Source organism: Helicobacter sp. MIT 00-7814 (genome assembly GCF_003364115.1).
Lineage (GTDB): Bacteria > Campylobacterota > Campylobacteria > Campylobacterales > Helicobacteraceae > Helicobacter_F.
In genome coordinates, this window is record NZ_NXLL01000014.1 from 1 (window position 1) to 51597 (window position 51597).

The window sequence follows — 51597 nt, forward strand, 5'->3', positions numbered from 1 at the left end:
ACGAAAATTCCTTTTTATTTGGCTATCGCGTTGATTGAAATTTTTTAGAATCTATGAGATTTTCTAAATTTTTTAGGTAGAATTCCAAAATTTTAACAAAACTATCAAACCTAAAAAAGGGGCTGTTTAATGAAAAAAGTTGCTATGAAAAATGCTTTGAAACTCACACTAACCGCAAGTCTTAGCCTAAGCGCGCTTAGTGCGCTTGAGTTTGGCTCTATGGGGCAGGTTTCTACGAGTATCGGGGGTGCGGGCGTGGCGCTTAAGCAATCGGCTTGGGGCGTGTATTACAACCCTGCGCTTTTGGCAGCTGATAGACGCTCAAAAGTGGGCTATAGCTTTGGCGCGCAGTTTAGAGAGCAAAATCTCTTAGAAGCGCTTACGATTGATTTTGATGAGCTTTCAAGGATTGCAAGCACGCTTGATGAAAAGCTTTTGGGGAAAACAAGCGCGGGTGGTGCCATTGCAGGTGGCGCGATTTCCTATAAGCCAAATGGTGGTAGCACGGTTACCGTTGATGGGATTTTAGGAGATGTGTTAGGGGATTTGCTAAAAGTAGAAAATGGTGGAACATTAGATGATAAAAAGCTTCAGGATTTTGCAAAAGGTTTAGGTTGTGGAACTTGTGAAAATAAAACAGGTATAGACACAATAGCTAAAGAACTAAAAGAGCAAATAGAAAAAGATAATAAAATAGGAGAGACACTTCAAAATAAACTCGCAGGTGCTGCAGGGAAAAAGTCACCACTTTTAGCAGAAATTGTCAAAAACATTGATCCAAAAAATATCGGAGGCTTAATCTCTGGTGCGCTTAATGGACAAACGCCAAATATGGAGGAGATACTTTCTCAAGTTGGGGAAATCACTTTGCCTCGTGGGGCGGATTCTGATATTGACAAACTTATTGATTCTTTTAATGTTTTAAACAACACTTTGCAAAGCAATGATCTTGTCCTAAGCTCGCAAAATGGCATAGTCGTGCAAGTAGGTGGCAGACCGCGCACGAAAAAAATTGAAGCTGATGGCATAGGTGAGCTAAGCGTGCAAGAGATAGATTCTGGGCGCGGGGCGGTGGCTGTGGCGATTTTGCCCCAAATATTTGCAGGTGTATCGGCAAACCTTGATCCTACGCATAGCAAGCTCATTGTCGAGGCTGGCGGAAAATATATTCAAGCAGACATTACAGGAAATGGCGTTGGTTTGAGTATTTTAACAGACAAAACAGGCGGACTTACCGCACAACAGCAATTTAAAAACTCCTCAATTATGAGTCCTAATGCAAAGCATGAGCTTAACGCAACTACACTTGCGCTTATCGAAGTGCCGGTGGGCTATGGGCATACATTTTTCACCCGCGCTGGAGATGTGCATATAGGTGGCGCGGTGAAGTTTATGCAGGCTTTTGGCTACCGCCTTGCTGAAACGCTCAATTTTGAAAATGCCGAAATTTCTATGCCTTCAACTACTGATATGATTTCCCAGCAAACTTTTGCGGTGGATTTAGGGCTACTTTATACACCATTTTTTGCCAAAAAGCTAAACCTCGGGCTTGTCGCAAAGAATCTCAACGCCCCACATATTAAGATGAATACAGGTTCTGACATTATCCTTAATCGTCAGTTGCGCGCAGGTGTAAGCTATGAGCTTTTAGACTTCCTTACAATCGCGGCGGATTATGATATCTTGCCAAACAACACGCTAAGTGTGGTAAATAAACAAAGCCAAATGCTTGGTGGCGGGATTATCGCGGACTTTAAATATGTGGATTTCCGCCTTGGTGCGATGAAAGATATGAAAAGCAAGGCAGGTGAAGGCGCAATCCTCACAGGCGGTGTGAATGCGTTTGGATTCCTAGATATCGCGTTTCAATATGGACTTGGCGAAAATGTCACGCTCTATGGCTTTAATGTCTCAAATTATATGGCAATCAAAGTCGGTGGGCAGTTTAGCTGGTAATTTTGCTTGAATGCACGCGCGCGCCCTAATCCACTCTGCGCTTAGCTATTATGAATATTTGAGCGCGCATAATTTAGGCTTAGATTCTGTGCGGATTGTGCGCTATGAGTTTAAAGATGAAATTTTAAGTCTGCAACTTGGCAAGCGCCTTTTCTCCCAAGATGGCTTAATGCTCGAGCTTGCGCCAAAGGAAGTCTTTGAGCTAGGCGCAAGCGCGGATTTAGAATACAATGAAGATTCTTTACTTTTAAAAATCGCGCCAAATTTTGAACTCCTAAGCGCCCTCCAAAAGCACCTAAAGCAAAAGGGCGCGAGCCTTAGCCTTTATAGCGATTTAAAATTCCTTGTGAAAAATGTCGCAAATTATTATGAAAAAAATAAAGATTCTCTGCAACTTCCCACAAAAACGCCACTAAAATATGATGAGCAGATTCCAAATTATCTCAATAACGAGCAAAAGCGCGCGATTGAGATGATTTTCAACCACCCGCTAAGCTATGTGTGGGGACCTCCGGGCAGTGGCAAAACGCAAGTCGTGCTTTTTGAAGCGCTGTATTTTTATGCCAAAAAAGGTGTAAAAACCTGCGTGCTAGCCCCGACAAATTCCGCGCTAGAGCAGATTTTTACCACACTTTTAGAGCATTTTAAGAAAATGGATTTTGAACTACATAATCTCTTGCGCTTAGGACTGCCAACGCAACGCTTTTTGAGCTTGTATCCGGAATGTTGCGATAGCAATGCGATTAAAAAAACTCAAGCCTCGCTTTTTAGTCAGCCTGTAAGCCTTAAAACGCGCTTGAAAGACGCGCTTATTATCGGAATGACGCTTGATGGATTCATTAAGCGCGCGGAAAATTTAGAGATAGAATTTGCGCATTATTTTTTAGATGAATGCGCCTTTGCCCCGCTGGCGAAGGCTTGCGCGCTGTGTGTGGGAAATGTGCCAATCACGCTTTTTGGCGATCATAAGCAGTTAATGCCAATTTGTGAAATGCCCGCAAATGAGCTAAGGGCGCGCCCGGAAGTGAATTTATGGAATCTATCCGCGCTTTTTATGGAGGAGCTTTTTAACGCGAAAGATTTGCAAGAGGGCGCAGAGCGCAACTTTAAATCTAGCGCGCTAAATATACAAAATGAGGCGCAAGAAAACGATACACAAGAAAACAACATGCAAGAAAATGCGGGCTTTGAATCTAGCAAAAATTTTAAATCTGACTTTGAATCTAGCCTTGAAACTAGCGCGCCTTTTAGCTATTTTGAGGCTTTGAGCTTAAAGCAACCAACGCAAAATCCGCAACTTTCCCACATTGCAAGCCTAAACTTCACCCACCGCTATGGTGATAATCTCGCGCGCTTGCTAGATTCTTACATTTATCATAATGGCTTGCGCGGGCAGGAACGCGTTATGGGGATTTACTGCATTGATAGCGGGCGCAAGAGTGAGGCGGATAGCAACTTTAGCGCTAATGAGGTGCGCGCCACGCAGATTCTCTATCAGCATTTATTGCGACGCGCAAAGGATTTCAAAAACGCGCAAACGCCCTTGCAAGATACTTTCGCGGTTATCACGCCATTTGTCAAGCAACGCAAGGAATTGCAACGACATTTAGGAAGCCTAGAAGTGCTTACAATCCATGGCTCGCAAGGCAGGGAGTGGGATAATGTGATTTTTTCGCCGGTGAGCCTGCACTACTATCTTACAGATTCTAAGCAGACAAATGCGCTCTATGGGCTTAATGTCGCCATTAGTCGGATTAAAAAAAATCTTTTTATTGTGTGCGATTTGAGCTTTTGGCAAAGTCAGCCAAATCAGTTTTTGCACAAGCTTCTTTCTCAAGCCACGCTTATAAAGTTTTAAATTTCCTTTGAAAGCGCGGAATCTGCGTGAGATTCCCCAAAAGTCCCCCGCTGTGGATAAAAATCCATTCTTTCTCTAACTCATTTTGTGTAAAAAATTGAGAATCTAGCGCGTTTTTAAGCGCATAAAGTGCGGGGCAATCATAAAGCAAATCAAACTCGATTCCTTTCCTAAGCAAGGCGCGATACATTTCCCACACTTCTTTTTTGAGCGCGCCAAAGGCGAAGTTTGTATGAAGTGTTTTTGCAAAATTTTTTTCAAAGCCTTCAATTTTGGCGCATAAAATTGGCACAATTTGCATGTTATATTTTAGCTCCTTTGCCACTTGCGCTAGCGCTAGCGCACTTACACCGCTTCCTGTGGCGCAAAATACAAGCGCTTCTTTTGTGGAAAAATTTTTTTGTATAAAGTCCCAAATTTCCTTGCATTGCGTTATTGTGCCTTCTTTTGCTAGCTCTAAATCCCCACCTTGTGGGATAAAATACTTTTCTTTAAAAGACAGAGTTTTGAAATGCGCTAATGCTTTGTTTTTAAGCTCCAGCGCATTTGTGCCAGAATCTGCAAAGATAAATTCCGCGCCAAACTCGCGCGCAAGGGCAAAATTCCCGTTTTTGTTTTCGCGCAAAAATTGCGATGGTGTGGGCGTAACATAAATAAAGCGCTTTTTTTGGGCATGTGTAAGCGCGCTTAGCGCAAGCATGGCATTTGATTGGTTCCCACCATAGCTAAGAAAAATTTTATTTGGATTATGCAAAAGGGCGTAGAATTTGCGCGCTTTGTTGCCATTGAAATGCTCGCTCACGCCCTCAATGCGCGCCAAATCATCGCGCTTCACCCAAAGCTTTTTACCAAAAAAGTTTAGCTCTTGCGTGGGCGTTACGCACATCTATTTTCCCAAACAAAAGGTGCTAAAAAGCTTGTCAAGCAATTCGGAATGCTCAAATGGGTGCGTAATCGCGCTTAGGCAAGCGATACACTCATTAATATGAAAGGAAAAAAGCTCTAGCTCGCTAGATTCTAACTTTTGGCGCGCGAGATTTAAGGCACTAAGCGCATTTTGCACGCATTCAAGCTGGAATTTTGAAGTAAGCAAAAAATCGCCCTGATATTCTTGCGTGGCAAAAAAATCCTCCAAAACCTTGAATATTTGTTGTGGATTAAGCTCGCTAAACTCCTGCATTTTGCCATGTGTGGTGGAAATAGAAAGTGGCTTTTTGCAAAGTGCATAAGGCGCGCGCAAAAAATCCTCAATATATAAAAAATCCTTAGAATCTAGCGCGCAGGGCATATCGGCTTTATTTAGCACAAGCAAAATATGCGCGTTGTTTGGGTTGTTTTTCAGCAAATCAAAAAGCGCGAAATCCTCAGAATCTAGCGCGCGTGAGCTATCAAAAAGCGCAAGGATAAGATTTGCCTGTTCAAGGGATTTTTTCGCGCGTTCAATCCCGATACGCTCAATCGTATCGCCACAATCGCGAATGCCCGCTGTGTCAATCAGACGCACGATATTGCCCGCTATATGCAAGCTCTCCTCGATACTATCGCGCGTCGTGCCGGCAATGGGCGAAGTGATGGCGCGATCATAGGCTAAAAGCGCGTTAAGTAGCGAGCTTTTGCCGACATTTGGCTTGCCGACAATGCAGATTTTAAAGCCCTCGATCATGCCTTGCCTATGCAGGGAATCTTCATACAAAACGCGTAATTTATGCGCGAGATTCTCTAACTTTTGGCGCATTGCATCGCTTGTGTCAGAATCCATTTCCTCGCTGTAGTCAATGTTTGCCTCGCTGTAGGCTAAAAGCTCGATGAGCTTGTCCCTGCACTCATGCACGAAATTGCTAAGCTCGCCCCTTAATTGTCGCAGTAAAATCTCATTTGCGCCCACAGATTGAGAATTGATTAACCCAGCTACTGCCTGCACTTGCGCCAAATCAAGGCGTCCATTTAAAAATGCCCTTTTACTAAATTCCCCCGCACTTGCAGGCTTTGCACCAAGTGCAAGTAGAGAATCCACCACCGCGCGCGCAATCACCGCCCCGCCATGGCAGTGAATCTCGCAAATATCTTCCCCGCTGTAGCTATGCGGGGCTTTAAAATACAGCAAAATCGCTTCATCAAGCATTGCGCCTTTATCATTATATATCGCGCTTAGCGTGGCGTGGCGTGGGGCGAGGGATTTACGCTTGCTAAGAGAAAGGGTAAAATCTAGGGCTTTTTCCCCGCTTAGGCGCACGATACAAATCGCGCCAACGCCAAGAGGCGTGGAGATTCCAACAATTGTGGAGGGTGTTTGCGTTGAAAGTGTTTGTATTAAGGGCGCTTGCGTGGGGGATTCTTGAGATTCTTGAGATACTTGAGACGCTTGAGACGCGGAAAATGCGGGGGAATTAGAAGCGTCTGAAGTCATTGATGATGATGTATTTTTCGCCATTTTCATTTAAGCGGAAAGAGACATATTTTTGCGGGAAGGCTTCGCGGAGCTTGCTTAGGGCGATGTAGGCTAGGATTCCATCAAGGGGCTTTGTTTGAGCTTTTGCGTTTTCCTCGACCATTTTAATCACACCTTGCAAGTAGCAATCCATCATCTGCTCTTGATTTGCGAGGAATTCCGCAACCTCAAGGCGAATGGTGAAATCATATTTTGGATTAATCCAATTAAACAGCAGATACAAAAGCGCCTTGTAGCGATAGCCCTTTTCCCCGATAAGCAGCGCGCAGTCCGCACCATCGATTTTGATAAAAAGAAGATTATTTTCTAAAAGCTTCACTTCCACAAAGTCCAAATCAAAAGGCAGGCAGGCTAAAAGCTCTTTTAAATCAGATTCTATTTCTTTAAGAATCTGCTCTTTGGCTTGTGGATTAAAGCTCTGCGTATGTGGCTTTGAGCTGTAAGGCTTTGGCGTTTTGGAGTTAGATTCTGTTGCGTAGTCTGGGGCATAAGAGGTGGATTTGTAGGGCTTTTTAGATTCTTTTTCAAAGCTTGCAAATTCAAAGTTTTTTGAGCCCCAGATTCCATCATCATTTGAATCTTGATTTAAGTCCTGATTTAAGTCTTGGTTAGAATCTAAATCTTGGCAAGATTCTGCATTTGCTTCAAAAGATTCTTGTGGCTCTTGTTTTGAAAAGTCTTTGTGTGAAAATTCTTTTTTTGCTTGTCGCTCAAATGGCTTAGATTCTGCGTTGGTATGTGAGTTTTGATATTTTTTATTATCTTTTTTAGAATCCACGATGATGATTGCGTCCTTGCGCCCGATCCCTAAAAAGCCTGCGCTTGGATTTTGAGCGATTTCATATTCTAAATCCACAACTGAACATCTAAATTCTTCTGATGCCTTAAGCAGGGCTTCTTGAAGAGTTTTTGCAGTAATTTTCTTCATAAAAATCCTTTATTTTTTCTCATGTTTTGTAATTTTTTGCTTTTCATGCGCGGCGATTTCTTGCTCTTTTTTGCGCTTTAGAAGGGAATTGATAAAAAGTTGCTGGAGGATTGAGAAAATATTATTTATCGTCCAATACAGCACAAGCCCCGCTGGGAATGGGAAAATGATAAAAAACACCATAAAAAACCATGGCAACATTTTAAAGATTTTTTCCTGCATAGGATCGTTGAAATTTGAAGGTGTGAGGCGCTGGGACACATACATACTAAGCCCCATCAGCACAGGCAACACAAAATAAGGATCGATAGCCGAAAGGTCATCAATCCACAAAATCCACTCGGAATTTTTCAGCTCGATAGCATTATAAAGCACGCGATAAATCGCAAAAAACACCGGAATCTGCAAAAGCAGTGGCAGACAGCCACCAAGCGGATTTGCGCCGTGTTTTTTATACAGCTCCATCATATGCATTTGCATTTTTTGTGGATCGCCTTTATAGCGCGTTTGTATCTCTTTCATCTTAGGCGCGATATCTTTGAGCTTTTGCATTGATACCATACCTTTGAAAGTGAGCGGGAAAAGTAAGATTCTCACCACCAAAGTAAGTAAAACAATCGCCCAACCCCAATTCCCGCAAAAGTCATGCAAATAGCTTAGCAACCAAAACACAGGGCGCGCAAAGAAAGTGATAATGCCATATTCAATCACATCAGTTAGCACAGGATTAATGGCATTTAAAGTCTTATGATCCTTTGGTCCGATATAGCCATCAAACTGCGCGCTCCCGCCTTTGATATACACAAAAGGCTGTGGATTGCCCGCGTAATCGCCATTTAAGCGCACATAAAAGCTTCCCTCTTTTGGGAAAAGTAAGCTTGTGTAATACCTATCCACACTCGCCACAAAGAGGCTTTGTGCGAAATCTAGCCTTTTCTTGCTATCCTTATCCTCGATTTTTTCAATCGTCCCTTCACTTGTTTTGAGCAGCACGCCTCTAAATGCGTAAGTATCGTTATCTCCGCTTGGGCGCATACCATTGCTTAAAAAGTAGCTAAGATTTGGATTGCTTAAATTTATCTCAATATTATAGGTGAGATTTGGGTGAAAAGTAAGTTTTTTTGTAACCTGCACTTCACCTAAATTTTGCGTGAAAACTAGCGCTTGCGAGCCATCTTCTAGCGTTGTATTTGATTGCAAAATATAAGGCGTGTTGAGCGTTTTTTTATCAAGCTCTTGATCGCTAAAGCGCAATTCAAGTGGCTTTAGCTCAATATCACCAAAAAGCGGAAGTTTATCAATATGCGCTTTTTGCGAGCTTTTTAGTCCGATGAGTTTGCCAAGAATGCTAAAAAGGCTCTCTTGCTCATCATGGGTGAATTTTTTGTCCTTTAGATACACTTGCGCGATGCGTCCTAGCGCGTCAATCTCTACCTCAAAGCTTTCATTCCCAAAGGTAGCAATAAGCGAGCTTCTTAATGGCGTACTTTGGGTGGGATCTAGCGTGCCTTGCGCGTTTGTGTTATTTGCATTAAGCGCGCTTGCATTTGGCGTTTGGGGATCGCTTAGCGCATTTGCTGTTAAATCTTTTGGCGCGCTTGTGTTTGCGGGAGCTTGCGTTTGGGGCTTTTGCGGGAAAAGATAACTATAGAGCGCAAAAAATCCAATGCTTATAGCAATAATAAGCAAAATGCGCCCAAGCCCGGTATTGTCGTTGTTATGCTGGTTAGGATTAGGATAATGCATCGAAATGAAACCTTTTTAGAGTGATTTAATAATGTAAAACAAACTTTTTTGCGTTTGGTTTAAGCGCAAAATTGTAGCCAAAAATGGGGGATTTTGATAGGGGAGAAGCCAATATTTTGGCGTTTTTTGTGGGAAATGTTGCGGAAATTTTACATTTATGCGTAGTTTTAAAATCGGATAATCAATCCCGCCACAATGAAGTGGATTGCAAGAAAAGATTCTATAAACAATGCGCGGAAGTGCCTGAAATGGGGCGTTAAAATCCAAAAGCCAGAGCGCATAATTTGAACAGCTCGGATAGAATCTGCACTTCCTGCCTAAAAACAGCGAAAAAGTTTTTTGATAAAAAATAATAAGGATTTTTAGCGCGTGTGAAAAAATCTTGCAAAAAAGCATAAAGTTTGCGCGCATGTAAAAATAGATTTTAAAAAAGATTCTAAAAGCGCACATTTTAATTGAGCGCTTTTAAGCACAGCGCGCGAAATGCGCTAAATTCTAACTGTGCCATTTCCGCCTTTGGCACAAACACTGCAATATAATCCCTAAAAACCTCATCGCGGAATATCGCGCGCATTTGGCGTTTGTAGCGATTGCGCTTTGGGGCGTTGCCGACTTTGCGCGCCACACTTAGCCCCAAATACGCCTGCGCACCACGCGAAAGGATAGCGTTAAGCTGTCGCAAGGGCTTTTTATTTGGGGTTTTGAGTTTTTGAGTGAGTGTGTCAATCTTACAGAGATAGAGTAAAAAATACGGCGTGCTGAAGCGTCGCGCGTTTTTATACACAAGGTTAAATTCTTGCGTATTTTTAAGAGAATCTACTTTCAAAGCTTGCAAAAGCCTCGCTAAAGGGAATTAGCGAGTTATACGCTTAGTCTTTTTCTGCCTTTTGCTCTGCGTGCGTTAAGCACTCTGCGCCCATTTTTTGTTTTCATTCTAGCGCGAAAACCATGTGTGCGCTTGCGTGGAGTGTTGTGTGGTTGGTATGTTCGTTTCATAAATAGCCTTTTTTACAAAATTAAAGTCCGCGATTTTTCCATAAAATTACTTAAAAAAAGGTTAGTGCTGGCTAAATTCTTGGCTTAATTCTAAAATCTGCTGAAGATTCTTATCTGCCTTTGTCAAAACGCGAAATTCCACGCGCCGCGATTTTGTATCATCTTCCAGCGGACGCGCGAAGCTTAGCCCATTTGCGCGCAAAACCTTAATAAGCCATTCTTTTTGCGCGTTAATGCTTGATTGATTAAAACAATATTTGAGCACTTCAAATGCGCGTGCTTGGGAAAGTTCAGCGTTTCCTAAATAGCGAGATTCTAGCGTGGTGGCACTCGCCCAATTGCTTGAAGTATGCCCTTCAATGCGGATTTCCTCGATATTGTCTTTATATTTTGGCAAAGAGAGAATCCGCACATAGCGCGGAAAAAAATCATCTAAAATATCCTTAAATCTTTGCTTAACTTCCTTAGCCCCCGCGTCAAAAAGCACCTCTGGCTCGCGGAATCTAATGGTATTGTCAATATCAATTTGTGCGTCCCAGCGCGCTAAATCCTTAGAAAATTCCTTTTGCAATTCCAAATAAAGCTCGGCTTGCAAATCCGAATAATCCTGCGCAATCGCGCTCATTTTGGCATTTATCTCGCTGTAGCGGCGGTTTTGTATTTCAAGATTCTCTTTTGCCTTGTTTGAGATGAGCATAAATGAAATCATAATAAGCAAAAAAATCATCATAATGCCCGCCATCATATCCGCGATGCTTATCCAATAATTTCCTTGCTTTTGCTCTTTCAAGTCTATTCCTTTAAATTGTATCGTCTCGTGCGAGTGAATCGCACTTCGCCTCCGCCTCGCTTCGCTCGCGTTCATATTTTACCATTTTTAGCTGATAAGGTTGCGAGATTCTGCAACGCGATTTGGTGATTTAGAGAATCCTTGTGGATTGCTTCGCTACCGCTCGCAATGACAGGAAAACACTTGCTTATGTAATGGCATATGGTGTTTTTTGTCATTGCGAGGATTCTTTAGAATCCGAAGCAATCCACTCCTTTAAATTGTATCGTCTCGTGCGAGTGAATCGCACTTCGCCTATTCCTTTGAGACTATCACTTTGGCAAGCGTTGCTCGCCAAAGCTCCGCTCCGCTTCCAACTGCGCGGAAGTAAATTCCGCTTTGTTTCCAGCTCTGCGTGCATATTTTACCATTTTTGGCTGATAGGGTTTAGATTCTAACGCCTTGCGCCGATAAGCTCTTTTATACGCTCCAAAAACCACTCATAATTTTTCCAAAAATTCTCCACACTCACACTCATCGCCTCATCGAGATTTTTTAGAGAATTTTCAAGCTGGCTTGAAAGCGTAGCATTCCCATCAATGCTATTTTTCAAAGAATCTTGCATACCCAAAAAAAGCTCTTGGGTTTGCTTAGCATTCTGCGCGAGGTGGGTTTGCGTGCTAAGCATTTGAGAAAGCATATTTTCTTGGAATTCCTTAAATCCTAAAAGAATCTGCTCGCTCGTGCTTTTTGGTGCGCTTAGGGATTCTTTGGTGAGTTTTTGCAGGACTTTGAGATATTCTAAGGCTAGGGCTTTGATGTATTTACTAAGCTTTTCTTGCTCTTTTTGTAACGCGTTTTTAGAATCCGCAGCGAGGCTCTCAAACGCGCTACTTTGCGAGCTTAAAAGCTTGCTTGTTTGATTTGCAAGATTTTGCGCGAGTGTATCAAAGCTTTGAGAAAGAAGTTTAGTTATCTGCTCATGGTTATTTTTAAAATCCAAATTTAGCGCGCGCATTTCATTGAGATTTTGCAAATGAAGCTCATGCGCCTTGTTGCTAGCTTCATCTTGCTTGAGAAGTAATGCTTGGATTTGAGAAAAAAGAGAATCTAAACTTTGCTTTGCATTATCCGCTAAAATCTTAAAGCCCTTCGCAGATTCTACACTTAGCGCGCTAAAGCCTTCTTTCAAGCTCTGCAGAGAATCCGCGTGGATTTGCTGGAGACTTTGCGTATTTGTAGCAAGCATATCTTTGCTGAAGCTTTTCAGATTTTGCATACTTTCTTTTGTGAGATTTAAAAGCGCGTCTGTGTGCCCTTGCATATTTTTATCAATCTTAGCAAAGTGAATTTGCGCGCTCTGGGCGACATTTTGTGCGCTTAGTTTGAAATTTTCCTCTAAAGTCTGCGCAATTTGCAGAATCTGCGCGCTTAGACTTTGATTAAACCTTGTAATATTTTCGCCTAGTTGCGCACCCTCATTTTTTGCGTTAATGAAAAAATCCCGCAAAGTGTTAAGACAAGCAAAGGAATTTTCTTTTAAGCCTGCAATTTGCTCTAAATGCGCGTGGAGCTTTTGATTTTGCACCTCAAAAGATTCTAAAAGTTTGAGATTATTTGCGTAAAATTCCTGCACCTGCGTATTTTGCTCGGTGATGATATGCAGGGATTTTTGCGTATTTTGCACGGCTAGCTGGCTTTTTTGCAAGGCTTTTTGCGTGTCTTTCAAAAGACTTTGCGTGTCATAAATAAACTCCTTATATTCCTCCTGCCATGTCAGAAGCTTACCCACAGCGCTATTTAGCTCTTTAAAATTTTCGCCAAATTGATTTTGTAAATTTGCATTAAAATCTTTTATGACATTCTCAAGTGCGGAAATAAGCTCTTTTGACGCGCCTTTAGCAAACTCGGAAGTGGCTTGTTGCAATGAATGCGAAATTTCTTGGAAGCGTGATTCTATCATCGCATGATTGCGCTCAAAAAGTGCGTGCAAGGATTCTGAACTAGGGAGCTTTTCTAGCGTTGGCAAAAAGCGTAAGTTTTCTAAAAAGCTCACTTGACGCGCAATATAATCAAGGTTGCTCTCCTCATCGCTTTTTATATGCTTGCTTTTTTGCAGGACTGAAAGCACAATCGCTTCACCCATGCCTAAAATCGAGGTGTAAAATGCAGTTTTCAACCCATCTAAAAGCAGTGGCACGGAGGATTCTAAATGCAGCGTGTCAAAAGAAAAAAGCCCTACAAAAATCCCCACAAATGTTCCCAGCACGCCAGAACTCATAATGATGGATTTGAAATCCTTGTGCGTTGGCGTGCCAAAGCTTTTGTAATCCCACACAAAAAGCGCGAGCATAAAGATAGTAAAAAGTGCGTTTATGATAAGAATTGATATTTGCATGAAATGTCCTACTCGTGGGCTTTTTGCATAATCACATAAATATCATGCAATCCAAAAGCTTGTAAAGTCGTGGAAAGCTCTAAGAAAAATTCTAGCTCGCTTGCTTTGTCGCCTTGAATGATGATTTGCGTATCTTTTGGAAGGCGTGAAAGCTCGTTTTTAAGGGATTCTAAGCTGATTTTAGAATCTTCAAAATAGTAATTGCCCTCTTTGTCGATGGTGATGATTTTTTCTTTACTTTCACTTGAAGTCGCGCCCTGCTTTTGATCCTCTAGCGTGGGGATTTCTACTTGAATCTTAGAATGCTGGACAAAGCTTGCACTCACAAGCACAATCACAAGCAACACAAGCATAATATCAATAAATGGGATAAGATTAAGAGAATCTATTTTTTTCATACAGCCCTTTCAAATGTCGTATTTCGTGCGTGCATTTGGCGTGGATGGCGGGATATGCGCGATGTCCCATTGCGTAAGCAAAATCTCTGTTTTTCGCAAAAGGTGATTGTAGCACACAATGGAAGGAATCGCCACGATAAGCCCACCAGCAGTAGCTTTCAGCGCTAAAGAAAGCCCTAACATAATGCTTTGCGTGTCAATCAGCGTGTTATTGCCAATTTCTATAAAAGTCACCATAATGCCAAAAACCGTCCCAAGAAGCCCGATATAAGGCGCATTTGAGCCAATCGTCGCAATGAGCGTCAAGCGCTTGTGCAAATCTAACTCAAGCACTCTTTTATCCTTGTAATCCTCCACGCGCACTTTTTTAAAAAACCAAAATCGCTCAATCGCCACGCCCACAGCCACAATACTCAAAAAGAGCAAAAAGCCTAGCACTCCGTAATCAACAGCTTCTTTCATCGTTAGAAATACCTTTTTATTTTTAAACTTAACCGCGCAATTCTACACTTTTTGTATTCATAGAATCTTTAAAGCGCATTTGTTATTTTTCTAAAATAAATTTTAATCAATGAGCGCGATGAGTTCCTTAAGCGCATTTGGGCGAAAAGCGACTTTTGAAGGAAGGAGAGAATCTGCGTTTAAAAGCGTGTTTGTAAGCTCGCTAGATTCCACAATGACAGCATTTTGCACGCAAGAAAATAGTGCTTGCTGATTGAAAATATGCTTGCCTGAAATAAGCTTTGTTTGGAAAAACGCCGGCTCAAGCGGATTGTGTCCGCCAACTTTTGCAAACGCACCGCCCAAAATCACAATATCACTAATCGCATACGCATTTATAAGCTCGCCTAATTTATCAAGCACGACAATATCTTTGCTAAAAGTAATTGCGCTTTGTTCCTCACCGCGCGCGCTTGCATGGCGCAAGAGATCGCTTAGGCGCTCAAAGGTAAGATTATTTTTTTGCAAGATTTGGCACACTTCAATAAATCGCTCTGGGTGGCGCGGGGCAAGCAATAGCAAAGAATCTGGTTTGAGTTTTTGGAATTGCAAAAAAGCGCGCAAAATAAGCTCTTCTTCGCCCCTGTGCGTGCTAGCACCAAGCACGACGAGCTTATTTGGCTTTTTATACGCGATACTTACCTTTGGCGGATTTAGCATTTTTAGATTCCCAAAGACGCTGACATTACGCGCACCAAGAGATTCTAAGCGTTTTTTGTCTTTTTGACTTTGAGCTAAAATCACATCAATAAGCCTAAAAATCTGCCTATAAAAGCGCTTAAAACGCGTATAGCTCGCAAAAGATCTATCAGAAATGCGCGCGTTTAGAAGAAAGGTTTTTGCACCATTTTTTTTAGCGATAAAAAATAGCATACGCCAAAGCTCGGCTTCCATCACCACGAGGCTTTTAAGCTCGCTAAGATATTTGCTCCAAAGTGGCAAAAAAATCTCAAAAGGCAAAAACTTCACCTCCACGCGCTTTGAGTGCAAAGCGCCAAAAAGCCTTATGGCTTCGTTAAATCCGGTATGCGTGATGGTAGAGATAAGAATCTTTGAGTGAGGCGAGCTTACTAAAAGCTCGTTGATGATGGGCTCTAAGGATTTGACTTCGCCAAAAGAGCAGGCATGAAACCAAAAATGCGGTTTAAACCTAAGCCCAAGATTCACGCCAAAAAAGCGCCGCGGCAGTGAGGCTTTGTGCTTTGCGCGCAGGGTGAAAAGTGCTAAGAGTGGCAAACAAAGAATATACACAAAAAGACACGCAAGATAATAGCCAAGCGGAAAGCGCATAAGAATCCTTTAAAATCAAAGTGCGGGGCTTAAAAACTTGCGCAGATTCTAGCAAAAAATAAATAAAAGCGCACGAAAAGCTCAAACCTTTACGCGCTTACACGACCTTAAATCTACGCAATCTCGCGGCATTTGTCACCACGCTAATAGAGCTCAAACTCATCGCAAACGCACAAAACATAGGATCCAAAAAAATCCCAAAAGGTGCGAGCACACCGCATGCGATAGGGATAAAAAGCGCATTGTAGCCAAATGCCCAAAAAAGGTTTTGCTTAATGTTAGTAATCGTGGCGCGCGCGAGATTGTAGGCGTTTAAAATCGCCTTTGCGTTTTGATTATAGAGCAAAATATCCGCACAATTTTGAGCAATATCATTTCCGCTCGCATACGCAAGGCTCACATTTGCGCTTTTTAGCGCGGCGGCGTCATTCACGCCATCGCCCACAAACGCCACAAACTCGCTTTTTTTATACTCATTGACGACTTTGAGCTTATCTTGTGGCTTTGCTTGAAAAATCACTTCGCTAATGCCACTTTTTTGCGCGATATATTGCGCGCTTGCCTCCCTGTCGCCTGTGAGCATGGTTTGCTTGATGCCTTTTTTACTAAATTCTTGCAACATAAACGCGCAATCTTGACGCAACAAATCCTCCAAATACAGCGCACCTAGGACTTTTTGGGAATCTGCAAGGTAGATAATTAACTTGGAATTGCTATTTATTGTATCGTCTCGCGGGAGTGAATCCCGCTTCGCCTCCGCTTCGCGCGCACACTCGGCATTATTTGGTTGATGAGATTCTAAGATTCTGTCACATTGATTGGTATCTTTAGATTCTTGCGCTGATACTCCCAAAGTTTCTTTCACAAAGGGTGTTTCTGCAAGCGATTCTAAGGATTCTAAACTTCCTAAAATGTAGCTTTGCCCATTGATTGTGCCTTTAATGCCAAAGCCTGTAACACTTTGAAAATCCGCTACTTTTGGAATCTCTGCAAGCGCGCTTTGTGGGAGGGCGGATTGAATATAATCAGTGATTGTTTTTGCGATAATATGCGCGCTGTGTTGCTCTAGCGCAAAAATTAGAGAGAGAAAATCTTGTTTTGATAGCTTAGATTGCGCGCTATTGAGTGCGATTTTTTCCACACTTAGCCCGCTTGTGAGCGTGCCGGTTTTATCAAAAATTAAATGCGTGGTTTGAGACAACGCCTGCAAGGAAGCTGAAGTCTTAAAAAACACGCCCATTTTATTTGCCACAGCCCTTGCGTGCAAAAATGCCATCGGTGTCGCCAGCCCAAGCGCGCAAGGACAAGAGATGACAAGGACGGAAACAAACACATCAAGCGCGCGCTCAAAATCCTGTAAAAAAAACCAAAAAATCCCCGCCACAAAAGCGATACAAATGACAATGGGCACGAAGATTCCAGCGACTTTATCGGCTAAGATTCCAAGCGGGGCTTTGACTTCATTTGCCTGCTGGATAAGGCTAATAATTTGGCTTAGCAAGGTGTCTTTGCCAACTTTTTGCGCGCGCAGGATAAAACTTCCTTCGATATTGATACTTCCAGATTCTATCAAGTCCCCAGATTTCACCGCCACAGGCAAACTCTCGCCATTAATGCTTGAAGTATCAATACTGCTCTGCCCTTCAATCACCACGCCATCAAGCATTACCACATCACCGGGCAAAATGCGTATCTCATCGCCAACTTTTACACGCTCAAGCGGCATTTCCTCCCATTGCGCGCTACTTTTTCGCACTTGCACTTTTTTTTGATACAGCTCCAAAAGCGCTGAAGCACTTTGCTTTGCGGAATTTTTAGCGCTAGATTCTATAAATTTCCCAATCATTATAAAGCACAAAATCACGCACACGCTTTCAAAATATAAATGCATATGCGCGTTATGAATAAAAATCTCCCAACTGCCCTTAAGGCTATAAAGAAACGCCGCGCTTGTGCCAAGCGCCACAAGAGAATCCATCGTCGGAATGCCTTTAAAAAGTGCCTTGAAACCTTTAAAATAAAACGCTCGCCCAAAGTGCATCACGCACAAACTTGCAATAAGCATCAAAGCGCAGTCAATTTTTGGTGAAAAAATATGCCCCACAAACATCGCGCCAAAGGACAATACTAGCACAAAAAGCGTAAAAATAATGCTTAAGATAAGGCGCAATTTTGGTGGCAAAAGCTTAGAATCTAGCGCGTTAAAGCGTGCAATCGCGCGCAAAAATACATTTTGTGATGAAAAATCCGCGCTATTTTGCCCCGCATTTTGTGCGTCATCTTGCGCACCATCGTTGCAAGCGGGATTTTGCAAACTTGGTGTGTAGCCAAGTCTAGTGATAAAAGTAAAAATTTCTTCTAAGCTAATTTGCCTTTCATCATAGAGAATCTGCGCTTGTTGCGTGAGGAGATTAACTTGTATTTTTTGACAATATGGCTTGCGTGAAAGCGCGCGCTCAATCCCAGAGCTACACGCCGAACAACTCATACCATCGATATAAAAACTTGCTTCTTTCATAATTTCCTAGCTCCTTTTGTAAGTAACTAGCGCGGGAGTTTAATATTTCTTTGTATATAGATGACAAATAAGCCCCGCTAAACTATGCGTGAAGCAAGCACGCTATTTGCTTAGCTCAATTTCTAAAGTATGAATATCGCTAAGGATTTTCACTTGCAGGGTAAGAGTGCCTTTTTTGAGCTTATGCTGATTGATAGCGATAAACCCACCGCGCGGATTTTGCCCTTTTTCAAGTGTGTTTTTACGCAAATAGCTTGAAAGGATAATGGACTTCACGCGCCGATTTTCCTCAAGGCGCATATTTTGCTCAATCCTATCGCGCGCGCTGAAATACCACGGATCGTAGATGAAAAATCCCGGATATCCGCGATAAATAAGCATAGGATATGTCGGCATACTCGGCGCAATGCCAGAAGCGTAAGGATTTTGCGGGGTGAAAATGCCAAAAGATTCTATGGCTTGGGAAAAATTGAGATTTGAATTTTTCGCATCTTCGTAGCTTAGAATCTCAACCAACTTGCCATTTTGGCTTGCGGTGATACTGCTTAGGTCAAAAATCGCACTTTGAGAATCTAGCACACTTGCGGTGATAAAAATTACCAAAGGCTCATCGCTAGCGCCTCCGATGGTTTTTTGCGCGACTTCAAAGCGCACATAAGAGGCGCTTTTTTTGGATTCCAAAACTTCCACGCCATTGAAAAAAGACTGCTTGATTGAGGGCGATTCCACCGCGCGGACACTAAGTTTGGCACAGCCACTAAATGCAAAAATTACACTCAAAAATGCAAATACAATATTTTTTGGCTTCATTTAAGAATCTCTTTGTTTTTAAAATTTTAAACACCTAGATTCTAGCGCGAAGCACAAAATAATAAAAAAATGCACATTAAATTTGCGAATCTAAAAGGCGCTGTGTTACAAATTTGCAAAAATCAAATTGCGCTTCACTTAGCGCGCTTCAAAAGCCTAACTTACAAACTCCTACAGCGTGATATTTTCTATAAGCTCAATAGATTCTGCTTCGCGGATAATGAGCGCATCAAGGCAGTAAGGCAGAGAAATCTTGCTTTTTGCAAGGTAGATTTTGAGTGTTTTTATGAGTTTGGCAATCTTTTGAGGCGTGATATTGAAAATAGGCTCAAAGCCACTGCCACTTTTTACCTCGATGAAATGCAGGACATCATTTTTGCGCGCGATAATGTCAATCTCCCCGTAGCGCGTGTAAAAATTGCGCTCCAACACTTCAAAACCGAGTGAGCGCAAAAACTCGCACGCGCTTGCTTCTGCCCTCTCACCTTTAGCGCGACTCAAGGGCTAGTTTCCTAAAAGTTTTTTCACGCCCCACCAGCTTAAAAGATTTAAGATTCCAAAACTTAGCACCAAAAATCCCAACACAAAGCCTATCGTAAGCCCGCCAATCTCTGGGTAAATGATAAAAAGCACCGCAAGGATAATGTTCAAAATCGCAAAAACAAGCACCCAAATCCAACTTCCAAAGCCCGCTTTTTTGAGCCAAAACACATAGCTAATGCCAAGCCCCCCACGAAACATACACAAAAACGCCACAAAATACACCACAAATGCACCTGTAAAATCCACCCCACTACACAAAAAGAGAATGGCAAACAAAAGATTAAAAATCCCATCGAGCAAAAACATGCTCGCGCCTTCAAACTCCTTGAAATAGATGTAATACACGATATTAAACACCCCGCCAAAAATAAGCAAAAATGGTAAAACCATCACAAGGCTTTCAAACATACTTTCTGGCATCACACAGCCACTCACACCCGCCACAATAAGCAGGACTGAAAAAATCACCCAACCTATACTTGCAAGAACTTTCACTTGATTAACTCCTTAAAACATAATTTAATTGTATCACTTGTGCGAGCAAAGCCCGCGCAAGCTCCGCTCCAGCTTCGTTTCACTTCGCTTTCGCGCGCGTATTCTACCATTTTTTAACTGATAAGATTGCAATATCCTCTCACGCGCTTTTGCAGTTTAAGAATCTGCATCTTTTTGTGCCAAATTCAAAACTCTGCTTAAAAAACCTTAAGCCATTGCGATGCACTCGATTTCTACCAGCGCATTTTTTGGCAAAGTCTTTACCGCAATGGTGCTTCTAGCAGGCTTATGCGCGCCAAAAAAGCTCGCATACACTTCATTGAGCGCATTAAAATCATTCATATCTGCCAAAAAAATAGTCGTTTTTAGCACCTTTTGCAAACTACTTCCACTAGATTCTAAAATCGCCTTGAGATTTTCCAGCACCTGCGTAGTTTGCGCGCGGATATCGCCATTATTCATCGCATTTTGAGAATCTAGCGCAATCTGCCCGGAAGTAAAAATAAGCCCATTATACGCCACAGCCTGAGAGTATGGACCTATGGCTTGCGGGGCATTTGAGGTTTGGATAATGTTCATTTCCCGCTCCTAAAATAGTAAATTTAAGCCCCGCATTGTAGCAAAAGGATTTTGCTTTTGTGACAAAATTAGCCTATAATTGCCAAGATTTTTAAACAAATTTGCAAATGGAAGCGAGGCGGCAAGTGCAAGAGGATAGAGAGTTGCAAGAAAGTAAAAAAGTGAGAAAGAGCAAAAAGGCGCATTTGTATGCGTGGCTATTGTGCGGATTTTGCAGTGTGTTTTTGAGCCAAAGTGCGCTTTTGGCGGATAATTTTATCATCGATACGCAAAAAATTAGAGAGTTTGAGTTGCGCTTAAAGCCCAATCAAACGCTAATGATTGACTACAAAAACAAGAAATTTTTGGGTATTTTAGAAGCGTTGCCAAATGGAAGTTTTAAGAGGTTGCCAATCCCAAAAGAGTGGGATTCTAAGGATATACAGGCTGTTTTTAGGCTAAAAACCTATAGAGATTATGACGCCACCACGACAAATATCGGGCAAAGCTCGATGACAACTTATGAAAAAAATGAGGATTTTCCAAAAAGCGAAAATTCTCTTAGCGCACCAAAAAAGCCCGCACAAATAGAATCTAAGCAAACACAGGCAGAATCTAACCCAACACCCGCAGAATCTAACCCAGCACCACAAACCCAATCTTCGCAACCAGCGCAAAACAACGCAAAAACCTTAACAAATCCTAAAGATTCTAAAAAATCCGCGGATTCTGCGCTGCAAGCAAAAGATGCGACACTTTTGCCAACCACCACCACGCGCCCTAAGCCCACTTCCACCGACAAGCAAAACGCTCGAGAATGGGATAAATCTAAGATTCCCTACGAGCAAGAAAGCCAATCTATCGAGCTGTAAATGCAGGATTTTCACATACTTATTAGCGCGCCAGATAGGCAGGGGCTGGTGTTTGAGATTGCGCGGTGCTTTTTTGAGCTAGGCTTTAACATCGCGCGCCAAGATGAGTTTGTGGATTTGCAAAATAAGCAGTTTTTCCTCCGCACGCATATACAAGCAAGGGAATCTAGCGCGGATTTTCAGGTGGAAGAAAAACTGCGCGCTTCCTTAGAAAATATACTTTGTGCAAATGCGCCCTGTGCGCGAGATTCTACGCAAGATTCCATTATACAAGATTCCATTATACGAAATTCTGGCGTGCAAAATTCTAATATAGAAATTAAGATTATCCCCGCACAGCGCAAAAAATCGCTTGTGCTTTTCTGCACGAAGGAAAATCACTGCTTAGGCGACATTTTGCTTCGCTATGATAGTGGCGAGCTTAATGCCGAGATTAAGGCGATTATTAGCAATCACTCCGTGCTAGAGCCTTTGGCGCGCAAATTTGGCGTGTGCTTTTTGCATATTGAGCCAAGGGGTTTGAGTTTGGAAGATAAGCGCGAGCATGAAACGCGCATTTTAGAGGCGTTGCAAGGGTTGGGTGAAATTGATTTTCTTGTGTTAGCAAAATATATGAGAATCTTAACGCCGGAATTTATCAAGCATTTTCCAAATCGCATTCTTAATATTCATCATTCTTTTTTACCTGCATTTATCGGCGCAAACCCTTATAAGCAGGCGTATGAACGCGGTGTGAAAATCATTGGCGCAAGCGCGCATTTTGTGACTGAAAATCTTGATGAAGGTCCCATAATCACACAAGATACGATTGCGATAAATCACAGCTACACATGGCGCGAAATGCAACGCGCAGGCGGCGATGTGGAAAAAAGTGTGCTTGCGCGCGCCCTCAAACTCGCGCTAGAAGATAGAATCTTTGTTTTTCAAAACAGGACGATTATTTTTTAAATTTGGCTCTATTGCGCTTTATTTTCACGCGAGGCTGTTATTTGGGAAAATAGAATTTCAAGCATTATTGGCAACTCTTTAAAACCATCAGATTCCATAAAATGTCCGCCTTTTTCTACCATTATAAGCTCTGCATTAAGCTTATTAGCGAGATTTTCACTCAACACACTTGGCACAATAACATCATCTTTAGCGCACAGCACCACGCGCGAATTTATGGCTTTTTGCAAGGATTCCCACTGGAGCGGAGCGCGATTTGGGGGATTTATGAAAGTATTTAATTCTGGCAAAATCTCTAAATTTTCATAAAATCCACTCACAAGCACCACACCACCGACATTTTGGCTCTGCCCACTCAAAAGAGATTCATTAATATAGCGCAATGTTGTGATACAGCCCAAACTATGCCCGACAAGAAAAGTGCGCTCATCGCACGCGCCGATAGCCTCTTGCAAGCATGCAAGCCATGAATCTAAGCTCGGTGCGCTTGGGTTTGGTAGCTTTAAAATCTCCACACTTAAAGAATCTTGCAAAAGCTCTTTTAAGGGCGTGTTTTGCGTGTTTTGCGTGTTTATGTTTTCTAGCTGAGACTTCAGCCACACAAACCAATGCTTTTGCGGGTGCGCGTCATAGCCATGTGTGATAAAAATCCGTGTTTTTGCCATGTATATTCCTTTAAATTGTATCACTCAACAAAAAGCAAGCCCTTGTTGAGCTTCGCTTCGCGTTTATATTTTACCATTTTTAGTTGGTGGGATTCTGCAGATTCTCTAACCCACTTTGCCAATGCGCGCGTATTTTATCTCATTTTGATAACTTTATAAAATCCACAAGCAAATAAAAATTCTCAAAAGAGATTACTTTTCGTTACTTTCCCGCGCTTGTTTTGCTAAAAAAACAAAGAATTTACACATCTATCACCAAAACACTATACAATCAAAATCTATCCAAAATCTTACTTTAAGGAGTTCGCGATGAAAAAATTTATTCTTGGTTCAATGGTTGGTGCGATGGCGCTATGTGGTGTGCTTTCAGCAGCAAATAACGAGGTATTTGACCCAAAAAGTGCAAAAGAGCATATCGTCATCAAAGTAGAAATGCTCAACGAAAAGGGCAATAAAGATGTGGGCGAAGTGGTAGCGGTGCAAACAAAATACGGCGTGGCATTTTTCCCAAATCTTAAAGGCTTAGAAGCTGGCGTACATGGATTCCATGTTCATGCGAATGCGGATTGTGGCGCGACTGAAAAAGGCTTAGGTATGAAAGCAGGCGGACACTGGGATCCTAAAAAGACAGAAAATCACTCTTTGCCATGGGACGACAATGGACATATGGGCGATTTACCAGCGCTTTATGTTGAAAAAGATGGAAGCGCAAATAGCCCTGTGCTAGCGCCAAAAATCAAAAAACTAAAAGAGATTAAAAATCACGCGCTTATGATTCACTTCGGCGGGGATAATCACAGCGATCACCCAGCTGCACTTGGCGGTGGCGGTGCAAGAATGGCTTGTGGCGTGATTGAGTAAATCTAGGCGCGCTTAAAGGCTTGCATTTTTTAAAAGGCTTGTTTCGCTACTCTTTAAAGTTATTTAAAGTAGCGCGCTTGCCTTTTGCTAAATACTTTTTCTCACACTTTCAAAATAAATCTAAAACAACTCTTCGCTTAAGATTCTCACACCAACGGATACAAACGCATTGTTACGATTAAAAGGCGTATAAAAGTCATTGCCATAAGTGCAATCTATCTGCAATCTATCGCGCGCAAGCCAAATGCGCACACCCAGCTGATAGAGCATCGGCGTCCTTGCAAGCCCCTGCGCCCTCCCCATATAATCCTCATAAAAAACCTCGCCCATAAACCACAAATACTCATTTGCATCATATTCCATGCCAACGCCTAGATTATAGAGCTGTGCGCTTTTTTGCTGTGAATTTGCAAAAGCGCTTGTATCCGCAAAAGACGCAGAATCTAAGCGCAAAAATTTCGCGCCTAGATTTGTATGCAAAAACAAGCGATTTTCAAGCCACGCCTTGCTTATGAGCGCATAGCCATAAAGTGCATTAGAATCTCGCAAAAAGTTCTTCGTGCGCAAATGTCCCAACGCCACGCCATAACTAAAACCCTCTGTGTCTAAATCCATAAAAACTTTTTTTAAGGAAAATTGCATGCCATCTTTGCGCCTAGATTCCGCAGAATCTAAAGAATCTTGCCACAGCATATTTGCACCAATGGTAATTTCTGTGTCAAAAAATAAATTGCACGCAGGCAATGCCCAAAACTCCGCACCTTTGCCAAACTCGCTAAATTTACTCCAAGATTCTATTTGGCAAGATTTTTGCGCCACCACGCGCGCATCATCGGTATTCATCGGACGCGCCGCAAAAAGCACCTGCACCAAAGCCAAGCACACAAAGAAAATTCTTAGCATATTTTCCTCTAAAGTAATTTTTCGCGCTATTATAGCTTAAAGCGATATAAAAGCCGCAATGTTATAAAATCGCATTTTTCGCACAACAGCAATCAAAGAATCTTAAGGAAAACTCATGCAAGAAAAATATTTAAAAAATCTTGATCTTGTCATACGCAAAATCGAGCGCGCACGCCTTGCTTTCAGCGCGCATCACATTGTCACGCTTATAGCTGTGAGCAAATACGCAAGCGCGCAGGAAATAAATATGCTTTATGAATGCGGACAGCGCGCCTTTGGCGAAAACAAAGTCCAAGATTTAAAAGCAAAGTCTGAAAGCCTGCAATCCCTGCCTCTACAATGGCATATGATAGGCACTTTGCAAGAAAACAAAATAAACGCGCTTATCGATCTCTCCCCTACGCTTCTGCACTCGCTAGATTCTCTCAAGCTCGCGCTTGCATTGCAAAAACGCCTAGAATCTAAGGGCAAAAAAATGCGCGCGTTGTTGCAGCTTAACACTTCTTTTGAATCTAGCAAAAGCGGTGTCGCGCCAAGCGAGGCAAAAGAGCTGTATCACAAAATCATAGAGCAATGCCCAAACATCGCAATGGAAGGCATTATGACAATTGGCGCGCATAGCGATGAGCGCAAGGAAATCGAAAAAAGCTTTGTGCTAGCAAAAGAAGTATTTGATAGCTTGCAGAATCTCGGTGCGCGCACGCTTTCTATGGGTATGAGTGGGGATTTTGAGTTGGCTATTTTATGCGGGGCAAATATGGTGCGTATCGGCTCAAGGCTCTTTAAATAAGCGCTATAAGCGCTTGCAGGGATTTTAAGTAACTACTGCTAAAAAACATAATAATACAAAATTGAAAGCGAGTTACTCACGCTAAAGCCTTTAAATTTCGCAGGGAAGATTCTATATGATGCTTCAAAGCGGTGAAAATTCCGCACATTGAGCGAAGCGCCAGCGTTAATAGAAAAATTTACATCGCGATATTTTTCTTTTATTTCAATCTCTCTTTGAGAATCCACATTGCGGATTTCAAGGATATTTTGATGATACAGCCAATGCCGAGAAATCCCCCCATGCAAGCCAAAATACATCGCTGTTTGAGGGATTTTAATATCAAATAACAAATCTAAATTGATTGAATGTAAATTGAGCTTTCCTTGCTTCTCTTTATTTTCATCTTGCTCTTTTGCATCGCCACCATTTGCGCTCTCACCATAAAGGCGCAGTCCAAAAAAATTGCCAAAATACTTCTGATAGCCCGCGCGGAATGTGATAGGCACGATGCCATAATGGATACTTTCCCCGCCTGCACCACTTCTGACGCCTATACCGCTAACACCCACACCTAGAAAAATCCCGCTTTTGCTAAGCTTGATTGGCTTAGGCTCCTCTTTTTGTGGATCTTGCAAGTCTTTGCCATTATTTTGAGAATCCGCTGGCTTGTATTTTTGAAGCTCTTGCACTTGAGATTTTAGCTCTTTAATCTCTTGCAAAAGCTCCTCTTTACTTGCATTTTCATAGAGATTCTCTTTTGTAAAATCCGCTACAGATTCCGCAAATGCACCCACAAACGCGCCACTTAGCAAAAAAATCGCAATACTTTTTCGCATTAATGTGTGTCTTTGAGATGAGTTGGAAGGACTTTTTGCGTGAGGTTTAGATTAAACCCGCTTAGCGTGCTAAAGTCACTGCGCGCACCTTGCGAGCTTTGCGATGAGTTTAGCAGTCTAAATTGCTCAATCCCCATCTCACGCAGAATCTGCGCGCCAATACCAAGCGTTTTAATATCCTCTTGCTCCACGCTATCAAGGCAGATGAGATAGCCTCCCTCTTTTTGCAGCATTTCTATTCCTTGCAAAAAGCCCTCGCGCGTTTGCTTTGGATTCTCAAAAAATTCATAATCTTGTCTCATTACATGAAATTTTATAAGCGGATTTTCCAATCCCTTGCCAAAGGCATAAACAACATGCTTGCGCGCAAAAGTATCCGCAAAATGCAGTTTTTCGCATGGTTTATCGAGGAATTGCGCCTGCTCTCTTTTTTCTAAAGTAATGAGCTTTTCAAACTGCAGGCGATAAGCGATCAAATCTGAAACATAAAGAATTTTTAGATTATGCTCTTTTGCAAACTCGTTTAAATCCCCACTGCGCGCCATTGTGCCGTCATTTTTCATAATCTCACAAATCACGCTCACAGGCTTTAGCCCCGCAAGTTTGCAAATATCCACACTCGCTTCTGTATGCCCTGTGCGCACGAGCACACCGCCTTCTTTTGCAATAAGCGGGAAAATATGCCCCGGACGCACAAAATCCTTTGGTGTGCTATGTTCAGAACATAAAAGATTGATTGTCAAATCCCTTTCATACGCAGAAATGCCTGTTTTTGCCTCTGCAGCGTCAATTGAGATAGTAAAAGCAGTTTCGTGATTTGAGCTATTGCGCTCCACCATCGGGGAAAGCTCAAGCTTTGAAGCAATCTCTTGCGTGAGGGAAACGCAAATTAGCCCGCGCGCCTCTTTTGCCATAAAATTGATTTTTTCTGGCGTGCTGAAAATCCCAGCCATCACCAAATCGCCCTCATTCTCCCTATCCTCATCGTCCATCACAATAATCATCTCGCCCGCTTTAATCGCTTGCAATGCTTCTTTCACGCGCTGTGCATACATACAAAACCTTTAAAAACAAAAAATTTTTGTGGCATTATACTTAAGGATTGTGTTTTTTAAATCTTTTGTGCGCGAATTTTAAGAAAATTTAAAAAATAAAATGCCAAAATTGCGCGGAATTTTAGAATCTTAATCATCATTAAAAATAAGGAAAAATCTTGCCTTCTTCAAAAATAACGCTTTTAAAAACAATACTTTTTGCCTGTGTTCTTGCGCTTTTTTTGAGCGCTTGCTCGCATAAAGACACGATGGATAATTTCACAAATAGCTACTACAGCGGGGATTTGCAAAAAGCCTATAGGCTTGCAAAAGAAAATGCAGATGGTGATGATATCGTGCTGTGGGGCATGCAGGCGGGCATTGTGGGATCACAGCTTGAGAAAAAAGAAAGCTATGATTTGCTTGATAAAAGCGAGCAGGTTTTTAGCCAATATGAAGCGCAGGGCTTGCTTTCTGGCGTATTTGATAATGTAGGCGCGGTGATTGTGAATGAAAATGTCAAAACCTATCGTGGGAATATGTATGAGGGTGTTTTGCTAAATTATTACAAGGCGCTAATCAGTATGCGAAATGGTGAAAATGCCCTAGCGCGCGTGGAATTTAACCGCGCAAATGACAGGCAACGCCGCGCAAAAGATTATTTTCAAAAAGACATCCAAAAAGCCCTAGATTCCCAGCGCGAGGAAAATAGTCAAGATTCTAATTTAAGTCAAGTTGATAGTGCGCATACCGCAAGTGGCGTGCAGTCGTATTTGGCGCAAAATTATCAAAGTATAAAAACTTTTAGTGCGTATAAAAACTTTATAAATCCCGCTGTGAGTTATGTTTCTGCGCTTTTCTTTCTTTTAGAATCTGACAATGCAAAAGCGCTCGATCTTTACAAACAAGCCTACGGCATGAGTAACGCAGAGATAATAAATCAAGATATTGCATTAATGCAAGAGCGTCAAAGGCGTGTTTTCAAGCCGCGCACTTGGGTGATTATCGAGGAAGGGCAAAGTCCTATGAAAGAGGAGCTAGCGCTGAATTTCCCTGCATATTTGGTAAGCTCAAATGTCTTGCATGTGGGGCTAGCATTGCCAAAACTAACGCCTGGGCAAAGTTTTTACAACGATCTTAATGTAAGCAAAGATTCTAAAAAGCTTACCAAAGCCTCGCTTGTGGCGGATTTTGAAGGGGTGATTAGCAATGAGTTTAACGAGCAGTTGCCTTTCATCACCACAAGAGCGGTGAGTTCGGCTATTTTGAAAGCCGTAACGCAGGCGACTTTGGGCGATCAGTTTGGCAGTCTTGGCTCATTGGCAGGACTTGTATATTCTGCTAGCACGACAAGCGCAGATGTGCGCATTTCAAGCGTTTTGCCTTATAGAATCTATGCTCTGCAAATAGAAAACAAAAAAGGAGTTTATGAGCTAAAAAATGGTCTCACCACACTTTTGCGCTTTGAAATAGGTGAAAAATGTGGAGGAGAAGATTTGGTTTTATGTCAAAAAAATGATAATATTTTGTATGTAAGACTGCGCGCGACAAGCTTAAGCGTGCAGATTCTACGCGAAAGCATGCCTTAAATTTAACCTAAAAACAAAAGGAGAAAAAATGAAAAAATCACTACTTGTTGGAACTATGGCTTTAAGCTTGATGGGGCTTTTTAGCGGTTGTGGGGATCAGCCTGAGTATATAGATACAGCAGATTCTAAGTCTTATACGAGCATGGGGCTTGATTATCACGATATTGAAGCTGTGGTGCAAAAATCCGTCTCAAGCTTGCTTGAAAGTGGATATGTGCGTGGCATTAAGCAACCAAAGGTGCTTGTGATTTCTGACATTGTCAATGATACGATGCAGACAATTGATGTCGAGCAACTAAGCCGAAAAGTAACGCGCGATATGCGTAACAGCGGGAAGTTTAAGCTCTCTTTAGCACTTGCAGGCACAGGCGCACAACAAGATAAAATGGTCGATAAAGTGCGCAGCGCCACACGCGGTAATGAAGAGTATGATCAATACAGCACCATTGAAAAAGGACAGCTCAAAGGTGCGCAGCTTTCACTTTCTGGGAAAATTTGGCAAAAAAATGTCAAAGTCGGTGGCAAACAACGCACAGATTATTTTTTCCTTCTCACTTTGCTTGACTTAGCCACAGGCGAGGTTGTGTGGGACGATGAAGTGAATATCATCAAACTTGGGAACAATTCCTCAGTAAGCTGGTAGATTCTAGTTTCTTGCATATTCTGAACTTTTTGAAGGATATATTTTGAAAGATAAATTCTTTTTTCGCGCACGATTTGGGCTTGTAAGCGCTTTTTGTGCGCTTTGTTTTAGCGCACTTTGTTTCAATGCGTGTAAAGATGCGCCACCTAGCTGGTATTTTAGCGCACAAAGTGACAAAGAAAATCTCTATGGCGTGGGAAGTGGCACGAACTTACAAAGCGCCAAAGACAATGCGCTAAATGATATGCTTTCCACCTTGCAAGTAGAGCTAGATTCCCAAACAAGCCTTAATCAAAGTTTTAGCAATGGCGTAGAATCTAGCAATATGTCCTTGCAGATTGAAAAGCGCATCGCCAAAACCACTCTAAGCAATGTCACTTACAAAACTGAGCTTACGGGCAACACCTACTATGCGCGCGCGCAGATTTCAAAAGCCACTTTCATTAAACAGCTCAAAGAAGAACAAAAAGCCCTTGCAAAGGAGCTTAGCGCGCTCAATCTCACTTGCGAGGATTTGAATCTTTCTGAATTTAGCGCGCTTAATGCTAAGCTTGAAGAAGCACAACAAACGCAAAATTACTTATACGCGCTTGGGAGTGAGGGCAATTTGTCTTTAGCGCACTATGTTTCCTTGTGGCAGGCAAATGCGCCAAAGCCAAAGCTCGCACTTGTGCTTGAAAATCCAAACGCTTATGGCGCGAAAGAAATGCAAAGTGCGTTGCAAAAAGAGTTGGTGAAGTTTTATCGCCTTGATTCTAGCTCGAGTCAAAAGGCGTATTTTAGCTTTGAGCTTTTAAGCCCCACCGCGCTTGAAGGCACGCTTAAGATTACAAATTGCAAGGGCGATACGACACTTGTTTTGCAAATCTCTGCAAATATTCCTTCGTCAAATATGGATAAGCTCGCCCAGCGCGCGGGTGTGATTTTATACAAAAAACTCGAAGCTTCTATGCAGGAACAATAAATGGCACGCAAGCTTAATAATTCCACACCAGAATCTGCAAACAAAGATACGCAGATTCCCACAAAGGCGCAAGATTCTGCAAATACCCAAACTTTTACAAATGTACAAACTCCCACAGGTGTGCAGATTCCTAATAGCGCGCAAAATTCCCAACTTATGAGCGAACGCGTTTTTTGGCTTTGCGGGATTGGATTTGCCTGCATTGTGGTTTTGGCAAATTTCAGCGTGCAGTATCCCATTTTTGGCACGCATCTAACCTTTGGCGCGCTCACTTATCCACTTAGTTTTTTGCTTATGAATGTTTTGAGCGAGAAATACTCCAAACCTCAAGTGTTGCGCACTTTGCGACTTGGGCTCGTGCTGGCATTTGTGCCTAGCATTTTTGCAAGCGAGCTTAGAATTGCGCTTGCGAGCGTTTGTGCGTTTTGCGTCTCTCAAGTGCTTGATGTGTATGTGTTTTTCTACCTCAAACAAAAGTTTCCGCGCATTTGGTATCTGCGCAACAACGGCGCGACTATGCTTTCCCAGCTTATTGACACGATGATTTTTTTCCATATTGCCTTTTTTCTTATAAAGCCTGAAGTAGATATTATTTTTATGATTTTAGCGGATTATTCTATGAAGGTTATTCTCGCGCTTTGCAATACGCCATTTTTCTACGCGCTTGCCATTAGAGGGAAAAATCTCCTTACCCCACAATCCCATCAAAAGGAACAAAATGCCTATAAGTAATCTCCTCTCCCGCCTCTTTGGCGCATTTGCGCGCGCGCAATTCCCCAGCCCAATCCAGCGCTTTATCAACCGCGTGTATGTGAAAATTTTTAAAATTGATTTAAGTCAATTTGAAGAGCGCGAGTTTGAAAGTCTCAATGCGCTTTTTACGCGCCGTCTTAAAAATCCTCGCGAAATAGAATCTAGCCCAAACACCCTCATTGCCCCAGCAGATTCTCTCATTACGCAATCCGCTTTAAGCACGCAAGGCACGGCTTTGCAGATTAAAGGAATGAGTTATTCTATTAGCGAGCTTTTGGGCGAAAAGCTAGATAAAGAATTGCATTATATAAATTTTTACCTTTCCCCGCGCGATTATCACCGCTATCACGCGCCTTGTGATATGGAAATCGAGGAGTTGCGCTATTTTGGCGGGGCGCTGTATCCTGTGAATATGCCAGCGCTCAATCGCGTGCAAAGCCTTTTTGTCAAAAATGAACGCGTGGTCGTGCGCGCAAAAATGAGCAATGGTAAAAGGCTGTATTTTGTCGCGGTGGGCGCGCTTAATGTAGGCTCAATTGTTTTTCATTGTGAGCCAAAAATCAAAACAAACGCAAAAAGGGCAAATGAAAGCTACACCTACGCCACACCCATAAAAGTGCGCAAGGGCGAGGAATTGGGAATGTTTGAAATGGGAAGCACGATTGTGCTTTTTATTGAGGATTTTATACCTTGCGTTGAAAATACTAATGTAAAATTCGCCCAAAACATAGGCACGCTTAGCTAGATTCTATAAATTTTGGCTTTTGGCGCGCCTAAAAACCACAACTTTTAAGGAATCTATAATGACAAAAGCCATGCATTCCGCCACAGATTCTCAAAATGTAGCGTTAATACAAGAGATTAAAGATTTATTGCAAAGCCTCGATGCGTTGCTTGTGGCGCATTTTTATCAAAAAGATGAAATTGTGAGCCTCGCGCATTTATGTGGCGATAGCTTGGAGCTTTCACGCAAAGCTTCAATGAGTGAAAAAAATCTTATCGTCTTTTGTGGCGTGGCATTTATGGGGCAAAGCGTGAAAGTCCTAGCGCCACAAAAGCGCGTCATAATGCCAAAAATGGCGTGCTGCTCGATGGCTAGAATGATAGATTCTGAATATTTTGACAAAAGTATCGAGCTTTTAAAAAGCTATGGCGTGGAGAATGTTTTCCCCATCACTTACATCAACTCAAATGCCGATGTGAAGGCAAAAGTCGCCAAAATGGGCGGGCTTGTCTGCACGAGTGCGAATGCGAAAAATATCTTTGACTTTGCAAAAAAGCAAGGCAAACAAATCTTTTTCCTCCCAGATAAATGTTTGGGGCAAAATCTCGCAATGATGGACAATAAAAGCTCATGCGTGCTTGGAAGCGCGAGTGCGGAAGAAGTGAGACAAAGCGATGTGATTTGCTATGATGGTTTTTGCTCGGTGCATCAGCTTTTTAGCGTGAGCGATATTGAATTTTACCGCGAAAAGTTTGAGGGGATTAAAATTGTCGTGCATCCAGAATGCGATCCGAGTGTGGTGAAACTCGCAGATTTTGTGGGCTCAACAAGCCAGATTATCAAATATGTGCAAAGCCTGCCATTAGAGCAGCGCGTGGCTGTTGGCACGGAGTTTAATCTTGTTAATCGCTTGCGCCCTAAGCTTAATGGCGTAAATACGACTTTTGTGCTTTCTAGCTCAAAGCCTGAATGCCCGACGATGAATGAAACGAGCTTGCAAGATTTGCTTGACTGCCTGCGCGCATACGAAGATGGTATGCCGATTAATGAAGTGGAGCTAGATTCTGATACACAAAAATGGGCAAAAATCGCATTAGATAGAATGCTAGAGCTTTCTTAAGACTACACATCTCGTCTTTTCCTTAATTTGCACCATCTCGCAAGAGAATCCCACTTCACCCGCTTCTTTTTGTTGTATCACTTCAGCGAGCATTACTTATCAAAGCTCCGCTCCGCTTCCAACTGCGCGGGAATAAATCCCGCTTTGCTTCCAGCTTCGCGTGGCATACATAGCCTTTGCCAATTACTTAGATTCTACAGATTCTCTAATGGATTTTACTTACTTAAGAATCTTTATTTATTGTAAATTACTTCTGCCTGTCTCACAATGACACATAAATGCGTTCATGTGCAAACCACAATTTTATGCTAGCAAAATCCCTAGAAATTATAGCAAAGCGTCTCCGCTAGCGCTATTCTTGTATCTCGCCTTCGTCTTCGTCCTCTTTGTTTTGCTTAGGGCATTTGTTCGCATACGCGACTTTATCATCACCGACATTTACGATTTTCACGCCACTTGTATTGCGTCCAGCCTCGCGGATAGCTTCTGTATCCACGCGTATCATCTTACCTGAGCTTGTTAGCACCATCAAGTCCATATCCTCATCGTTGAGACTTACCACACTTACGAGCTTGCCGGTTTTTGCTGTGAGCTTCATTGCGATGACGCCCTTGCCTCCGCGTGATTGTAGGCGATATTCTCCAGCACTTGTTTGCTTGCCAATGCCCTGCTCGCTCACGCTTAAGAGCTTGTCTGTATCCGCGCTTATGGTTGTCCCGCCGATGACAAAGTCTTGATTTGCTTTGAATCTAATACCCGTCACACCTCTGCCAGCGCGCCCAATCTCGCGCACATCATCAATGCTAAAGCGGATACACATACCTTGATAAGTCGCAATGAAAAGCTCCTTAGTATCCGTATGCACGATATTTGCACTCACCAATTCATCGTTTTCATCAAGATTTATCGCGCGGATTCCCACACTGCGGACATTGCCATATTCGCTCAAATTAGTGCGCTTAACGATACCATTTTTGGTAAAGAATACAAGCGATTTATCGCTATTAAAATCTGTCGTGGTGATTGTCGCCATGATTTTTTCATCGGCTTGAAGGTTGATGAGATTTACCACCGCTTTGCCAATAGCCGTCCTGCCTGCCTCTGGGATTTTATAGACTTTGAGCCAATAGAGTTGCCCGCGATTTGTCACAAACATAATCGTATCATGCGCGTTGGCGACAAAGAAAGATTCTATAAAATCATCATCATGCGTGTTGCCACTGATTTTGCCCTTGCCCCCGCGGTTTTGCTTTTCATAGACTTTGAGCTGCACGCGCTTGACATAGCCACGATGGCTCATCGTCACCACGACCTTATCATTTGGGATCAAATCCTCCACATCAATGGCATCGTAATCCTCTTCAATCTGCGTTTTGCGTGGTGAGCTAAACTTCTCCTTAATCTCGCTTAGCTCCTCTTTGATGATTTCTTTAAGCTTTTCCTCGCTTCTAAGGATAGATTCCAAACGCGCGATTTCAGCCAAAAGCTCGGCATGTTCGTTTGCGATTTTATCGCGCTCTAGCCCTGTTAGGCGTTGCAAACGCATTTCAAGGATTGCCTTTGCTTGCAATTCTGAAAGTTTAAACTTCTCCATAAGCGCGACTTTTGCGGTATCAGAATCTGCACTCGCGCGGATAGTAGCAATCACTGCATCGATATTATCAAGCGCGATCGTTAGCCCCTCTAAAATATGCGCGCGCGCCTTAGCCTTTTCCAGCTCGAAAATACAACGGCGGATGATGATACTTTTGCGATGCGCGATAAAAATATTTAGCAACTCCAAAAGGTTAAACACCTTTGGCTCTTTATTATTAATCGCTAGCAAGATAATGCCAAAGGTGCTTTCCATCGTCGTGGATTTAAAAAGGTGATTTAGCACAATCTCGCTCATCGCCTCACGCTTAAGCTCTATCACAACGCGGATTCCCTCTCTATCAGACTCATCGCGCACTTCTGAAATGCCCTCAATCACCTTTTCCTTCGCAAGCTCGCTGATTTGCTCGACAAGCTTTGCCTTATTCACCATATAAGGCACCTCATCAATGACGATAACTTCTTTTGTCTTTGTGTGCTCGATGTGGGTTTTCGCGCGCACTTTCACACGCCCGCGCCCTGTGCGATAAGCCTCTGTAATGCCTTGCTTGCCATAGATTATCCCGCCTGTTGGGAAATCTGGTCCCTTGACAATAGGCAAAATCTCATCAATCCCTGCTTCTGGGGAATCTAACAAAACAAACAACGCCTCGATAATCTCATCTAAGCGGTGTGGCGGGATAGAAGTCGCCATACCCACAGCAATCCCGCTTGAGCCATTTACAAGCAAATTTGGGATTCTTGTTGGCAAAATAGCCGGCTCACTTAGCGTATCATCGTAGTTTGGGACAAATTCAACCGTTTCTTTTTCAATATCGCGGAGCATTTCCTCGCTTGCTTGCGTCATACGCGCTTCAGTGTAACGCATAGCCGCCGCGCCATCACCATCAATTGAGCCAAAATTCCCCTGTCCATCGACTAGCTCTAAACGCATGGAAAAATCCTGTGCCATTCTCACAAGCGCATCATATACGGCTATATCGCCATGTGGGTGGTATTTACCAATGACATCGCCGACGATTCTTGCGCTTTTTTTGTAAGGCTTGCGCGAAGTCACGCCTAGCTCATGCATCGCGTAGAGAATCCTGCGATGCACAGGCTTTAAGCCATCTTTTGCATCAGGGAGTGCGCGCCCGACAATCACGCTCATCGAGTAGTCAAGGTAGCTTTCCTTAATGCTGTCATCAATGCGCACATCTGTAATATTTCCATGTTCGAGTAGATTTTCCATTTAGTTCCTTTTGGTAGTAAATCGCTTGCAAATTCCGATAAACGCGTATTTTATCAAAAAAAGCCTCAAAAAAGCCTAAAGAATGCTTATATCATTTTATAAGCGCGCTCTAGCATATCCCGCGCGCCATTGTCTAAAAAATCCTGCGCTAGTTTTATCCCTAGCTCTTTTGCGCTTTGCTTTGGATTTGTGGAATCTAGCGTTTGTGTGAGCTGTGAGCGCATACTCGCACTTCCATCAGGTAAGCCGATGATAGCTTCTAAATGCAGAAGTTGCGTGTCTTTTGCTTGATTAGATTCTGCAGAATCCACAGATTCTAAGCGCGCAAAAACGCCGATTGGCACTTGACAGCCACCTTCTAGCACTTTGATAAACTCACGCTCTGCCTCACAACAAATGCTTGTGGGTAAATCCTCTAAACGCTTAAGGTGCGTAATTAGCTCTGTATTATCAAGCGCGCATTCAATGCCAAGCGCGCCCTGCCCCATCGCTGGAAGCATGGATTCTAAAGGTTCGCAAAATGGCAATTCAGATTGAAGCTCTAGGCGTTTGAGCGCGGCATTTGCAAGGATAATAGCGTCAAAATCACCATTTTTAAGCTTGCTTAAGCGTGTTTGCACATTTCCACGCAGGGAAAGCGTATCAAAATCTGCGCGATAGAGTTTGAGCTGCATTGAGCGACGCAGGGAAGTCGTGCCAATTTTTGCGCCAAGCGGAAGACTTTCAAGGCTAGGATATTTCTCGCTCACAAAGCAATCGCGCCAATCCTCGCGCTTTGTAATCGCCACCAAACCAAGATTGTTAGGAAACTCCACAGGCACATCTTTTAAGCTATGCACAGCTAAATCAATTTCCCCGCTTAAAAGCAACTCCTCAAGTTCCTTTGTGAAAAGTCCCTTGCCACCGATTTTTGCAAGCGGCGTATCAAGAATCTTATCGCCTTGCGTCTTAACAATTTTTAGCTCGCATAAAAGCCCACATTCTTGCTCCAAACGCGCTTTTATATGCTCTGCTTGCCAAAGGGCTAGCTTGCTTCCGCGCGTGCCGATAATAATTTTTTTTGCCATACTTTTTCCTTTAGGCTTTTTGCAGGGAATCTAAAATCACTTGCTCGCATTTTTCACACGCGACAAGCTCTTTTTTTAGCCCCTCGCGTAAAATGCGCTCAACTTTGCCCTGCGCTAGCTCCTTACCCACGACTATTGCCTGATAGATTCCAAGCAATTCAAAATCTTTCATCTTAAAGCCAAAGCGCTCATTCCTATCATCTAAAAGCACATCTACGCCCTTTGCCAAAAGCGCGTTATACAGCGTTTGCGCAAACGCCACCTGCTCAGAATCTTTTGCGTTTGAAATAATAATCACCACTTCAAACACCTTCACACCTTCGCCCCACACGCAACCAAACTCATCGCTTTTCTGCTCTAAAATCGCGGGTAATAAGCGCGTCACGCCAATGCCATAGCAACCCATAATAAGCGCTTCTGCCTTGCCTTGTGGATTTAAAAAAGTCGCTTCTAAGCTTTGAGAATATTTGCGCCCAAGCTTAAAAATATGCCCCACTTCAATGCCTTTTGTGTAGCCTAGCGCATTTCCGCAATGCGGGCATAAATCGCCACTTTGCACGCCTATAATATCCGCAAATTCTGCGCCTTTTAATTCCTCAAACTCATCTAAATCCACGCCCACCAAATGATAATCTTTTTTATTCGCGCCACAAATGAGATTTTTTGCCCCCTTAAGGCTTTCATCAAAAACACATTTAAAGCGCGCATTAAGCCCAAGCGCCCCGATAAAGCCTTCAACCAAACCAAGCGCATTTAAACCTTCAGAATCTAGCTCTAAAAAATCAAGATAGCGCCTTGTTGGCGTAATTTTATTAAGCACATTAAGCGCTTTTGTCTCCTCCAAAAAGTCATCACCGCGCATAAAATATAACACAACCTCATCGCTCTGCACACCATTTGGCGCGCTATTTTGTGCCTTTTTATTTTCATCAATTTCCTCATAGCGCACCTTTTTGGCAACGCATTTCATCGTGTAAAAAGGGTGGATTTTAAAAAACTCACAAAGAGATTCTATGCTTTTTATATTTGGCGTGAAAAACTCGCTAAATCCAGCTTGTGGCGCATCTGTGGGGAAGCTAGATTCTAAAGCGCGCAGGGATTTTTGCGCATTTAGCAATTCATCTAGCGCTTCATCAAACGCGCTTTGAGATTCTAAATTTTCAAGCTCGACTTTTTGGCGCGGGGTGCTCTTTGGCTTGCGCGTTGCAGCCTCGATATTTGCGGCATATTGACATTTTTTGCACACCACAAGCGTATCTTCACCGCTAGGACTTAGCACCATAAATTCCTTACTGCCACTTCCGCCAATCGCGCCAGAATCCGCCTCCACAACCTTATACTCCAATCCCAAACGCTCCAAAATCGCCCTATACGCGCGCTCCATATTTGCAAACTCTCTATCCAAATCCTCAAAATCCGCATGGAAGCTATACGCGTCTTTCATAATAAATTCCCTCGCGCGCAAAAGCCCAAAGCGCGGACGCGCCTCATCGCGGAACTTTGTGTGAATCTGATAGAGATTGAGCGGAAGTTGCTTGTAGCTTTTCACAAAAGCCTTAGCAAGGGAAGTTACCATCTCCTCATGCGTAGGTCCTAGCACGAAATCATTTTCCTTCCTATCCTTAAAGCGCAGTAATTCCTTGCCATATTGCTCAAATCTCCCGCTTGTGCGCCAAAGCTCCGCAGGCGTGACAAAGCCCAAAAGCACCTCTTGCGCACCGGCTTTATCCATCTCCTCTTTGATAATCGCGCGCACAGAATCTAGCACCTTTTTCCCTAATGGCAAAAAGTTGTAGATTCCGCTTCCCACCTGCTGGATATAGCCCGCGCGTAATAAATAAATATGGCTTTTTAGCTGTGCGTCTTTTGGGCTTTCTTTAAGGCTTACTGCAAACATTTTTGAAAATAGCATTTTTTCTCCTTTATTTCTCTTTTACGCGCTTTTGGTTTTCCTCGCGTGTGCCTTGCTCGCGCGCCTCTTTTTCGCGCATTTGAGAATCCCCAAAATACTCCTCGCATTTATATTTATTGAGCAAAACAATATCATCTGCGATGTCAAAAATATTTTTCGCCGCTTCTAAAATAGGATCAGCATTAATGCTCTCCCCCGCCTCCTTAAGGCGCATTGTAGGCTTGTGCAAAAAGGTATTAAACGCACCATGCAGGATTTTTTCAACGCTTTGCTTGTATTCTTTGGGCAAAAAGCCCTTTTTGACTGCGCGCTCTAGCTCCTTAAAGCTAGAATCTTTTGCTAACGCGCGAATATGCTTAATAATTGGCTCTGCGCCTAAGCTTTGCAACCACTTGAAAAAATCCTGCACAAATTCTTCAACGATTTTCTGCCCCTCTTTTGCACGCGATTCCCTCTGGGCTTTGTTTTGCGAGATGATTTCTTGCAAATCATCAACGCAATAAATCTGCAGATTCTCAACTTCTATGCTTTCAATATCCCTTGGCACGGCGAGATCAAACCAAATGCGCTTTTTTTCGCTTTTTTGGATCATCTCTCTATCCACCACGATATGTGGCGCGCCGGTGGCGGAAAGGAAAATATCGCATTCATTAAGCGCGTCTTTTAGGTAGCTAAAGGGCTTTACCTCAAGGCTAGATTGCGTTTTTAGGCTGCTTTGAAGCTCTTGCAAGGTTTGGGTTGCTTTTTGCATATTACGATTAAGCAAAATCACGCGCAGGCGGTATTTGCAAAGGTGCTTTAGCGCTAAGATTCCCATTTCTCCCGCGCCCAAAATCGCCACTTGTTTAGAATCTAAACTCTCCCCTTGCTCTAACAATCGCTCTTGCAACATCGCCACCGCTGCGCCTGCGACTGAAGTATGACTAGATGAAATATCAATGCTATTGCGCACCTTTGCCGCGCACTTAAAGGCATGATGCATAATGCGCATCATATCCTTAGCGCAAAACATATTCTCATGTGCGAGGCGGTAGGCGTCTTTGAGCTGTCCTGTGATTTGCGTCTCGCCAATCACAAGGCTATCAAGGCTTGATGCCACGCTAAAAATATGATACACCGCATACTGATTAAGTCGCACGAAAGAATGCTTTTTCAAAAGTGCGAGCGGGACTTTTTTATAAGATTCTAAAATCGTGTAAAATTCCTCCTGCGCCTTTTTGCTATCACTCACGCTTGCATAAAAATCAATCCTATTGCAAGTTGAAAGCAGCAATGCCTCTTTTATGGATTCACTCCCGCACACCTTGTGCAAAAACGCGATAATCTCATCATTCCCAAATGCCAATTTTTCGCGCAAGGAAAGATCCATCACCTTATGCGAAAAGCTAATCGCCATATATTCTTGCATCAAAACTCCCTCTCAATCATGCTTTTAGCAAGCGATTCTAAAGTTGGATTGTTTTTGTCTTTGATAGAATCTAGCGCTTTTTTAGCGTAAGATTTTGCTAGCGTAATGCTATCTTTTATGCATTCATAGCGCGTGAAACTCTCCTTAAGCCACGCAATTTGTGTAGAATCCAGCTCTTTTTTGAAAAGCCCCAAAAGCTCTTGTTTTGTAGAATCTGGCGCGCGGGAAAAAAGATAGATAAAAGGCAGCGTGCTTTTGCCCTCGCTAAAATCACTCATAGAAGGCTTGCCCAAAACCTCCGCGCTTTGTGTCACATCTAAAATATCATCAATGATTTGAAACGCAATGCCAAGATTGCGCCCATATTCCCTAAACTGCGCGCATTCTCTTTGCTCTAAGCCTGCTAAAAGCGCCGCACACTCCGCACTTGCAGCGATAAGCCATGCGGTTTTATACTCGCACATTTGCAAATAGCGCGTTAAATTCTCATTAAAATTCTGCGCCATAAAAACATCTTCAATCTCGCCAATGGAAAGCCTCACAACAGATTCTGAAAGGCTTTGCGCAATTTGTGGCGGGAATTTACTAAGCTCATAAAAAGCCTTCGCATACAGCACATCGCCTAGCATAATGGCATTTTTATTGCCAAAACGCGCATTGAGCGAGGGCTTCGCGCGCCTTGTAGTGGCGTTATCAATCACATCATCGTGCAAAAGCGAAGCACTTTGTATAAGCTCAATAATCGCGCAAAGCGTAATGGCAGAATCTAGCAAATGCGCGCTGGATTTGCTAGACAAGCTAGTTTCCGCCTCGTTGGCGCGCGCACAATCTAGCTTTTCTAAAATCGCAAACACAAGCTTTGAACGCAACATTTTGCCACTTTGCAAATGCGAAAAAAGCTCGTTTATAATGTCGTTTTCACACGCACCTATCATTGTTTGCATCGTTTGTGTGATTTTTTCTTTTGCTTGTGTAAAGTCCATTTTGCCCGCCCTTTGTGAGATTTTTAGATTCTTTGCATTAAGGATTTTCTTTTTATTAGAGATTCTCCTGCGCCACACTCGCGCCCGCACCTTCAATATAAAGTCGCAAATGCGCCTTCTGCTCGCTAAAATCCTTAAAAAAGATATGGAGCATGGGCTTTGGATTATCCCCAAGTGGCAGGGCGAAATCCGCGCGCTGGTAGTCAGTGTAAAGGATTGTTTGGTAATTAAACTTATCATAGCGTATATGCATCACAAGCCCATAGTTTTTATACAGCGTCCAGCGCAGGACTAAGGGCTTTTGGGTGGATTCTAGCACAATTTGCGCGCGGTAATTTTGCTCTTTTTGCAAATGCAAATCCTTGCTCCAAGTAAATTGTGGCGCGCTGGCTAAAAGCAATTCTTGCGCACAAAGCAAAAGAAAAATCCACTTGAAGATTTGCCATTTTTTGTGTTTTTGCCACCCCTCTTTTTGCCACCCTTGCCATTTTTTGCGCGCCTCTCCCAAATATCCCAAATCTTTCATAGAATCTATTCATAATTCCCCAAAATTTTCCCCATAGATTCAATAGCGAGGCTCTCTTTCATCGTGCGCAAATGCTCTTTTTGCTCCTCATTTAAAGAGTGGATAAAATGCTCTAATTCCCTAGAATCTATGCCCTTTTGCTCCAAAAAAAGCTCAATTGCGCTTAAAATCTCAATAATACGCTCAAGCTCCGCACCAACGAGCGTTGGTGAAGCATTCAAAATAACCTCTTTCCACTTTTCAAGCGGGGGCTTACCAAAAAGCTCTAAATCCTCTAAATCCATAGTTCCGCTATCCATAATCTAATTTTTAAGGTTTTTTAGGCGCTCAAGCACCGCCATTTGGTGGGATTGCAAGCCCTCGATATGTGCTAAACGCGCGCAAGATTCCCCAAGTTCTAGCATTGCTTGCTTGCTAAAAGAGATGATAGAGCTTTTCTTCATAAAATGCTCCACTCCTAATGGCGAGAAAAAGCGCGCACTTCCGCCTGTAGGCAGTGTATGATTAGGCCCTGCGAGATAATCGCCTATTGGCTCGCTTGCATATTCTCCCAAAAAGATAGCCCCGGCATTTTTTATCTTTGGCAGAAGCGAAAATGGCTCTGGGGTAAGAATCTCCAAATGCTCGGGCGCGATTTCATTCATTAGCTCAATGCTTTGCTCCAAATCTTTTGTGTGGATAAAAACACTCCGATTTTGCATACTTTTTTGCGTGATTTCCTTGCGTGAAAGTGTGGGCAAAATCTGCGTAATTTCCTCGCGCACGGATTCTATCAATGCTAAATCATCACTTAGCAAAATCGCGCTTGCTAGCTCATCATGTTCAGCTTGTGAGAGCAAATCCCACGCGATATAGCGTGCGTTTGCGCCCTTTTGCGCGATAATGCCAATTTCGCTCGGACCCGCAATCATATCGATATTCACATCGCCAAACACAAGCTTTTTAGCCGTAGCCACATAAATATTTCCCGGACCTGTGATGACATCAACGCCCTTTATATCATGCGCCAAATCCCCATACGCCATAAATCCCACAGCGCTTGCCCCGCCGACTTTATACGCCTTTTTAATCCCGCAAAGATACAGCGCGCACAAAAGCAATTCATTTGGCTGATTATGCGGTGTGGGCGTGCAAACAACAATTTCTTCAACTCCCGCCACAATCGCAGGAATGGCATTCATCAAAAGCGAGCTAGGATAAGCCGCCTTGCCTCCGGGGATATATAGCCCAGCGCGTTGCATTGGGGTTACCTTTTGCCCCAAAATATTGCCATTTTGTTCAATATCAATCCAAGTTTTTTCTTTTTGCTTCTCATGGAAAGCGTAGATTCTATCAAACGCGTTATGCAAGGCAGTTTTAGTATCTTTATCAAGCCTATCATAAGCTTTTTTGCAAAGCTCCTCTGGAATTAGCAAATCCTCCAAACTCTTTGGATTCCATTCATCAAAGGCGCTCACATGGCGCAAAAGCGCATTCACACCTTCATTTTTAATCTCATCTAAAAGCGCTTGCACCCTCACACTCACTTCTTTAATGTCCATTTTACCGCGCATAAGAATCTCCCTAAACGCGCGCTCAAAGCCACTATCTTGCGTGTGTAAAATTGGTGTGAGGTTTTTCATTGCTTGCCTTAAAAATTGAAGTTTCTTAGAAAAACGCCCATTATAGCAAAACATTCCTACAAGTTAGGCAAATTACGCAAATTCCAAATTATACAAATTCAAAGAGAGTTTGTTATAATGCGCGCTTTAAAACATTCGCAGGATTTTAAGGAGTGAAAATCAATGACTTTGTATGAAGGGAAAAAGGGAAACAACTACAAAATAACCGCGTTAAAAACCACAGACACCGCGATAAAATACCGCCTCATCTCAATGGGAATCTACAAAAACGCACAAGTAAAACTTTGCAACCACACGCTTAAAAAATCCACGCTTTCCGTGCTTGTAGGTGGCGTGCAAGTGGCGTTGCGCGATAGTGAAGCGCGCGAGATTGAAGTATGCGCGGTTTAAAGTCTCAAAATCGCGCTTTTAGACTTAATTTAAGGGCGCTAGATTCTTAAAGCCTCGCCCACTTCTTGCAAGTGCATCAAACTCAAAATCTAAGCCCTCATTACAAAGCGCGTCATTTACATAAATTTCTTTTAATTCCACAAGCAAAGTATCCGTCGCGCTCGCAAAATCTAGCACGCTATGAAATTCGCAGAAAAATGCGACTTTAACGCCCTTTGGCACGGGCGGATAGGCGCTGTGCAAAACTTCTAAATCAATGCCAAACTCTGCTGCCTCGCTTATGCCAAAATCTAACTCTTTGGAACATTCCTGCACGAGCTTTTCTTGCGCTAAACTTGGAATGCTAATGGAGAGTTTTTGATGCATGCGCGCATTTTGCAAGGTGTCTTTTGGCGTTCCATCGCTTTTTTTCATCAAACAAAGGCTCAAAATTGCAGGCTCCAAACTCACCACGCTAAAAAAGCTAAAAGGCGCAAGGTTGATACTGCCATTGTCATTGAGACTTGAAACCCACGCGATAGGACGCGGGATAAGGCAATGGCTTAAGAGTTTAAAATTTTGCAAAGGTGTTTTTAAGGAAAGTGGAAAAATCATTCAATCTCCTAGATATTTTTTAAATCGCTCTCGCGCGCATTTGCGCATAAACCCCACCCACAATCCGCGCGCGTAATTTTAGCATTTTTGTTTGATAAGATTCTAGAATGATAATTTAAAACCTAAATAATCACACCCTGCGCGCAAAACTTCTAAAATCTGTGTTTAGATTCTGCAAATTTTCTCACACCACCTGCATTTGCTTTGCAGTAGAAATCACAAGTTCAGGCGTGATGTCTTTCATGCATTGATGGTGCTTTAAAGGGCAAATGCGCTTCTTGCATGGCGCGCAAGGCAGGTGCTTGCAAAGAATTGCGGTATTTTTCACAAGCACAAGATTTTCACGCTCAATCGCAGGTTTTTTAGCAATTTTTTGAGAATCCGCCCCAAAAGCCAGCGCATTTTCATAAAAATATTTTTTTGCAATTTCAAGATTCCAACCGCAAGTATCACTCATATCCGTAGGACCAAAAATGCTAATAGAAGGCGTGCCAAGCGCGCTAGCAATGTGCATCGGACCGCTATCGTTGGTGATAAACAAATCAAGCGCGCCTAGGGAATCCACCAGCTCATAAAGCGTAGTTTTGTTGGTTAAATCAATGAAATTTTTAAGCCCATAGTCCCCACTTTCAAAGTCCTCAAGTCCCGCATTTATGCGCGCGCTTAGCTTTATATCAGAGCCAAAAAGTGCGACAAAATGCCCTTGCGCTAAAAAAAACTTTATCACCTCGATAAAATACGATTCTTCCCAGCACTTCGCACTTCCAAAGGCAGCGCCGGGATTGATACCGATATATTTTGGCGCACTTTGCATAGAATCTTCCCCTCTAGATTCTGCAAACTCCGCAAATTTACGCAAAACACTTTCATTTTTAAAGCCATTTTCGCCCCCACGGGGAAGTTGCAAAGGATAGAGCGCATTTAAAATTTGAGAATCTACAATTTCATGAAGCAAAAATTCATACTTTTGCACTTGATGCAATGGCGTAAAGCGCGGGATTTTGTAGCTATGCGTAAGAAGTAAGCCGCGCAAATTTTTCCCATAGCCTATGCGGATTTTTGCACGCGTAAAAAATAAAAAAAGCGCGCCAAAAAAGCCATTATTAAAGCTAATGCTAATTTGCGCACCACGGGCATTTTGCGCCAAAAGAAAAGTCGCGTAGATTCTGTTTCGTTGCCAAAATTTTGCAAGATATGAGATTCTAAGCTTTAATCTCTGTAAGAATCCACCGCGCGCGGGACTTTGCAAAGAGTCCTGTAAAAAATCTTGCGTCGGATTTCGCAAAGAATCTTGAGCGGTGTTTTGCGCCCGATTCTGTAAGGCTTGCAAAGCCTGCTTATAGGCATTTTTTTGTGCTTTTGCATAGGTTTTGCTTGTGTCAATAATAACTTTCTCCACCCTTTTATCACGCTCAAACACCCTGCACACTTCACTTCCCACGATGATAAAGCGCGCATTTGGGAAAGAATCTTTGAGCTTTTGCACGCTAGAAGCACACATAACGCTATCTCCCAGCCAATTTGGCATACGCAATAAAATAGTTGTGACAAGCTTAGAATCCACGCCTTGCAAGCCTTTTAATGAAGTTAAAAAATGTATTGTAGCAAAAAGTTAAGGTTTGTAAAAACACTTGTTTGCTAGAATCGCTCCTTCCAAAACAAATCGCCACATTTAAAGGAAATCGATGAAAACACACGAGATAGCACCCTCTGACATTCCACAGCTCTCAAAAATGGCTAGCACCTTGCGTTTTTTATGCGCGGATATGGTACAAAGGGCAAACAGCGGGCATCCCGGCGCCCCGCTAGGGCTTGCGGATATTGCGGTGGTTTTGAGCCTTTATATCCGCCTAAATCCGAGCAATCCCACTTGGCTTAATCGCGATAGAGTAATCTTTAGCGGCGGGCATGCAAGCGCGCTTGTGTATAGTTTATTGCACTTGTGGGGCTTTGAAGTGAGTTTAGAAGATTTGCAAAATTTTAGAAAATTAGATTCCAAAACGCCCGGACACCCGGAGTTTTCACACACGCCCGGCGTTGAAGTCACCACAGGACCACTAGGGCAAGGTATTGCAAACGCTGTAGGTATGGCGATGGCGTCAAAATACGCCAAAAACACACTTGGCAAAAATGCGCGCGGACAGGAAGTCATCAATCACAATGTGTTTTGTTTCTGCGGTGATGGGGATTTGCAAGAAGGTATAAGCTATGAAGCCTGCTCACTTGCGGGAAAGCACAAGTTGGAAAATTTTATTTTAATTTATGATAGCAATAATATCAGCATTGAAGGTGCGGTGAGCAAGGCATTTGATGAAAATATCCCGCAGAGATTTAAGGCGCAGGGCTTTGAGGTGTTTGAATGTGATGGGCATGATTTTGCAAGTATCAATAATGCGCTTAAAAGCGCGCTAGATTCCAAACTTCCTAGCATTATCATCGCGCACACTACCATCGCTAAAGGCGCTCTAAGTTTAGAAGGTAGCCACAAATCCCATGGTGCGCCTTTGGGCGAGGAAATCATCGCGCAAGCAAAGCAAAGCGCGGGATTTGATCCAATCAAAACTTTTGAGATTCCAAATGATTGCTTATTGCGCTTTAGGAATGTCGCTGAAGTTGGCGCGCTGGCGAATTTGCAGTGGGAAAACGAGCTAGATTCTCAAGTGAAAGAAAAAATCGCGCAAATGCTTGATTTTGACAAAGTGGAATTTCCGCGTTTCGAGCAAGACAAGGCGATTGCTACGCGTGTGAGCAATGGCGAGATTTTAAATGCCATTGCAAAGGCAGTGCCGGGATTTTTGGGCGGAAGTGCGGATTTAGCACCCAGCAACAACACCGAATTAAAAGGAGAATCTGACTTCCCAAATGGGCGTAATTTTCACTTTGGCATACGCGAGCACGCTATGGGCGCGATTTGCAATGGCATCGCAAATTATGGGCTTTTCGCGCCATTTTGTGCGACTTTTTTTGTCTTTAGCGATTATCTCACGCCAAGCATTAGGATCGCCAGCCTCATGCGCGCGCAGGTATTTTATGTCTTCACGCATGATAGTATAGGTGTTGGCGAAGATGGCGCGACACACCAGCCAATCGAGCAACTCTCGCATTTACGCGCGATGCCAAATTTGCTTGTTTTCCGCCCAAGCGACGCGAATGAAAATGCCGCGTGTTGGGAAGTTGCATTAAAACACAAAGTCCCAAGCGCGTTTATTTTGAGCCGACAAAATCTCGCAGTCATTAGCAATCCAACTTCCGCGCAAGTAGCAAAAGGCGCGTATATCCTGCGCGAGTGCAAGGGTGAAAAGCCACAAATCACGCTTATTGCAAGTGGTAGCGAGGTGGATCTTGCGTTGAAAGCTCAAGAGATTCTAGAATCTCAAAACATCGCAACGCGCGTGGTGAGCGCGCCAAGCTATGATTTATTGATACAGCAAGATAAGGACTATGTTGATTCTTTGTTTGGCTCTAGCAAAGTGCTTGCGATTGAAGCAGCAAGGGGGCTAGAGTGGTATAAATTTGCGGATTGCGTTTTTGGGATTGAAAGCTTTGGGGCAAGTGGGAAGGGCGATGCGCTCTTTGCTCGCTTTGGCTTTGAAGCGCAAAATATCGCAAACAAAGCAAAAGATCTTTTGTAAGCCCAAACTACACGAAAACAGCATGCAAGAAATAACGCTAAAAAACATCGTGCAAACGCCTGCTAGCGAGGATTCTTTGCGCGCGCTCACTTCACGCACGCTCAATGTGTATTCCTCCAAGCGCTCAATGCTAGCACTTTTGCAAGATGGGCGCATTTGCGAGCCGAGCATGCTTATTTCTGAATTTTTTAGCAAAGCAATTTTTTATGAAAATAAGATTCTCCTGCCAAACTCCGCGCGCAAATTTATCCTAAGCTCTGTCTTGCGTGGCTATGAGTTTGAGGAACTGCGCAAAAAAGGACTTATTTTTGAAAAAAGTTTTTTGGCATATTTGCAAAGTAGCGAATTTTTCTTAGAATTTTTTGATGAACTTTTTTTGCATAATATTTCAATCGATAAAATCCCACTGCGCGATACTTACGGCGAGTATGAGGATCATTTGAAAATCCTGCAAGCCATTAAGGCGCGCTATGATTCTATTTTGCAGGCACATGATTTTGTGTATAAAAGTCGCGATTTTTGTCTTTCTTTTGGATTCTTAGCGCGATTTGAGCGTATTAAGCTTTTTATCTCTGGTGTGCTAAATCCTTTTGAGTTAGAGATTTTGCGCGCAGTGGGCGAAAAATGCGAGGTGCTTTTGTGCTTTGAATTCCAAAAAGACAAGCAAAAGTTTTGGAATATTTTTGATACGCAACCCACATTGCAAGAAAACACGCACTATGAAGTGCTTTTCCCAAGTGGCGAGGTGGTGGATTCTCACGCTTTTAGTAAAAACGCGCAATTGAACGCTGTAAGCCTAAGCTCTAGGATCGAGCAAGTAGGCGCGATAAATTCTCAAATTTCAAAGTGGCTTAAAGCTGGCATTGCGCCTGAGCAAATCACGCTAGTGCTGCCAAATAGCAACTTTATGCGCTATTTGCAGACGCTTGATTTGGAGCATAACTTTAATTACGCCTTTGGTAAGCCTTTTATGCAAAGTGATTTTTACACAAATTTTGCCCAAATTTTAGATGAAACTTTAGAATCTAGCGCGCAGGAGCTGGCACGAGAGCCTTTTAGTAAAAAGCTAGAATGGCTTAAAAACAATGTCAATCAAAGCTTTGCGCTAAGCAAAAAAAATCTTGCAAGTCTGCATCAAAAAATGCTTGAAATTTTAAGCGAATATGCGTGTATGGAGGAGTTTTTGGGCGATGTGAGCTTAGAAGAGCTGACAAAATATTTTCTGCAAGAGATAGAATCATGGAGCATTGATGATGTGAGCGGGGGGCGCATTAGCGTGATAGAGGTGCTGGAGTCGCGCGCATTGAAGCTGGAATATGTGATTGTCCCTGATTGCAACGAGGCGTTTATCCCAAATCTTAAAGAAAGCGATTTGTTTTTGAATACTTCCTTGCGCCACCAGCTTGGAATCCCAACGATTAAGGATAAAAAACTTTTGCAAATTAGCTACTATAAGCATTTATTGCAAAGCGCAAAAGAAGCGCTCGTGCTGTTTGTGGAGGACGAGGACAACGCGCGCGCAGGGCTTATTGATGAGCTAGAAATAAAAATCGCGCCAAATGAAAGCAGTATTTTCACTCATCATCTCACAAACGCGCAGGAATACAAGCTAGAGCGCTATTTTAGCACTCTGCCTGCGCGCTTTTCACCCACGAGCTTTGCGACATTTTTATTTTGCAAGCAAAAATTTTATTTTTACTACTTGCAAAATCTTCGCACACAAGAAGAAGCGCCACCAGCAACCACACTTGGCACGATGTTGCATAGCATTTTGGAGCGCTCTTATCAGCCCTATGTTGGCAAGATTGTGGATTTAGGCACGCTTAAAACAATTAAAGATTCCGCTTTTGCAATTTTGCACAAAGAAAAGCAGAATCTGCCTTCCCCCCAAATTATGGAGCTTGAGCTTATGGAATACCACTTGGCGCGATTTTTTGCGTGCGAGGAGCAGTTTATTGCAGAAAATGGCGCGTTTGAAATTTTGGGCTTAGAAATTGCGCTAAATGCGGAGATTGAGGGTTTTTACTTTTATGGCAAGGCTGATAGAATCCAGCGCTTGCAAAATGGCAAAGTGCTGATTTTGGACTACAAATACAAGGACAAAGTCGAGGCGGCAAAAGATGATTTTAGCCTTGAGCTGTATAAGCAAATGTATGGCGGGGCGGATGCGGAGATTTTGTGTGCGTTTTATGATATTAAAGCTGGCGCGTTGTGCTGGGACTGCGCGGCAGATAAAGGGCTTTCAAAAACGCAGGCGCTTAAAAATATCTTGCAAGAAATCCGCGAGGAATTTACTTTAGATTTAGAGCAAATAAATGCGTTAGGAAGCAAGGGCGTAAATGTAGCTAAAGATTTTCAAAACGCGCAGAATGCTACATATGGGGAATTTACCCAAAGAGACAAAGCGTGCAATTATTGCGATTATAAAATGCTTTGCGGAAGGTAGGCTAGTCTTTTGAGAAATTAGCCTTTTAAGTGGATAAATTTATCGTTGCTTGTATTTTTTAAAAATTTTTCTGCGAATCTTGCGCTCAAAAATACGCTGAATCTCATAAGCGCGCTTAAAGAAAAGCAAAAAACTGCGCGCTTTTGGGTAACTAAAATACAACCTTACAAACAAACTAAGCCTAGAAGCTGTGATATAGGGCTTTGTCAAGTCAAGCTTTGGAAGCAAATTTAGCGGATCTTTGGCGGAATTAAGGATTTTAAGCGAACCTTGCGCGAGGCATGGTAAAAAAGTCTTTTTTGCTAGCTCTGCAAATTCTTTATCCCCAAACGCATTGAAAAACTCTAAAAGCTGCAAGAAAAGACGCATGCGACTTGAATTCCCATGATATTCCTTAGCAGCGATTATATCTTTGAAAAATACGTTATAAAAAGGCAACAAATAAGGCGCAATAGAAGTGACACTCTGAAAAGTTGTGCTATTTGGACGCACTCTATAATAATGCAATTTTTTTGGCGTAAAACAAATGCGATTTGCACTCATAAATAGCATAACACCAAAGCTTGCATCTTCGTAAATAACGCCATTGAGAAAATAGAGTTTGAGCGATTTTAAAAAAGAAAAGTCAATAAGCATATTCCAAGAAGCAGTGAAACTTTGATGATTAAGCCTTATGAGATTATCAAGCCATTGCTTTGGGCTAAATGTGCATTGCGTAGGATAATGATACACTTCAGCACAGCAAGTTATATCATAAAACTGCGCAAAGCCATCAAAAAAAACATTGTTATCAAACCACACCATCTCCACACTTTTACCCTGCTCCTCACATTTAGCAAATGCTTTTATGCACTCCTCCACACATTCCTTTTCCCAATAATCATCAGAATCTAAAAAGATAATATAGTCAATGGGTTGAGATTCTATATTTGCATGTTTGGTATTTGATGGTTTTTCGTCATTGCGAGGATTCGTAGAATCTGAAGCAATCCATTCTTGTCGTGTTGTTGTAAATTCTGTATTCGTGTGGATTGCTTCGCTTTGCTCGCAATGACTTGTAGTATTAGCTTGTGTATAGACTTTCTTAATGTGATAAGGATTAGAATCTATAACCTCATAAGTTTGCAGAGAATCTAAGGAAGTGGAATCTAAAGAAGTTTGAGAAATAGAATCTTGAGAATCTAAAGGATTAGCAGGAGCATCTAAAGAATCTTTAGCTTTTAAGTTAGTATTATCCCCCCCCCCTTAGTTCATTATTTGGGTGATTAGAATCTACAGATTCTGCAATACCATTAA

49 protein-coding genes are annotated in these 51597 nt (G+C 42.6%); 15 read left to right on the plus strand and 34 right to left on the minus strand.

Annotation, left to right across the window (positions count from 1 at the left end):
* Positions 1-129 precede the first annotated feature (129 nt).
* Positions 130-1956: a conjugal transfer protein TraF gene (gene traF, locus CQA49_RS05515; RefSeq protein WP_258864210.1), complete on the plus strand. Its 1827-nt coding sequence runs from the start codon at positions 130-132 to the stop codon at positions 1954-1956.
* A 10-nt stretch (positions 1957-1966) separates the two neighbouring features.
* A complete protein-coding gene (locus tag CQA49_RS05520) occupies positions 1967-3814 on the plus strand; it encodes a DEAD/DEAH box helicase (RefSeq protein ID WP_115574969.1) in 1848 nt (615 codons plus the stop codon).
* On the opposite strand, the gene CQA49_RS05525 is transcribed toward CQA49_RS05520, so the two are convergent.
* From CQA49_RS05525 to CQA49_RS05605, 19 genes are all read right to left on the minus strand, one after another.
* On the minus strand, positions 3801-4700 hold the full coding sequence (locus CQA49_RS05525) for a pyridoxal-phosphate dependent enzyme (protein WP_115574970.1): 900 nt from the start codon (positions 4698-4700) through the stop codon (positions 3801-3803). The two genes, CQA49_RS05520 and CQA49_RS05525, sit on opposite strands and share 14 nt — an antisense overlap.
* On the minus strand, positions 4701-6245 hold the full coding sequence (gene mnmE / locus CQA49_RS05530) for a tRNA uridine-5-carboxymethylaminomethyl(34) synthesis GTPase MnmE (protein ID WP_258864211.1): 1545 nt from the start codon (positions 6243-6245) through the stop codon (positions 4701-4703). It abuts the gene before it with no gap.
* Positions 6202-7191, minus strand: coding sequence for a Jag N-terminal domain-containing protein (locus CQA49_RS05535; protein WP_115574972.1), 990 nt, complete (start codon positions 7189-7191; stop codon positions 6202-6204). The genes mnmE and CQA49_RS05535 overlap by 44 nt, the downstream gene beginning before the upstream one ends.
* 9 nt (positions 7192-7200) lie before the next feature.
* Entirely contained in the window at positions 7201-8937 is a 1737-nt protein-coding gene (gene yidC / locus CQA49_RS05540) for a membrane protein insertase YidC (RefSeq protein ID WP_115574973.1), read from the minus strand.
* Between the two features lie 15 nt (positions 8938-8952).
* Positions 8953-9387, minus strand: a complete 435-nt coding sequence (yidD, locus tag CQA49_RS05545) for a membrane protein insertion efficiency factor YidD (protein ID WP_258864212.1) — start codon at positions 9385-9387, stop codon at positions 8953-8955.
* Between the two features lies 1 nt (position 9388).
* A complete protein-coding gene (rnpA, locus tag CQA49_RS05550; RefSeq protein WP_115574974.1) occupies positions 9389-9772 on the minus strand; it encodes a ribonuclease P protein component in 384 nt (127 codons plus the stop codon).
* Positions 9773-9798: 26 nt separating this feature from the next.
* Positions 9799-9933, minus strand: coding sequence for a 50S ribosomal protein L34 (gene rpmH, locus CQA49_RS05555; protein ID WP_082807863.1), 135 nt, complete (start codon positions 9931-9933; stop codon positions 9799-9801).
* 61 nt (positions 9934-9994) lie between these two features.
* Complete coding sequence (locus tag CQA49_RS05560) at positions 9995-10660, minus strand: OmpA family protein (protein WP_115575010.1); 666 nt, start codon at positions 10658-10660, stop codon at positions 9995-9997.
* A 134-nt stretch (positions 10661-10794) separates the two neighbouring features.
* Positions 10795-10941, minus strand: coding sequence for a hypothetical protein (locus CQA49_RS10020; protein ID WP_181882615.1), 147 nt, complete (start codon positions 10939-10941; stop codon positions 10795-10797).
* 93 nt (positions 10942-11034) lie between these two features.
* Positions 11035-11202, minus strand: coding sequence for a hypothetical protein (locus CQA49_RS10025; protein ID WP_181882616.1), 168 nt, complete (start codon positions 11200-11202; stop codon positions 11035-11037).
* Complete coding sequence (locus tag CQA49_RS05565) at positions 11157-13100, minus strand: hypothetical protein (protein ID WP_115574975.1); 1944 nt, start codon at positions 13098-13100, stop codon at positions 11157-11159. The genes CQA49_RS10025 and CQA49_RS05565 overlap by 46 nt, the downstream gene beginning before the upstream one ends.
* 8 nt (positions 13101-13108) lie before the next feature.
* On the minus strand, positions 13109-13498 hold the full coding sequence (locus CQA49_RS05570; RefSeq protein ID WP_115574976.1) for a biopolymer transporter ExbD: 390 nt from the start codon (positions 13496-13498) through the stop codon (positions 13109-13111).
* 9 nt (positions 13499-13507) lie between these two features.
* Positions 13508-13960: a TonB-system energizer ExbB gene (gene exbB / locus CQA49_RS05575; protein ID WP_115574977.1), complete on the minus strand. Its 453-nt coding sequence runs from the start codon at positions 13958-13960 to the stop codon at positions 13508-13510.
* 102 nt (positions 13961-14062) lie between these two features.
* Positions 14063-15289, minus strand: a complete 1227-nt coding sequence (waaA, locus tag CQA49_RS05580; RefSeq protein WP_115574978.1) for a lipid IV(A) 3-deoxy-D-manno-octulosonic acid transferase — start codon at positions 15287-15289, stop codon at positions 14063-14065.
* A gap of 97 nt (positions 15290-15386) precedes the next feature.
* The gene (locus tag CQA49_RS05585) at positions 15387-17807 is read right to left on the minus strand and encodes a cation-translocating P-type ATPase (protein WP_115574979.1); all 2421 of its coding nucleotides are present in this window, start codon (positions 17805-17807) and stop codon (positions 15387-15389) included.
* 102 nt (positions 17808-17909) lie between these two features.
* Entirely contained in the window at positions 17910-18617 is a 708-nt protein-coding gene (locus CQA49_RS05590) for a hypothetical protein (RefSeq protein WP_115574980.1), read from the minus strand.
* Between the two features lie 171 nt (positions 18618-18788).
* On the minus strand, positions 18789-19118 hold the full coding sequence (locus CQA49_RS05595) for a YraN family protein (protein ID WP_115574981.1): 330 nt from the start codon (positions 19116-19118) through the stop codon (positions 18789-18791).
* Positions 19119-19121: 3 nt separating this feature from the next.
* A complete protein-coding gene (locus CQA49_RS05600) occupies positions 19122-19655 on the minus strand; it encodes an HdeD family acid-resistance protein (RefSeq protein ID WP_115574982.1) in 534 nt (177 codons plus the stop codon).
* 207 nt (positions 19656-19862) lie between these two features.
* Positions 19863-20234: a RidA family protein gene (locus tag CQA49_RS05605; protein WP_115574983.1), complete on the minus strand. Its 372-nt coding sequence runs from the start codon at positions 20232-20234 to the stop codon at positions 19863-19865.
* Between the two features lie 125 nt (positions 20235-20359).
* Between CQA49_RS05605 and CQA49_RS05610 the strand changes: the two genes are divergently transcribed.
* Both CQA49_RS05610 and purU read left to right on the plus strand, forming a co-directional pair.
* Positions 20360-21085 carry a hypothetical protein gene (locus CQA49_RS05610; protein ID WP_115574984.1) on the plus strand — a complete coding sequence of 242 codons (726 nt, stop codon included), beginning with the start codon at positions 20360-20362 and terminating at the stop codon, positions 21083-21085.
* Entirely contained in the window at positions 21086-22033 is a 948-nt protein-coding gene (purU, locus tag CQA49_RS05615) for a formyltetrahydrofolate deformylase (protein ID WP_115574985.1), read from the plus strand. It abuts the gene before it with no gap.
* An 8-nt stretch (positions 22034-22041) separates the two neighbouring features.
* On the opposite strand, the gene CQA49_RS05620 is transcribed toward purU, so the two are convergent.
* Complete coding sequence (locus CQA49_RS05620; RefSeq protein ID WP_115574986.1) at positions 22042-22698, minus strand: alpha/beta hydrolase; 657 nt, start codon at positions 22696-22698, stop codon at positions 22042-22044.
* 309 nt (positions 22699-23007) lie between these two features.
* Between CQA49_RS05620 and CQA49_RS05625 the strand changes: the two genes are divergently transcribed.
* Positions 23008-23559 (plus strand): superoxide dismutase family protein, encoded by a 552-nt coding sequence (locus CQA49_RS05625; protein ID WP_115574987.1) that lies wholly within the window; start codon positions 23008-23010, stop codon positions 23557-23559.
* A gap of 120 nt (positions 23560-23679) precedes the next feature.
* Here CQA49_RS05625 and CQA49_RS05630 read toward each other — a convergent pair whose 3' ends face one another.
* Complete coding sequence (locus CQA49_RS05630; RefSeq protein ID WP_115574988.1) at positions 23680-24462, minus strand: hypothetical protein; 783 nt, start codon at positions 24460-24462, stop codon at positions 23680-23682.
* A gap of 115 nt (positions 24463-24577) precedes the next feature.
* On the opposite strand from CQA49_RS05630, the gene CQA49_RS05635 reads away from it, so the two are divergent.
* Positions 24578-25252: a YggS family pyridoxal phosphate-dependent enzyme gene (locus CQA49_RS05635; protein ID WP_115574989.1), complete on the plus strand. Its 675-nt coding sequence runs from the start codon at positions 24578-24580 to the stop codon at positions 25250-25252.
* Positions 25253-25290: 38 nt separating this feature from the next.
* Here the strand turns inward: CQA49_RS05635 and CQA49_RS05640 are convergent, their stop codons facing one another.
* Positions 25291-26070, minus strand: coding sequence for an outer membrane beta-barrel protein (locus CQA49_RS05640; RefSeq protein ID WP_115574990.1), 780 nt, complete (start codon positions 26068-26070; stop codon positions 25291-25293).
* Positions 26070-27125 (minus strand): bifunctional 3,4-dihydroxy-2-butanone 4-phosphate synthase/GTP cyclohydrolase II, encoded by a 1056-nt coding sequence (locus tag CQA49_RS05645; protein ID WP_115574991.1) that lies wholly within the window; start codon positions 27123-27125, stop codon positions 26070-26072. Before CQA49_RS05645 ends, CQA49_RS05640 begins: the two co-directional genes overlap by 1 nt.
* 158 nt (positions 27126-27283) lie before the next feature.
* On the opposite strand from CQA49_RS05645, the gene CQA49_RS05650 reads away from it, so the two are divergent.
* The 6 genes from CQA49_RS05650 to nadA are packed head-to-tail and all read left to right on the plus strand — an operon-like array spanning position 27284 to position 32897.
* Entirely contained in the window at positions 27284-28693 is a 1410-nt protein-coding gene (locus tag CQA49_RS05650; RefSeq protein WP_258864213.1) for a COG3014 family protein, read from the plus strand.
* 28 nt (positions 28694-28721) lie between these two features.
* Positions 28722-29336, plus strand: a complete 615-nt coding sequence (lpoB, locus tag CQA49_RS05655) for a penicillin-binding protein activator LpoB (RefSeq protein ID WP_115574992.1) — start codon at positions 28722-28724, stop codon at positions 29334-29336.
* A gap of 43 nt (positions 29337-29379) precedes the next feature.
* Positions 29380-30300 carry an LPP20 family lipoprotein gene (locus CQA49_RS05660; protein ID WP_181882617.1) on the plus strand — a complete coding sequence of 307 codons (921 nt, stop codon included), beginning with the start codon at positions 29380-29382 and terminating at the stop codon, positions 30298-30300.
* Positions 30301-31032, plus strand: coding sequence for a queuosine precursor transporter (locus tag CQA49_RS05665; protein WP_309544437.1), 732 nt, complete (start codon positions 30301-30303; stop codon positions 31030-31032). It begins immediately after the preceding gene.
* Complete coding sequence (locus CQA49_RS05670; RefSeq protein WP_115574994.1) at positions 31019-31798, plus strand: phosphatidylserine decarboxylase; 780 nt, start codon at positions 31019-31021, stop codon at positions 31796-31798. The genes CQA49_RS05665 and CQA49_RS05670 overlap by 14 nt, the downstream gene beginning before the upstream one ends.
* Before the next feature lie 58 nt (positions 31799-31856).
* Entirely contained in the window at positions 31857-32897 is a 1041-nt protein-coding gene (nadA, locus tag CQA49_RS05675) for a quinolinate synthase NadA (protein ID WP_258864214.1), read from the plus strand.
* A 352-nt stretch (positions 32898-33249) separates the two neighbouring features.
* Here nadA and gyrA read toward each other — a convergent pair whose 3' ends face one another.
* The 8 genes from gyrA to hisD all read right to left on the minus strand — a co-directional run bounded on the left by gyrA (position 33250) and on the right by hisD (position 43239).
* Positions 33250-35721 (minus strand): DNA topoisomerase (ATP-hydrolyzing) subunit A, encoded by a 2472-nt coding sequence (gyrA, locus tag CQA49_RS05680; protein ID WP_115574995.1) that lies wholly within the window; start codon positions 35719-35721, stop codon positions 33250-33252.
* A gap of 86 nt (positions 35722-35807) precedes the next feature.
* Positions 35808-36788, minus strand: a complete 981-nt coding sequence (gene hemC / locus CQA49_RS05685) for a hydroxymethylbilane synthase (protein ID WP_115574996.1) — start codon at positions 36786-36788, stop codon at positions 35808-35810.
* A gap of 10 nt (positions 36789-36798) precedes the next feature.
* On the minus strand, positions 36799-38700 hold the full coding sequence (locus CQA49_RS05690) for a proline--tRNA ligase (protein WP_115574997.1): 1902 nt from the start codon (positions 38698-38700) through the stop codon (positions 36799-36801).
* Positions 38701-38710: 10 nt separating this feature from the next.
* Positions 38711-40108, minus strand: a complete 1398-nt coding sequence (gene hemA / locus CQA49_RS05695; protein ID WP_115574998.1) for a glutamyl-tRNA reductase — start codon at positions 40106-40108, stop codon at positions 38711-38713.
* Positions 40108-41091: a polyprenyl synthetase family protein gene (locus tag CQA49_RS05700; RefSeq protein ID WP_115575014.1), complete on the minus strand. Its 984-nt coding sequence runs from the start codon at positions 41089-41091 to the stop codon at positions 40108-40110. The genes hemA and CQA49_RS05700 overlap by 1 nt, the downstream gene beginning before the upstream one ends.
* A gap of 55 nt (positions 41092-41146) precedes the next feature.
* Entirely contained in the window at positions 41147-41617 is a 471-nt protein-coding gene (locus CQA49_RS05705; protein WP_115574999.1) for a hypothetical protein, read from the minus strand.
* A gap of 5 nt (positions 41618-41622) precedes the next feature.
* Positions 41623-41916: a DUF2018 family protein gene (locus tag CQA49_RS05710; protein WP_258864215.1), complete on the minus strand. Its 294-nt coding sequence runs from the start codon at positions 41914-41916 to the stop codon at positions 41623-41625.
* Positions 41917-41919: 3 nt separating this feature from the next.
* Positions 41920-43239, minus strand: a complete 1320-nt coding sequence (gene hisD / locus CQA49_RS05715; protein WP_115575001.1) for a histidinol dehydrogenase — start codon at positions 43237-43239, stop codon at positions 41920-41922.
* A 162-nt stretch (positions 43240-43401) separates the two neighbouring features.
* On the opposite strand from hisD, the gene CQA49_RS05720 reads away from it, so the two are divergent.
* Positions 43402-43629 carry a FeoA family protein gene (locus CQA49_RS05720; protein ID WP_115575002.1) on the plus strand — a complete coding sequence of 76 codons (228 nt, stop codon included), beginning with the start codon at positions 43402-43404 and terminating at the stop codon, positions 43627-43629.
* A gap of 24 nt (positions 43630-43653) precedes the next feature.
* Here CQA49_RS05720 and CQA49_RS05725 read toward each other — a convergent pair whose 3' ends face one another.
* Complete coding sequence (locus tag CQA49_RS05725) at positions 43654-44223, minus strand: flavin reductase family protein (RefSeq protein ID WP_115575003.1); 570 nt, start codon at positions 44221-44223, stop codon at positions 43654-43656.
* A gap of 184 nt (positions 44224-44407) precedes the next feature.
* Positions 44408-45787, minus strand: a complete 1380-nt coding sequence (locus tag CQA49_RS05730) for a glycosyltransferase family 9 protein (protein WP_115575004.1) — start codon at positions 45785-45787, stop codon at positions 44408-44410.
* Between the two features lie 121 nt (positions 45788-45908).
* Between CQA49_RS05730 and tkt the strand changes: the two genes are divergently transcribed.
* On the plus strand, positions 45909-47855 hold the full coding sequence (gene tkt, locus CQA49_RS05735) for a transketolase (protein WP_115575005.1): 1947 nt from the start codon (positions 45909-45911) through the stop codon (positions 47853-47855).
* A 22-nt stretch (positions 47856-47877) separates the two neighbouring features.
* Complete coding sequence (locus CQA49_RS05740) at positions 47878-50301, plus strand: PD-(D/E)XK nuclease family protein (RefSeq protein ID WP_181882618.1); 2424 nt, start codon at positions 47878-47880, stop codon at positions 50299-50301.
* Positions 50302-50340: 39 nt separating this feature from the next.
* Here the strand turns inward: CQA49_RS05740 and CQA49_RS05745 are convergent, their stop codons facing one another.
* On the minus strand, positions 50341-51162 hold the full coding sequence (locus CQA49_RS05745; protein WP_115575007.1) for a hypothetical protein: 822 nt from the start codon (positions 51160-51162) through the stop codon (positions 50341-50343).
* Positions 51163-51597: the final 435 nt, after the last annotated feature.

What these genes read in the sequence shown, in the direction of transcription:
- CQA49_RS05570 (WP_115574976.1), bottom strand. Translation starts at nt 13,498, where the DNA reads ATGAAAAAAATAGATTCTCTTAATCTTATCCCATTTATTGATATTATG.
- CQA49_RS05700 (WP_115575014.1), bottom strand. Translation starts at nt 41,091, where the DNA reads ATGGACTTTACACAAGCAAAAGAAAAAATCACACAAACGATGCAAACA.
- mnmE (WP_258864211.1), bottom strand. Translation starts at nt 6,245, where the DNA reads ATGGCGAAAAATACATCATCATCAATGACTTCAGACGCTTCTAATTCC.
- lpoB (WP_115574992.1), top strand. Translation starts at nt 28,722, where the DNA reads ATGAAAAAATCACTACTTGTTGGAACTATGGCTTTAAGCTTGATGGGG.
- CQA49_RS05690 (WP_115574997.1), bottom strand. Translation starts at nt 38,700, where the DNA reads ATGCTATTTTCAAAAATGTTTGCAGTAAGCCTTAAAGAAAGCCCAAAA.
- CQA49_RS05705 (WP_115574999.1), bottom strand. Translation starts at nt 41,617, where the DNA reads ATGAAAGATTTGGGATATTTGGGAGAGGCGCGCAAAAAATGGCAAGGG.
- CQA49_RS05525 (WP_115574970.1), bottom strand. Translation starts at nt 4,700, where the DNA reads ATGTGCGTAACGCCCACGCAAGAGCTAAACTTTTTTGGTAAAAAGCTT.
- CQA49_RS05645 (WP_115574991.1), bottom strand. Translation starts at nt 27,125, where the DNA reads ATGTATGCACAGCGCGTGAAAGAAGCATTGCAAGCGATTAAAGCGGGC.
- CQA49_RS05625 (WP_115574987.1), top strand. Translation starts at nt 23,008, where the DNA reads ATGAAAAAATTTATTCTTGGTTCAATGGTTGGTGCGATGGCGCTATGT.
- CQA49_RS05585 (WP_115574979.1), bottom strand. Translation starts at nt 17,807, where the DNA reads ATGAAAGAAGCAAGTTTTTATATCGATGGTATGAGTTGTTCGGCGTGT.
- traF (WP_258864210.1), top strand. Translation starts at nt 130, where the DNA reads ATGAAAAAAGTTGCTATGAAAAATGCTTTGAAACTCACACTAACCGCA.
- CQA49_RS05620 (WP_115574986.1), bottom strand. Translation starts at nt 22,698, where the DNA reads ATGGCAAAAACACGGATTTTTATCACACATGGCTATGACGCGCACCCG.
- CQA49_RS05630 (WP_115574988.1), bottom strand. Translation starts at nt 24,462, where the DNA reads ATGCTAAGAATTTTCTTTGTGTGCTTGGCTTTGGTGCAGGTGCTTTTT.
- CQA49_RS05635 (WP_115574989.1), top strand. Translation starts at nt 24,578, where the DNA reads ATGCAAGAAAAATATTTAAAAAATCTTGATCTTGTCATACGCAAAATC.
- CQA49_RS05560 (WP_115575010.1), bottom strand. Translation starts at nt 10,660, where the DNA reads ATGATTTTTTTGCTTATTATGATTTCATTTATGCTCATCTCAAACAAG.
- rpmH (WP_082807863.1), bottom strand. Translation starts at nt 9,933, where the DNA reads ATGAAACGAACATACCAACCACACAACACTCCACGCAAGCGCACACAT.
- CQA49_RS05590 (WP_115574980.1), bottom strand. Translation starts at nt 18,617, where the DNA reads ATGAAGCCAAAAAATATTGTATTTGCATTTTTGAGTGTAATTTTTGCA.
- CQA49_RS05725 (WP_115575003.1), bottom strand. Translation starts at nt 44,223, where the DNA reads ATGATTTTTCCACTTTCCTTAAAAACACCTTTGCAAAATTTTAAACTC.
- hisD (WP_115575001.1), bottom strand. Translation starts at nt 43,239, where the DNA reads ATGAAAAACCTCACACCAATTTTACACACGCAAGATAGTGGCTTTGAG.
- CQA49_RS05670 (WP_115574994.1), top strand. Translation starts at nt 31,019, where the DNA reads ATGCCTATAAGTAATCTCCTCTCCCGCCTCTTTGGCGCATTTGCGCGC.
- yidC (WP_115574973.1), bottom strand. Translation starts at nt 8,937, where the DNA reads ATGCATTATCCTAATCCTAACCAGCATAACAACGACAATACCGGGCTT.
- yidD (WP_258864212.1), bottom strand. Translation starts at nt 9,387, where the DNA reads ATGTGCGCTTTTAGAATCTTTTTTAAAATCTATTTTTACATGCGCGCA.
- hemC (WP_115574996.1), bottom strand. Translation starts at nt 36,788, where the DNA reads ATGGCAAAAAAAATTATTATCGGCACGCGCGGAAGCAAGCTAGCCCTT.
- CQA49_RS05535 (WP_115574972.1), bottom strand. Translation starts at nt 7,191, where the DNA reads ATGAAGAAAATTACTGCAAAAACTCTTCAAGAAGCCCTGCTTAAGGCA.
- tkt (WP_115575005.1), top strand. Translation starts at nt 45,909, where the DNA reads ATGAAAACACACGAGATAGCACCCTCTGACATTCCACAGCTCTCAAAA.
- CQA49_RS05520 (WP_115574969.1), top strand. Translation starts at nt 1,967, where the DNA reads ATGCACGCGCGCGCCCTAATCCACTCTGCGCTTAGCTATTATGAATAT.
- CQA49_RS05710 (WP_258864215.1), bottom strand. Translation starts at nt 41,916, where the DNA reads ATGGATAGCGGAACTATGGATTTAGAGGATTTAGAGCTTTTTGGTAAG.
- purU (WP_115574985.1), top strand. Translation starts at nt 21,086, where the DNA reads ATGCAGGATTTTCACATACTTATTAGCGCGCCAGATAGGCAGGGGCTG.
- CQA49_RS05640 (WP_115574990.1), bottom strand. Translation starts at nt 26,070, where the DNA reads ATGCGAAAAAGTATTGCGATTTTTTTGCTAAGTGGCGCGTTTGTGGGT.
- hemA (WP_115574998.1), bottom strand. Translation starts at nt 40,108, where the DNA reads ATGCAAGAATATATGGCGATTAGCTTTTCGCATAAGGTGATGGATCTT.
- CQA49_RS05565 (WP_115574975.1), bottom strand. Translation starts at nt 13,100, where the DNA reads ATGCAAATATCAATTCTTATCATAAACGCACTTTTTACTATCTTTATG.
- CQA49_RS05605 (WP_115574983.1), bottom strand. Translation starts at nt 20,234, where the DNA reads ATGAACATTATCCAAACCTCAAATGCCCCGCAAGCCATAGGTCCATAC.
- CQA49_RS05665 (WP_309544437.1), top strand. Translation starts at nt 30,301, where the DNA reads ATGGCACGCAAGCTTAATAATTCCACACCAGAATCTGCAAACAAAGAT.
- CQA49_RS05740 (WP_181882618.1), top strand. Translation starts at nt 47,878, where the DNA reads ATGCAAGAAATAACGCTAAAAAACATCGTGCAAACGCCTGCTAGCGAG.
- CQA49_RS05720 (WP_115575002.1), top strand. Translation starts at nt 43,402, where the DNA reads ATGACTTTGTATGAAGGGAAAAAGGGAAACAACTACAAAATAACCGCG.
- gyrA (WP_115574995.1), bottom strand. Translation starts at nt 35,721, where the DNA reads ATGGAAAATCTACTCGAACATGGAAATATTACAGATGTGCGCATTGAT.
- waaA (WP_115574978.1), bottom strand. Translation starts at nt 15,289, where the DNA reads ATGCGCTTTCCGCTTGGCTATTATCTTGCGTGTCTTTTTGTGTATATT.
- exbB (WP_115574977.1), bottom strand. Translation starts at nt 13,960, where the DNA reads ATGAAAGAAGCTGTTGATTACGGAGTGCTAGGCTTTTTGCTCTTTTTG.
- CQA49_RS10020 (WP_181882615.1), bottom strand. Translation starts at nt 10,941, where the DNA reads ATGACAAAAAACACCATATGCCATTACATAAGCAAGTGTTTTCCTGTC.
- nadA (WP_258864214.1), top strand. Translation starts at nt 31,857, where the DNA reads ATGACAAAAGCCATGCATTCCGCCACAGATTCTCAAAATGTAGCGTTA.